General features: G+C 40.9%; 51 protein-coding genes, 1 rRNA gene and 1 pseudogene. 15 read left to right on the top strand and 38 right to left on the bottom strand.

Annotation, left to right across the window (positions count from 1 at the left end; translation table 11 throughout):
• The 14 genes and pseudogenes from LJF29_RS20615 to LJF29_RS20550 form a co-directional block, all read right to left on the bottom strand.
• Positions 1-268 (bottom strand): annotated as a pseudogene (locus LJF29_RS20615) (hypothetical protein); the annotation flags it as partial.
• Positions 156-680, bottom strand: coding sequence for a conjugal transfer protein (locus LJF29_RS20610; protein ID WP_229150259.1), 525 nt, complete (start codon positions 678-680; stop codon positions 156-158). The pseudogene LJF29_RS20615 and the gene LJF29_RS20610, both read right to left, overlap by 113 nt.
• A gap of 12 nt (positions 681-692) precedes the next feature.
• Complete coding sequence (conC, locus tag LJF29_RS20605; protein ID WP_087961787.1) at positions 693-941, bottom strand: transposon conjugation system subunit ConC; 249 nt, start codon at positions 939-941, stop codon at positions 693-695.
• 15 nt (positions 942-956) lie between these two features.
• Positions 957-2021 (bottom strand): conjugal transfer protein, encoded by a 1065-nt coding sequence (locus tag LJF29_RS20600; RefSeq protein ID WP_229150258.1) that lies wholly within the window; start codon positions 2019-2021, stop codon positions 957-959.
• A 27-nt stretch (positions 2022-2048) separates the two neighbouring features.
• A complete protein-coding gene (locus LJF29_RS20595; RefSeq protein WP_229150257.1) occupies positions 2049-2198 on the bottom strand; it encodes a hypothetical protein in 150 nt (49 codons plus the stop codon).
• 17 nt (positions 2199-2215) lie between these two features.
• The gene (locus LJF29_RS20590; RefSeq protein ID WP_044430163.1) at positions 2216-2494 is read right to left on the bottom strand and encodes a hypothetical protein; all 279 of its coding nucleotides are present in this window, start codon (positions 2492-2494) and stop codon (positions 2216-2218) included.
• A gap of 16 nt (positions 2495-2510) precedes the next feature.
• A complete protein-coding gene (locus tag LJF29_RS20585; RefSeq protein ID WP_167340498.1) occupies positions 2511-2777 on the bottom strand; it encodes a hypothetical protein in 267 nt (88 codons plus the stop codon).
• A gap of 265 nt (positions 2778-3042) precedes the next feature.
• Positions 3043-4101 carry a DNA relaxase NicK gene (gene nicK, locus LJF29_RS20580; RefSeq protein WP_229150256.1) on the bottom strand — a complete coding sequence of 353 codons (1059 nt, stop codon included), beginning with the start codon at positions 4099-4101 and terminating at the stop codon, positions 3043-3045.
• A complete protein-coding gene (locus LJF29_RS20575) occupies positions 4094-5536 on the bottom strand; it encodes an ATP-binding protein (RefSeq protein WP_229150261.1) in 1443 nt (480 codons plus the stop codon). The genes nicK and LJF29_RS20575 overlap by 8 nt, the downstream gene beginning before the upstream one ends.
• A 249-nt stretch (positions 5537-5785) precedes the next feature.
• Entirely contained in the window at positions 5786-6160 is a 375-nt protein-coding gene (locus LJF29_RS20570) for a YdcP family protein (protein WP_229150255.1), read from the bottom strand.
• A 46-nt stretch (positions 6161-6206) separates the two neighbouring features.
• Positions 6207-6323 carry a hypothetical protein gene (locus LJF29_RS20565; protein ID WP_229150254.1) on the bottom strand — a complete coding sequence of 39 codons (117 nt, stop codon included), beginning with the start codon at positions 6321-6323 and terminating at the stop codon, positions 6207-6209.
• A gap of 205 nt (positions 6324-6528) precedes the next feature.
• Positions 6529-6789, bottom strand: coding sequence for a hypothetical protein (locus LJF29_RS20560; protein ID WP_229150253.1), 261 nt, complete (start codon positions 6787-6789; stop codon positions 6529-6531).
• Between the two features lie 68 nt (positions 6790-6857).
• Positions 6858-7067, bottom strand: a complete 210-nt coding sequence (locus LJF29_RS20555; protein ID WP_267496129.1) for a hypothetical protein — start codon at positions 7065-7067, stop codon at positions 6858-6860.
• A 32-nt stretch (positions 7068-7099) separates the two neighbouring features.
• On the bottom strand, positions 7100-7279 hold the full coding sequence (locus LJF29_RS20550) for a hypothetical protein (RefSeq protein ID WP_017418449.1): 180 nt from the start codon (positions 7277-7279) through the stop codon (positions 7100-7102).
• 295 nt (positions 7280-7574) lie between these two features.
• Here LJF29_RS20550 and LJF29_RS20545 point away from each other — a divergent pair, with 295 nt between their 5' ends.
• Both LJF29_RS20545 and LJF29_RS20540 read left to right on the top strand, forming a co-directional pair.
• Positions 7575-7958, top strand: a complete 384-nt coding sequence (locus LJF29_RS20545; protein WP_229150251.1) for a helix-turn-helix domain-containing protein — start codon at positions 7575-7577, stop codon at positions 7956-7958.
• On the top strand, positions 7955-8485 hold the full coding sequence (locus LJF29_RS20540; RefSeq protein WP_229150250.1) for an ImmA/IrrE family metallo-endopeptidase: 531 nt from the start codon (positions 7955-7957) through the stop codon (positions 8483-8485). The genes LJF29_RS20545 and LJF29_RS20540 overlap by 4 nt, the downstream gene beginning before the upstream one ends.
• A gap of 111 nt (positions 8486-8596) precedes the next feature.
• Here LJF29_RS20540 and LJF29_RS20535 read toward each other — a convergent pair whose 3' ends face one another.
• A complete protein-coding gene (locus tag LJF29_RS20535; RefSeq protein WP_324255132.1) occupies positions 8597-9793 on the bottom strand; it encodes a Rap family tetratricopeptide repeat protein in 1197 nt (398 codons plus the stop codon).
• Between the two features lie 250 nt (positions 9794-10043).
• Positions 10044-11354, bottom strand: a complete 1311-nt coding sequence (locus tag LJF29_RS20530; RefSeq protein ID WP_229150249.1) for a hemolysin family protein — start codon at positions 11352-11354, stop codon at positions 10044-10046.
• 278 nt (positions 11355-11632) lie between these two features.
• Here LJF29_RS20530 and LJF29_RS20525 point away from each other — a divergent pair, with 278 nt between their 5' ends.
• Both LJF29_RS20525 and LJF29_RS20520 read left to right on the top strand, forming a co-directional pair.
• Positions 11633-11794 (top strand): DUF255 domain-containing protein, encoded by a 162-nt coding sequence (locus tag LJF29_RS20525; protein WP_229150248.1) that lies wholly within the window; start codon positions 11633-11635, stop codon positions 11792-11794.
• 38 nt (positions 11795-11832) lie between these two features.
• Positions 11833-13722, top strand: a complete 1890-nt coding sequence (locus LJF29_RS20520; protein ID WP_229150247.1) for a thioredoxin domain-containing protein — start codon at positions 11833-11835, stop codon at positions 13720-13722.
• Here the strand turns inward: LJF29_RS20520 and LJF29_RS20515 are convergent.
• Positions 13719-14618, bottom strand: coding sequence for a CPBP family intramembrane glutamic endopeptidase (locus tag LJF29_RS20515; protein ID WP_229150246.1), 900 nt, complete (start codon positions 14616-14618; stop codon positions 13719-13721). The two genes, LJF29_RS20520 and LJF29_RS20515, sit on opposite strands and share 4 nt — an antisense overlap.
• Before the next feature lie 228 nt (positions 14619-14846).
• Between LJF29_RS20515 and LJF29_RS20510 the strand changes: the two genes are divergently transcribed.
• Entirely contained in the window at positions 14847-16199 is a 1353-nt protein-coding gene (locus LJF29_RS20510; RefSeq protein WP_010332652.1) for an MFS transporter, read from the top strand.
• Positions 16200-16230: 31 nt separating this feature from the next.
• Here the strand turns inward: LJF29_RS20510 and LJF29_RS20505 are convergent, their stop codons facing one another.
• The 11 genes from LJF29_RS20505 to LJF29_RS20455 form a co-directional block, all read right to left on the bottom strand.
• Positions 16231-16785 (bottom strand): sugar O-acetyltransferase, encoded by a 555-nt coding sequence (locus LJF29_RS20505; protein WP_229150245.1) that lies wholly within the window; start codon positions 16783-16785, stop codon positions 16231-16233.
• A gap of 18 nt (positions 16786-16803) precedes the next feature.
• The gene (locus tag LJF29_RS20500; protein ID WP_229150244.1) at positions 16804-17184 is read right to left on the bottom strand and encodes a VOC family protein; all 381 of its coding nucleotides are present in this window, start codon (positions 17182-17184) and stop codon (positions 16804-16806) included.
• 51 nt (positions 17185-17235) lie between these two features.
• Complete coding sequence (locus LJF29_RS20495) at positions 17236-18177, bottom strand: LacI family DNA-binding transcriptional regulator (RefSeq protein ID WP_229150243.1); 942 nt, start codon at positions 18175-18177, stop codon at positions 17236-17238.
• Positions 18178-18235: 58 nt separating this feature from the next.
• The gene (gene xth / locus LJF29_RS20490) at positions 18236-18994 is read right to left on the bottom strand and encodes an exodeoxyribonuclease III (RefSeq protein WP_229150242.1); all 759 of its coding nucleotides are present in this window, start codon (positions 18992-18994) and stop codon (positions 18236-18238) included.
• A 60-nt stretch (positions 18995-19054) separates the two neighbouring features.
• Complete coding sequence (gene rpsR / locus LJF29_RS20485; RefSeq protein ID WP_010332656.1) at positions 19055-19294, bottom strand: 30S ribosomal protein S18; 240 nt, start codon at positions 19292-19294, stop codon at positions 19055-19057.
• Positions 19295-19336: 42 nt separating this feature from the next.
• Complete coding sequence (gene ssbA, locus LJF29_RS20480; RefSeq protein WP_003219228.1) at positions 19337-19855, bottom strand: single-stranded DNA-binding protein SsbA; 519 nt, start codon at positions 19853-19855, stop codon at positions 19337-19339.
• A 40-nt stretch (positions 19856-19895) separates the two neighbouring features.
• The gene (rpsF, locus tag LJF29_RS20475) at positions 19896-20183 is read right to left on the bottom strand and encodes a 30S ribosomal protein S6 (RefSeq protein ID WP_010332658.1); all 288 of its coding nucleotides are present in this window, start codon (positions 20181-20183) and stop codon (positions 19896-19898) included.
• Positions 20184-20293: 110 nt separating this feature from the next.
• Complete coding sequence (gene ychF, locus LJF29_RS20470) at positions 20294-21394, bottom strand: redox-regulated ATPase YchF (RefSeq protein ID WP_010332659.1); 1101 nt, start codon at positions 21392-21394, stop codon at positions 20294-20296.
• 126 nt (positions 21395-21520) lie between these two features.
• Positions 21521-23524 carry a molybdopterin-dependent oxidoreductase gene (locus LJF29_RS20465; RefSeq protein WP_229150241.1) on the bottom strand — a complete coding sequence of 668 codons (2004 nt, stop codon included), beginning with the start codon at positions 23522-23524 and terminating at the stop codon, positions 21521-21523.
• A 50-nt stretch (positions 23525-23574) separates the two neighbouring features.
• Positions 23575-23781, bottom strand: a complete 207-nt coding sequence (locus LJF29_RS20460) for a DUF951 domain-containing protein (RefSeq protein WP_010332661.1) — start codon at positions 23779-23781, stop codon at positions 23575-23577.
• Between the two features lie 93 nt (positions 23782-23874).
• Positions 23875-24891 (bottom strand): membrane protein, encoded by a 1017-nt coding sequence (locus LJF29_RS20455; RefSeq protein ID WP_032731139.1) that lies wholly within the window; start codon positions 24889-24891, stop codon positions 23875-23877.
• Between the two features lie 561 nt (positions 24892-25452).
• Between LJF29_RS20455 and yyaC the strand changes: the two genes are divergently transcribed.
• Positions 25453-26070 carry a spore protease YyaC gene (yyaC, locus tag LJF29_RS20450; protein WP_229150240.1) on the top strand — a complete coding sequence of 206 codons (618 nt, stop codon included), beginning with the start codon at positions 25453-25455 and terminating at the stop codon, positions 26068-26070.
• A 38-nt stretch (positions 26071-26108) separates the two neighbouring features.
• On the opposite strand, the gene spo0J is transcribed toward yyaC, so the two are convergent.
• On the bottom strand, positions 26109-26957 hold the full coding sequence (gene spo0J / locus LJF29_RS20445) for a stage 0 sporulation protein Spo0J (protein WP_010332664.1): 849 nt from the start codon (positions 26955-26957) through the stop codon (positions 26109-26111).
• Positions 26950-27711 carry a sporulation initiation inhibitor protein Soj gene (gene soj / locus LJF29_RS20440; protein WP_010332665.1) on the bottom strand — a complete coding sequence of 254 codons (762 nt, stop codon included), beginning with the start codon at positions 27709-27711 and terminating at the stop codon, positions 26950-26952. The genes spo0J and soj overlap by 8 nt, the downstream gene beginning before the upstream one ends.
• A 248-nt stretch (positions 27712-27959) precedes the next feature.
• On the opposite strand from soj, the gene LJF29_RS20435 reads away from it, so the two are divergent.
• The gene (locus LJF29_RS20435; RefSeq protein ID WP_229150239.1) at positions 27960-28400 is read left to right on the top strand and encodes a PH domain-containing protein; all 441 of its coding nucleotides are present in this window, start codon (positions 27960-27962) and stop codon (positions 28398-28400) included.
• A 43-nt stretch (positions 28401-28443) separates the two neighbouring features.
• Here the strand turns inward: LJF29_RS20435 and noc are convergent, their stop codons facing one another.
• The 8 genes from noc to rpmH all read right to left on the bottom strand — a co-directional run bounded on the left by noc (position 28444) and on the right by rpmH (position 35936).
• A complete protein-coding gene (gene noc, locus LJF29_RS20430; protein ID WP_003219249.1) occupies positions 28444-29295 on the bottom strand; it encodes a nucleoid occlusion protein in 852 nt (283 codons plus the stop codon).
• Positions 29296-29416: 121 nt separating this feature from the next.
• A complete protein-coding gene (gene rsmG, locus LJF29_RS20425; RefSeq protein WP_010332667.1) occupies positions 29417-30136 on the bottom strand; it encodes a 16S rRNA (guanine(527)-N(7))-methyltransferase RsmG in 720 nt (239 codons plus the stop codon).
• Between the two features lie 13 nt (positions 30137-30149).
• The gene (mnmG, locus tag LJF29_RS20420) at positions 30150-32036 is read right to left on the bottom strand and encodes a tRNA uridine-5-carboxymethylaminomethyl(34) synthesis enzyme MnmG (RefSeq protein WP_229150238.1); all 1887 of its coding nucleotides are present in this window, start codon (positions 32034-32036) and stop codon (positions 30150-30152) included.
• Between the two features lie 20 nt (positions 32037-32056).
• Positions 32057-33436, bottom strand: a complete 1380-nt coding sequence (gene mnmE, locus LJF29_RS20415; protein ID WP_026014643.1) for a tRNA uridine-5-carboxymethylaminomethyl(34) synthesis GTPase MnmE — start codon at positions 33434-33436, stop codon at positions 32057-32059.
• Between the two features lie 314 nt (positions 33437-33750).
• On the bottom strand, positions 33751-34377 hold the full coding sequence (gene jag, locus LJF29_RS20410) for an RNA-binding cell elongation regulator Jag/EloR (protein ID WP_010332670.1): 627 nt from the start codon (positions 34375-34377) through the stop codon (positions 33751-33753).
• Positions 34374-35159 (bottom strand): YidC family membrane integrase SpoIIIJ, encoded by a 786-nt coding sequence (gene spoIIIJ / locus LJF29_RS20405; protein ID WP_081638392.1) that lies wholly within the window; start codon positions 35157-35159, stop codon positions 34374-34376. The genes jag and spoIIIJ overlap by 4 nt, the downstream gene beginning before the upstream one ends.
• A gap of 141 nt (positions 35160-35300) precedes the next feature.
• On the bottom strand, positions 35301-35654 hold the full coding sequence (rnpA, locus tag LJF29_RS20400; RefSeq protein WP_010332672.1) for a ribonuclease P protein component: 354 nt from the start codon (positions 35652-35654) through the stop codon (positions 35301-35303).
• A gap of 147 nt (positions 35655-35801) precedes the next feature.
• Complete coding sequence (rpmH, locus tag LJF29_RS20395) at positions 35802-35936, bottom strand: 50S ribosomal protein L34 (protein ID WP_003178075.1); 135 nt, start codon at positions 35934-35936, stop codon at positions 35802-35804.
• Positions 35937-36564: 628 nt separating this feature from the next.
• On the opposite strand from rpmH, the gene dnaA reads away from it, so the two are divergent.
• The 8 genes from dnaA to LJF29_RS20355 form a co-directional block, all read left to right on the top strand.
• Entirely contained in the window at positions 36565-37905 is a 1341-nt protein-coding gene (dnaA, locus tag LJF29_RS20390) for a chromosomal replication initiator protein DnaA (protein WP_229150237.1), read from the top strand.
• Between the two features lie 193 nt (positions 37906-38098).
• Positions 38099-39235 (top strand): DNA polymerase III subunit beta, encoded by a 1137-nt coding sequence (gene dnaN, locus LJF29_RS20385; protein ID WP_010332674.1) that lies wholly within the window; start codon positions 38099-38101, stop codon positions 39233-39235.
• A gap of 131 nt (positions 39236-39366) precedes the next feature.
• On the top strand, positions 39367-39582 hold the full coding sequence (gene rlbA / locus LJF29_RS20380) for a ribosome maturation protein RlbA (protein ID WP_003219264.1): 216 nt from the start codon (positions 39367-39369) through the stop codon (positions 39580-39582).
• 15 nt (positions 39583-39597) lie between these two features.
• Positions 39598-40710: a DNA replication/repair protein RecF gene (recF, locus tag LJF29_RS20375; RefSeq protein ID WP_168746732.1), complete on the top strand. Its 1113-nt coding sequence runs from the start codon at positions 39598-39600 to the stop codon at positions 40708-40710.
• A 17-nt stretch (positions 40711-40727) separates the two neighbouring features.
• Positions 40728-40973, top strand: a complete 246-nt coding sequence (gene remB, locus LJF29_RS20370) for an extracellular matrix regulator RemB (protein WP_010332676.1) — start codon at positions 40728-40730, stop codon at positions 40971-40973.
• A gap of 55 nt (positions 40974-41028) precedes the next feature.
• The gene (gene gyrB / locus LJF29_RS20365) at positions 41029-42945 is read left to right on the top strand and encodes a DNA topoisomerase (ATP-hydrolyzing) subunit B (protein WP_010332677.1); all 1917 of its coding nucleotides are present in this window, start codon (positions 41029-41031) and stop codon (positions 42943-42945) included.
• A 211-nt stretch (positions 42946-43156) separates the two neighbouring features.
• Positions 43157-45628, top strand: a complete 2472-nt coding sequence (gene gyrA / locus LJF29_RS20360) for a DNA topoisomerase (ATP-hydrolyzing) subunit A (RefSeq protein ID WP_168746733.1) — start codon at positions 43157-43159, stop codon at positions 45626-45628.
• 288 nt (positions 45629-45916) lie between these two features.
• Positions 45917-46014, top strand: a 16S ribosomal RNA gene (locus tag LJF29_RS20355); the annotation flags it as partial.

The raw sequence follows: 46014 nt of genomic DNA, 5'->3' as shown, positions 1-46014 counted from the left end.
CATCCATTGCATCTGCCGCAATATCTGTTTCTAAATCCTTAAATCGTTTTTCTAATTCATACTCACTTGGATACATCATCAAGTGAAAATCCTCATAAGATGTAATTTCTTCAAAAAGATGCTGCCACTTCTTTTTATACGATTCAACTTTTTCTTTATTTTGCATAGGAATCGAATTGCTTTTTATTCGGTAGTACGCCCACACGTCGCCCGTTCTTGTTAACAGAAAATTCTTGTGTATTGCCTTCATAGGCGTTTTTAGTCTCATTCGAATAATCCACCACCTTCACAAGTTTTCGAAACTCAATTTGTTTTTCATTACTTAAATCAACCTTTCGGTCATTGCAAAACTTCTTTTGTGGAAGCTTGATGAAGAAGTAATACTTTGCAAAATCAAAGAAGTATAAATAGATGTTTTTGCCTTCCGGCTTTATTTTCGTAACAAGCATTGTTAAAAAAATCGGTATTCCAAAAATCACGATGACAAAACTGTTATCAAAAGCGTGAGGAAAAATCATCCTCACGCCGTACCAGAATCCAAAGCATAGGCCAACAAAAATGAAATAGTTAATAGCCGGTATTAACTCAACTGCAAAGGGTAACGAATAATTTTCGGTTAATTGCTGAATTTTTTTCGGCTCTCTCATTGCCTTCCGGTAGTTGAACACCAGACGCCCCATTCATATGCCCCCTTACAATTTTTCCATTAGCGCATTGATCCAGCCGGAGAATTCTGACCAGTGTTTAATAACCCAAGTCACCGCACTGCCAATACAGCAAACAAAGATAATGCCGCCCATTTTTAATTTCATAAGATTCTTTGCGGCTATGAACATGACGACGATCGTAATGAATTGGATAACAACATCAGATGCCCATCCTTTTACCCCTCCAAGCGTTGGAAGGTCTGCGCCAAGAATAAAGAAATTCATGAATTCCATATTGATATTTACCTCCTATTGATGAGTAAGTTTTTTAACGTAATATTGACCACTGTTTTCCATAATCTTTAAGCTGAATTTTTCATTTACCGGAATGTTGTTTTCTTTTTCCTTAAATTGAACAGCACAAAAAACCTCGAAACCTTTTTTCGTCTCGAAGATTCTCATTGACTGCACTTCCCCAAATAACAAGTTTCCTTCCAACGCTTCCGGCTTTTTCATCATATAAACCATTTCTTCTTTCTTTTCAGAAGCGTATTTCTCAAAGAAAGTATGAAGGAATGATTCGATAGATTCTTTTTTCTCGCCTGCATATTCGTCTCTAGTTTCTTCTTTACTCTCAGAAGCAATATTGCCTTTAAGATCATAAATCTGTGTAAAGTAAGGGACAGCAGACACCGAAAAAGAATCACCTTTATTTGTGACTGGAATATTCAGCAACATTTGTTTTTCGGATTTTTCGTTTGTTTTAACCTTTTCTTTCACCTTCTTTTTCTTCTTTCCGTCTTTAACTTCTTTTTCAACTTCCTTTTCTACAGGGTATATATTTTCATATGTGACCTTATATTGAAAAAGACTGTTTTTATCACCTTCTTTCACGTTATATAAGCTGTAATCTTTTAACTCACGATCACCTTTCAAGCCATCTACATTAAAGCGATCTTCATTTTCAAAATGGTTATCTTCATGTTTCACCATGTAGCTTTCAAGGCTCTGCATGCGTTTTTCAATAGATTCTTGATCGTTTTTCACATTCACATATTCATTGATGAACCCTGACAGAAAGTTTTCAGCAGCAGTCACCGAAATTTTTTGTTTATCGTCATTTGTTGGCTTATTGGCTTCATCTTTCATGTCATTAAGTTGGGATCGTGTGTTAATTGATAGAAGCACAGTGAGCAAGCAGATAAACAGCAAGCCACCGACACAAGACCACAATGTGACGGCTATCAGCTTCGACCTGTCACGAGGAACTTTCTGTTTATCTTTTTCCGGTCTTTCAATTCGTTTCAGTTTTTGAAAGGCAGACCGAAAAAAGGACTCTTCTTTTTTATCCAAGCCAATTTCTTTATGGAGCAATTCGATTCACTCTCCTTTCATAGATTTCTAAGCACTTTCCTCCTGGTTAACATTCATGTTTCTTGTCATTTTCAAAATGGCTCTCGCCATTTTTTCATAGTTCGGTTCGTTTAACTCCGTCACGATCACTTCCACTGGCTTACCTTTAATTTCAACAACCTCAACACTCTGTTTCATGAAAGACCTCGCTTTCTTCAAACCTGTTTTGTTTTTTCAAGGAATAATAAAAAGGATGCTACACGATGTAACACCCTTTTTATGCTTTGATTCTCCACATAAACTTTTAAGCTAGTCATTCGACCGTCCGGCAAATATCTTGTCTTGTAAAATGTGTAACGATATTCAGCAAACCCTTTTATTCGTTCGCCTTCGACAACCAACATACAATCTCTGCTTAAACTTCTCACAAAAACTAAAGAGGGGATACCCACATTAAAACCCAAGCTTTTGAATCGTTTGTCTACAGCAGACACCGCAGATTTTCACCCCTTATTGGTAGTAGCTAATTCCTTCAAACTCCACAATTCTTTCATCTGTCTCAGCATCTTCATCCTCCAGTATGTTGAATGTGGCTTGAAGTTTGGCATTCACGTTATCTATAACCGCAAGAGTTTGGACTATGACCCTTTGAGCAACATCACTGTAAAAGACATCTTCCATCATTTTTTCAATCAATTCCTCAGCAATATCCAAACAGCCAAGAGACTCCAAATCACTCTCTAGTCGGGCCTGATTCAACAGATTAATGTTAAACATCTTATCCCTCCGATTTAAGTTCTTGGGTTTCACCCAAACCCACCAACGGAAGCCCGTTGGATTGCTGTTAATCTATCCCCCTATTCCCCCGAATCATCGGGGGACTCCCTCGCCGGTAGGCAGGAACAAACGGTTGTTTGTTCAATGCCAAGAGGGTTTTGGTGGCGCTGAATATGTCAACTCCTTATCCTCACTCCGTTCCGGTACCGTTGACACATACGTTTAATCGCATCACCTGTGTTTATAAAGATTTAGCAGCTTGTTTTTAAACGACCATGTCAGTAACATCAGCAAGAAACACATCTAACATTTTTTTGTGTTTGTCTGCCAGTTCAGCTTCTGCAATCATATCTGATAGATCGGTTTTCCCTAAATGTTCATCAGCTTCAAGCACCATTTTCATAGTGGGAGCACAAGAGTTACGAAGCCAGTTTCTTGATTTCTGATAGAAGTCTTTTTGTGGTTTGACGTACAAAGAAAGTCTCCCGATATCACCTATAAATTCAGACCAAAAAAGGCTCGTTTTCCAATGCTCTCTAGTGATGTTTTCATCAGCATCAACGAACCTTACATAATTATTAATGATTTGCATAGCGATTAAGGTTAAATCCTTTGTTTTCAATAAAGCATCTATGGCAACTTGTGCACGTTCATTTTTAAGCCGCAGTTCATAACGATTCCAATCGCCTAGTTCTTCCAACGGAATGTTATATTTTTCTGCTTGTTCATAGTTTTTTTCGTAAAAGCAAAGGTACGCTTCTGACTTTTTAGAACCGAAATATATTGTCGTTCCGCCTGTAATGCCATCAGATAGATCAAAGGAGCCATTGAAATCCGATTTTCTAAACCTTGAAATACATTCGCCCTTTTGGGCTTTTTTTAAAAGTTCTGGTATAGAAAAGTATGTCTTTTTATCATCAATAGCCAAATCAAAGCGAGTAAATGAACCGCCTTGTGCCATGCAATCTTGAAAGAAGTCGTACCATGTTTTCTTCCTGCATTCTAAAAACGATTCAAACTGACGACAACCTTGACCGGACATTTCTATCAAAACACCTCTGTTATCATCCGGCGCAGAATAAAAGACTTTGATATAGTCCAGTTCGTACGTGCCAACGTAGCCATAGAAACCAGACGATTTTTCAGTCATAAAGTCTTTGCTAAGGTGAAGAACCCCTTCGATAATTCGGTCAACATCATGAGTTTTAAAAGAGACTCGAATGTAGTCAACCATTGATACTAAAGGGCTTTCAACGTTTTCATTTTCTTCTTTTACGATTACTACCCCCCTGTTAGCGTGGGGGGGTTGTTTTAGCTCATCCATTCGCTTCACTCACTCCTTCGCCGCTGGCCGTCTGGTCGCTTACGCTGCCGCTGGCGACTGCCGTCGCCTGCGCTCCCTCGACTCCAACCAGCGCATTTTTAATAGATGACATAAAATCATAACCTTTCGGCACGATAGGGCTGTAAAACTCCAACACTGAACCAGTGCCAACATTGGCATATCCTCGCCCTGTCTCTTTTTTATTCACATATGCCTTATCAACATCGCCAAACATCATTCCGTAACCCGTATCGGACATTAAACCTAGCGACACCCGGAAGCTAAACTGATCTCGAATACCGTCAGCCAAATATTTTGCATCTGGACGTTGTGCCCCTAGAACGAGAAAGTAACCCGCCTGTCTCCCCAACATGACCAACTGTTTCATGTAAGAAAGGGCTTCATTTCTTTCTTTCATATCTAATAAATCCATAAATGCCACATATTCATCAAAGAAGATAAAAACAGGCTTTAATCCTAAATAGGCATAGTTTTCACCTGTCTTATAATTAGGCATTTTCTTCATTTCATCCATGCGCTCCATCATGCCATCTACAGACTTTCTCAGGCACATAAGAATACCGTTCTTTTGGGAATAGACCTTTTTCGGAAGCACTTCTTCCAAGTCTGCTAAATCTGCATTTTTAGGGTCTAGTATTCTTACATCTGCCCCCAGTCCAACACATGCCTTAATGATCGTTAGCATGAAGTATGTTTTCCCTCCACCTGTACCACCCGCAATAAGCATGTGCGGCAACTTATCAAATTGCCATGATATATGCTTCATTAACGGAAGGACTCCATTCTCAGCTACTGCATCATCAATGGAAATACGATTCTTTTTGACATCGTAAAGAAGTTTAAAGCACACAAAACCTTCTTCCATTTGTTTATCAACCAAGTCACAAAATAAGCCGTTTTCCAAATCCTTTCCTAAGTCTAGGAAGCGATTCTGAAAACGGCTCATGTCCATAGCAATACGAATATAGATGTGGTTGTTTTTGACCTGGTAATACATTCTTGGAAAGTATGTGATCTTTTCCTTTGAGTCAGTTTCATTTGAAAAGATTTTTCTTACTTTCACATTTTCTTTTTCGTAAAACTTGTTAGAAAAAATCATTCTTGCAAGCATCTGCCTGTGGTTTAACCTTTTAAAAAGTCCATTAAAAGTTAAATAGGCAACATACACACTTCCAATACCAATTGACAACGAGCAAACCAAACTTTTAACGATCAAAGGTACATTCCATTCAAAGTGATCAATCACTTGAAATACATCAAAGTGAAGAAGATGATCTTTCCAAAAGAGAAACATAGATAACAAAAAAACAGGCACAAAGATAATTGCGCCTGCTAATTTTACATTGTTTCTCATGTACGGGCGGATTCGTTTGCCCCTGTACTTCCAAAACCTTTTATTAAAGAAATCACTAATATTGATCATTAGAATTCATACCCCGATGATTTTTCTCTACAAGAGTGACAATACATTTCCCACACATAACCTCTCGGGACTTCTTCTTGATAATACTCTACGGCATTGTCCTCCTCACAACAATGACATTCGCCAAGTTCAATTGTAGGGATAACGACATTCTCAAAGTACACAGATTTAACGGTCTTCACTTCGCCATTACCTCCGTTTTCTTCAACATAATCAAAATAACTGTACTCGACTTATAAATTATTTCTTATCAGAAGTTCCTGGTGTTACTGTTTTGTTTACAGGACTAGACCCAGTGCCTTTTAATACGAGATCTTCTGCTTCGACAGTCCAGTTAACATTAGCAAAATTCCCATTTGCTCTAGCAGAAGCCATGATTTTCGGATTTTTCAATTCAACATCCTTAAAGAAATCAAATTCCTTCAAATCCACATAAGCAGGAATTGTCACTTCGATCTGCCCGCCTTGCACACTTGATCCTAGATTATAAATCCTCGATTCCAAAGTATCCGTTCTTTTTCCATCCACATAGGCATAACGCTCACGGTTTAAACCTAAAAATTTCAGTTCACCAAAAGTCATATTGATATCCGGTACAATAAAGTTTAAGTTCATTTTTCATATCCCCATTTCATTTTTATTATTTATTTTCAAAAGATCATTAAATTTCGATTTTATATTTTGGATTCGCTCCGGTTCTGTATCCATCTTGGTGCTTATCAGTTGCTAACGGCTTTATGCCCTCGTGGCAACCTAGTAGGCTATTTATAGCCATCAAGCTGACTACAGCTATTCCGCACGCTTATTCTAGCCTGCTACAGCATTTAAAGTGATTGCTGTTCATCACTCAAATACTCACGCATGACTTTTCAGCAAGAATGCCGTATAATAAAAGTGTCTAGTTTTTATTTGCCGGCGTTCTTGATGATTATTCGTCAAGGCGCTTTTTTTGTCTGTATATAGTTTTCAAAGAACAAACACCCCTAGCGACATAAGTTATACAATTCATCGTTATATAAAGTAAACACTTGGTTATCCTTCTTACTCAATGGACGAGTTGACCAGATACACCACCAATTCCAACCTTTTAACTGCTTGGATACTTGTTCATTAGCCCTTAAATGATTATCTTCATCAACAATAAAAGTTTCATGAATCACATAATCTTTAAAATGGTTCAAATCCTTATCAGCCTTTAAAGCTTCAACATCAGTAATGATTGTTGCATTCACCCTTATTTTCATCGCATGCCCCCTTTCAAAGGATTCTTAACGGCTCCCTATAGTGGTATATAACGTCACACTATGGATGATTACCGCAGCTTTTCAATGTCTTTTCTTCCAATGCCGTAATGCTTACATATCCTGCGATATGAAACACCTTTTCGCAGTAATTCATTAACATTTTCATTTGTTAACGGAAGGTTTAAATAATGATTTATGATGACCGAATTAAGAGCAATCTTCATTCGTGCTATCCAATCACCTTCCATTTGTCTGGCCAACGGAACAGCTTCTTTCATAAACAAATGAGTTTGGTTTAAACCGATGACACTCACCCCGTTGTTTTATAAATATATTTCTCTTCAAATCTGGCACGGCTGACTTTTCCTTTAACAACTTTGTATCCCTCTTGTTTGAGTTCTTTATTTAATTCCCTAATGATTTGATATGCTTTTGCCTGCCCTACCCCCAAAATGTTTTGGATGTTTTCAGCAGTTAAAAATTCTTTCAAACAACTCCCTCCTTTTCTGCCTTTTTCGTCTTTTCGTTTATAAGTTAATTATAATTAAACTATACGTTTAAGTCAATACAAAATTAAACTTTTTGCATAAAATCAATAAGCTTTTTTAATTTCAATGCAAAACCTTATATTACATATAATAGATGTAAAACCATTATATTTATGCATTAAGTTTAAGTCAACACTAATAATAAACTTATCGAAAAGATAATAGATAAGTCCTAGCTTGGTTACAATTAGTGGTGATAAGATTAAAATAAACTTTCTGTAGATTGGACGAATTAATATGAGTTTAGGAAAACGATTAAAAGAAGCGAGAAAAAAACGTGGACTTTCTCAAATTGAAGTTGCTCAAAAACTTAACATTTCTAACCAAGTCATTTCTAATTATGAAAGAGATTTTCGTGATCCAGACACAAAAACATTAAAGCAATTAAGCGACCTGTATAATGTTTCAACTGATTATTTAGTAGGTAAAACCCCCATTGAAAGCAACAATAAAGCTTCAAAATTGACCCAAACATTTAATGAAGTAATTGAGGAGCTAAAAGATGAGGATACACTACTCTTTAAAAATGACGGTGAGTTCGACGAAGAAACAGCCCTTCTAATTAAGAAGGCATTAAAAAATGGAATAAAGCTTGTTGATGAATTAAAGAGGAAAGAGTGATACCAATTTATACGAGCAAAAACATAAAACATAAAGTACAGTTAATCTTGTTAAGTTACGGAACTAATGATGTTTATGAAATTTGCGAACAACTAAATATAATTATAACCAAGAACAACTTAGGACAAGCCGAAGGTTTACTTCAACATCTTAAAGAAGAAAATCGTTATATAATCCATACAAATGAAAAACTAACGCACCAAACAATCCAAAAATTCATTGTTGCCCACGAACTAGGACATTATTTCCTCCACAAAAATTTAAATGCTTTTAAAGTGGCTAATTGCTCCGTTGTCTTAAAAGACAAGTTAGAACACCAAGCAAATATATTCGCTTCTGAATTGTTACTTCCGGACAAATTATTAAAAGAACATTTATTCGAAATACAAAACTTAACAATTCATCAACTAGCATCTTTCTTCAATCTACCTACATATGTCATACAGCACAAACACTCACAATTGAAACTTTTGTCAAGAAACCGAATGGAAACAGGAATTAATCATGTATGCGAAATCTCTATATAAAGAAAAAAGCCCACTCACGAAAAACGAGTGGGTTTACTTTAGCTTCCAAGCCGATCTGATGCAATACTAATTACATTTTCAGATTTAGCTTGATGACCAAAAGTATCTGAATTAAAGGATAAGCCCAGTATTGTCATCCCCATTAAAATCGTCATTGATAAGGCAATCATTTTTTTCTTCATGAATAATCTCCCCTTTTCGAATTTCGTTTCTGGCTGCTATTACCTTACGATAATATTCGTTAGAGAGTGAAGAATTTCCTTTTTCATAATAAAACTCTGCAACCTCATGAGCATATTCTTCAATATCAGCAAATAATTTCTTTGATTGAAAGTAATCTAAGGCCTCATTAATCAAAGAAACATCTTCATCGGAAAAATATAATCCCTTTAACAATTTGAATTTGGCTTGGTATTCATAATCATTGTTACGCATAGCTATGGCACTTCCTTGTTCAAAATAGAGAAGCGCTTTATTCATTTCCCCTTTTTGGGCTAATACATGAGACAAATTAAATAAAGTTTTAGACATAAAAATATGCTTTTCCTCTTGAAAGACTTGCAATGCCTTCATGAGATTTTGAATCGACAAATCATATTGACCAACACTCCTATAAACGATACCTAAATTCATATGAAATGTTGCAATGAGATATTTTTTTCCGATTTTAAAAGCATCCTGTAATCCTTTTTTCAATTCCTTAATTGCACTATTGTAATTTAAAGTATCAATTAAATTTCCAGCTACAATAAACCTGCAATGAAGTATTCTTTCATCATGAATGTCAAATTTCTGGTATATCTTAATAGCTCTCTTTGCATAACTCAGTGAAAAATAAGTTTGTTTCATATAGTAATATACTTCTGATACTTTAAAATAAAATTCTCCACGTTCAATCTCATCTTCAATCTCTGATAATTTGGTTTCAGCTAAACTATAGGCGTTTATTGCAGAAACAAGTTCTTTTCTTCTGAATTCGTACATTCCCATGAAAAAGAAGAAATAATACTCAAGCATTTTTGACAAACTGCCTTCTTTTTCTTTCAAAATTTCGTAAGTATTCCTAACTTCCTCAACATCTTTTGATCTCAAATAAATTAGCATTAGTTCATGTCTAAAATCTAAAAGTTGATAATATAGGAGTACATCTTGCTTCATTTCGACTTCTTCTAAAAGAGATTCAATTTCCGACTTCTTCTTTTGGGCTTCTTCAATCATATTTTTCTTTATGGTGGTATACCATGAATTCAACTTAGATATTAAAATTTCATACGGAATCCTTTCTTTTTTTATAGATGTATGATCCAAGAAAATCTCACCCCGCAGATTTACAAAATTGTTCGAATATTTACATTAATTGTATTATGTCAGATCAAAAAGCCATTTACAATTCTTAATGTAAAAAGGTACATTTCGGCTACATGCAAGCAAATTAATTGCGTTTTTTTTGCGGTAATAGCAATACTTTTGTGGCTTGACAAGATATTGCAATGAAGAAAAAAATTAAAAGAGGATAACAAAAGTTATCCTCAGCTTTGAATATTTAAGTTCATGCTTTTCATGATATTTTTTTGTTTCGTTTTACCTCTAAATAATGAATATGCCGACCGTCTATTTTGTGTACTTTAAACACATATCCTTCGGCTTCTATTTCAGAACCAAGTTTGGCATCTATATTTTGAGTCATAAACCAGCCGCCTATTGTATCCACATCCGCACTTGTTAACGCGGTTTCCAATAGTTCATTTACATCCTCAATAAGCACTTTTGAATCTAAAATATAATGATTATCATTGATTTTTCTAATATCAGGAACTTCATGTTCATCAAATTCATCTCTGATTTCGCCTACTATTTCTTCAAGAATGTCTTCAACAGTGACCAAGCCTGAAGTACCACCATATTCATCAACTAGAATAGCGATATGAGTTCGCTCTCTCTGCATTTTCACCAATAAATCATGTATCGGAACGGATTCAATCACATGGATAACAGGATTGATATGATGTTCTAATTTGAAATGATCCTTTGTTTTCTGATCTGTATCAATATACGCTGACAAGAACTCCTTGGCATTTATAAAACCAATAATCGTATCTTTATCCCCATTTAGAACCGGATACCTTGTATAGCTCTCTGTCTTAATAGTCCTAACAACAGATTCGTATGATTCATCGATAGAAATCGCTAGTATTTCTCTTCTAGGAATCATGATTTCTTTGGCGATTCTTTCATCAAATTCAAAAATGTTATTGACATACTTTAACTCATTCTTATTGATTTCGCCGCTTTTATAGCTTTCAGACAGTAAGATACGCAGTTCTTCTTCAGAGTGAGCAAGATCATGTTCTGACGCAGGTTTTAACCCGAAGAGTCCGACGATAAATCGGGCTGAACCATTTAAAAACCAGATAAAAGGGTATAAGATACGGTAAAACCAGATAATTGGCTTTGCTGTTAAAAGAGTGATCGCTTCAGCTTTTTGAATCGCAAGAGTTTTGGGAGCAAGCTCACCGACTACTACATGCAAAAAGGTCGCCATGACAAAAGCAATGACTAAAATCAATACATGTGAGACGGGTTCACTTACATGAAAATAAGCAAATAAGGGATGCAAAATCACTTCAAAAGTCGACTCTCCAACCCAGCCAATCCCTAATGCTGTAACAGTGATTCCCAGCTGACAGGCTGACAAATATTCGTCTAAATGAGTAACGACTTTTTTTGCTGATACAGCACCTTTTTTGCCCTCTAATATGAGTTGATCGATTTTCGAAGTTCTAATTTTTACAATCGCAAATTCAGTTGCAACAAAAAATGCGGTTAACACAATTAAAATGGCAAATATAATAAGATTAATCGTTGTCAATAGTTTGCCTTACCAAGTAAGGCGAACACCTCCTGTATAAAGATCTTCTTTACATATTCCTTAGTATTGATAATTTAAACATACAATAACCAAACAAAAATATTTTATTTCCATTTCTGCTAAATATATAACACTTATAACATAATTATAAGTTCATTTGAACCTAAAATCAATTAAAATTATTAGAAGTAATCTGTATGAGAATTTTTTTTATCTGGTTGTGGTAAGTTAATATTGAGGATGTTTATCAAAGTCAAAATAAGAAAGAAGGTGATCCCATGCCCACTAACAATAAACCCAATAGATTAATCGCTGAGAAGTCTCCATATTTACTTCAACATGCTCATAACCCTGTGAATTGGTTCCCTTGGGGACAAGAAGCATTTGATAAAGCGAAACGCGAAAACAAGCCTGTTCTCGTATCTATTGGGTATAGCTAGCTCGGGTAGCTACACGCACATGTCATTGGTGCCATGTCATGGCTCATGAAAGCTTCGAGGACGAGGAAATTGCCCGCCTTCTTAACGAACGTTTTGTTGCGATTAAGGTGGATCGGGAAGAGCGCCCTGATGTCGATTCTGTTTATATGAGAATCTGCCAGCTGATGACCGGACAGGGCGGCTGGCCGCTGAATGTGTTTATCACGCCAGATCAGAAGCCGTTTTACGCGGGTACATATTTTCCGAAGACCAGTAAATATAATCGTCCGGGTTTTGTTGACGTGCTTGAGCATCTTTCAGAAACGTTTGCGAACGATCGTGAGCATGTCGAGGATATTGCAGAAAACGCCGCTAACCATTTACAGACAAAAACAGCAGCTAAAACAAGCGAGGGGTTGAGCGAATCAGCGATCCACCGGACATTCCAGCAGCTTGCCAATGGTTTCGATACAATCTACGGCGGCTTCGGACAGGCGCCGAAATTTCCTATGCCTCATATGCTCATGTATTTGCTTCGTTATTATCACACCACGGGGCAGGAAAACGCTTTGTACAACGTCACGAAAACACTGGACAGCATGGCAAATGGAGGCATCTATGACCATATCGGCTATGGGTTTGCCCGCTATTCGACCGATGATGAGTGGCTCGTCCCTCACTTTGAAAAAATGCTGTATGACAATGCGCTCCTGCTGACAGCTTATACTGAAGCTTATCAAGTTACGCAAAACAGCCGTTACAAAGAAATTTGTGAACAGATCATTACGTTCATTCAACGGGAAATGACCCATAAAGACGGAAGCTTTTTCTCCGCTTTAGACGCGGATACAGAAGGCGAAGAAGGAAAGTACTACGTGTGGTCAAAAGAAGAGATCTTGAAGACGCTCGGAGAGGATCTCGGCACGCTGTATTGCAGCGTGTATGACATCACAGAAAAAGGCAACTTTGAGGGCAAAAACATTCCCAACCTCATTCACACCAAGCGGGAACAAATCAAAGCGGATAGCGGCTTAACCGAAGAAGAGCTCAGCCGCAAGCTTGAAGATGCAAGATTGAAGCTGTTAAAGACGCGTGAAAAAAGAACGTATCCGCATGTCGATGATAAGGTGCTCACCTCATGGAACGCGCTGATGATTGCGGGTCTTGCTAAAGCAGCAAAGGTATTCCAGGAACCCCAATACCTCAGCTTGGCTGAAGACGCTATCACCTTTATTGAAAACAACGTAATCATCGACGGCCGGGTGATGGTTCGGTATCGCGACGGCGAAGTGAAAAACAAAGGATTTATCGACGATTATGCCTTTCTCTTATGGGCTTATCTCGATCTCTATGAAGCCTCGTTTGATCTATCATATATAGAAAAAGCGAAGAAGCTGTCAAACGATATGATCGATTTGTTTTGGGACGAGGAGCATGGTGGATTCTACTTTACCGGACATGACGCAGAAGCATTAATTGTCAGAGAAAAAGAAGTGTACGATGGCGCCGTGCCTTCAGGAAACAGCGTGGCAGCCGTTCAGCTCCTGCGCCTCGGGCAAGTCACAGGCGATTTGTCGCTGATTGAAAAAGGCGAAACGAGGTTTTCCGTGTTCAAGCCTGAAATCGAGGCATACCCGAGCGGCCACTCTTTCTTTATGCAAAGTGTGTTAAAACATATGACGCCTAAAAAGGAAATTGTGATTTTTGGGCGCCCGGACGATCCAGACAGAAAACAAATCACAAGCGCACTTCAAAAGGCCTTTATTCCAAACGATTCCATTCTGGTGGCAGAACATCCTGACCAGTGCAAAGACATTGCACCATTCGCGGCTGACTATCGCATCATAGACGATCAAACAACCGTGTATATTTGTGAAAATTTTGCCTGCCAGCAGCCGACAACAGACATAGAAGAAGCCTTACAAACCTTAAAAAGCAGCAGGGATTAAACACCTTGCTGCTTTCTTTTTGATCTCTTATGGTATTGTACAACGATAAATGCAAATAAAAGATTAATGACAACCGTAAAGAAAGTCTCCCACATCGGATTTCCCCGTGTGATGGCGAATAATGAAGGAATATCTCCATATACACTGTTTTTTTCAGTAATAAAAAGACATAAAAACATATTATTCGCGGCATGCACACCAAGTGAAATTTCAAGGCTGCCTGTTTTGACCGTATAATATGTTAAAAGAATCCCAATCGTTACATACTCAATGCCTGCCCAAAAAGCGCCATTATTCATTTCAGGATTGCCAAAGTGTACAGCCCCAAATAGACCGCCGACAATCAGCGTCAATACAAAAGGGTTCTTTATTACTTTTCCAAAAGCCTGCAATAAAAATCCCCTGAAAAACAGTTCTTCCGCAGAAGTCTGGAGCGGCACCAATAACAGAGATGCCACAAGCAGCCACAGAAAACGTGAGGCGTCAAAATCCTGAAAAGTGTATTTCGCCGGATGAACCGCATAATCAATCCCTTGAACCACAGCCATCAGCAAGAAATAAGCGATAAAGCCAAAGAAAATGCTGCGCCAGCTGATTTTTGCATGGGGTGTAATGACTGACCGAAACGGACGTTTCAGGATAAAGCGCACCGCCAGCCAAACCCCTGGGATTGCAAATACATAAACGATATGAGTTAAAAACAGATCAGCCAAAGAATCGGTTAACATACCTGTATCCACATCAAACGCGATATTTGGACTTAAAAGTGCCGTCAATAACATCATAAAGACATAAACAATGCTTCCAAAAAAGAATAAGCCAACCATCACCAACAAGGAGAAAAAATATCTCCACAATGTATTGTTTCCTTCTAGAGGACGGATAAATGAATTCATTCCTTCTATGACTCTTCCTTTCAATGAGAATATTACTATATATTTGCATAATTTGGTCTATTAATCTACTGTTTTGGAAATCTTTTAAGCAAAATTAAGGCGAAAAGTGTGAATTTAGTTCTTCCATCTAGTGATTTGAACACTGTTCCCAATGATTCCAGATACTTATAATAATGCCAAGAGGAGAATGTTCAGGCTTTCTCCCGCTATTAAAAAAGGGGGTTTTTTATGAATACGGGCGTCAAACCGAAACATGCACATCCTTTTTCAAACGCGGCAAACCGTTTAGACCGCCTCCCGATTTCACGTGTCCACTTCCAAGTATTAACTGCTCTCGGCATTGTTTACTTCTTTGATCTTGCGGATTTATTTACCCTCAGCAATGTAGCGCCGGCACTGATCGAGCATTGGGGCATCCAGCTTTCAACCATTGCCAATGTAACGGCTGCTTCGTTTCTAGGCATGTTCTTGGGAGCATCACTTGGGGGACGGCTTTCAGATCGAATCGGACGAAAAAAAGCCTTGAATCTATTTGTCTTCGTTTTTTCAATCGCATCGTTATGTAACGCCGCGGCTTGGGACATCCCATCCTTAATGGCGTTTCGTTTCCTCACTGGATTTGGCGTCGCAGCTGCCATGGTCATCACCAATAGCTATCTAGCAGAATTTTTCCCTTCAAGTGTTCGCGGAAAGTATATTTCTTTCTGTGCCATGATCGGATTGATCGGCGTTCCGATCACCAATATCGTATCAGCCTTTGTCATTCCGCTCGGCTCTTGGGGATGGAGACTTGTCTTTGTATGGGGCGCTGTTGGTCTTATTTATTTTTTCTTTATTCGGCGGCTGGAGGAATCACCCCGCTGGCATGAAAATCGCGGTGAATATGAAAAAGCCGATGCCATCCTGAAAAGGATTGAAGCAAGCGTTGAAAAAGAAAAAGGCCCGCTTCCTGCTCCGGCGCCGCAAACCGCAAGCGGACAGGTACAACATGCGGGTTACGCAGGATTATTAAAGGGGAGAAACCTGAAAATAACCATTGTGTTATCCGCGGTATGGATTTTTGAAACATTTGGATTCTATGGCTTTGCCTCTTGGGTTCCCAGCCTGCTAAAAAGCAACGGGGTCACGATGGAAAATACATTATGGTATAACGTATTGCACTCGGTCGGCGCTCCGCTCGGTGCGTTGCTGGGTTCAATGATTTCCGAAAAATTCCAGAGAAAATGGATATTGGCCGCCAGTGCGTTTCTGACTGCCATCGCAGGTCTTTTATATGGCATGACCTTCATTCCCATCATGATTATCGTGTTTGGTTTCATCGTTAATATTACGGAGCGGGTTTTCACATCAAACTTATATGCGTATACATCTGAGCCTTTCCCAACAGAGTATCGCTCGTCAGGCAGCGGTTTAGCCTATGGTCTCGGCCGCTTCTCGAACATCTTCGGATCATTGCTCGTCGGTTTTATCGCCGTTCAGCTCGGCTATGTCAGTGTCTTTTTCTTTATAGGCGGCTGCTGGCTCGCATGCTCCATTTTGTTAATCTGCTTCGGCCCCAATACGAATGCCAAGCAGATATAAAAAGTCAGTGCGGCGTTTAACCGCACTGATTTCAATTCAATTCATTCAGCTTTCTCGCAGGGTTTCCTCCTACAACCGTATTCGCAGGCACATCCTTTGTCACTACGGAACCCGAAGCAATCACCGCGTTATCGCCGATCGTCACTCCCGGGTTTATCACTGCCCGCCCGCCAATCCAAACATTATCTCCAATTGTAACAGGCTTACCGAATTCCTTCCCCGACTTCCTAACAAGCGGGTCGAGAGGGTGACCAGCCGTGTAGATATGCACCCCTGGAGCTATCAAACAATCACATCCTATACGAACTTCACAAACATCAAGAATGACACAGTCAAAATTAACAAATGTACGATCCCCCATATGAATGTGATAGCCGTAATCACAGCGGAATGTCGGCAAAATGGTGACTTGATCACCGATCGAACCAAGCAGATTTTTCAAAAGCTCCGTTCGCACTGACTCGTCTTCTGGTGATTCGTTATATTGTTTAATCAGATTTCTCGCATGTTTACGCTCTAGTGATAATTCACGGTCTTCCGAGTTGTATAATTCTCCGGCTGCCATTTTTTCTTTTTCTGTCAGCATTCAATTCACTCCAAGATGTTAAATTGTAATCTCTATTAGATTTCCTTCCTCATCTTCAATTACACTTTCATAGTAGCCGTCCCCTGTCGTCCTTGGGCCGCTTACTACAGCGAATCCGTCCTGCTTTAACCTTTCTGTCAGTTCATCAACATTCTCTTTGCTTCCAGTGGAAAAAGCGATATGCGCCCAGCCTGTCATCGTTTGTGACGGCTGATCAGTCACATCTCCTTTTTTCATGATTTCCAGCCTTGCTCCGGAATCAAACGTCATAAAATACGACTTAAAATCTTTCTTCTCATTATAATAAAGAGAATTGGCTTTGCCATTAAAATACGTTTCATAAAAAGCCTTCATTCGCTCTAAATCTCTGACCCAGATGGCCGTGTGCTCAATATGCATGTCTTCCTCCTCCTTTGTCTTTCAATGAAGTTATAAGGGATGAAATGCATTTCAGTTCAAGCTTTTTTTCATGAATTGATGCTGAATTTTTATATCTATGGGATGTTCCTGCAAAAATAACGAAAATGCTGCGGTGCCCAGCTGCTCAAGATTCAGGTCAAGCGATGGGAAACAGAGGGCACGGCTGATAGAGGAATGTCCTTCTCCAAGGATCTCAACATCCCAGTCTTTCTTTTTGGCAAATACATAAATTCCCGCTGCCACTTCATCACTGTTTGCATAAATAGCTGTTGGAGCCCGGCCGCTTGTATAGAAATACGCACCCGCCTGCTCTCCGTCGTCCATATGATTGCAGCCGGTCAGCATATGGCGGTCCTCCAGGCTGCCATAGACGGCCTGATAAGCTGCTGCTTTATCCGCCGTACTCGGACTCTTGTCGGCGCTTCTCACGCAAGTAAAAGCGATATTCTCATGTCCGCGATTCTTTAGATATCGAAAGCTTTCTATGTAGGCTGCTTTTCTGTCATTGTAAGCACAAGGAATATCAATGTCTCCAGTATCTTCACAAGCGATAAGCGGTCCATATTCTTGATAGGCTATTATACTGTCCCAGTGATTGGCTCGTGATGTAATAATGAGGCCATCTATTTTTTTCATTCTTAACAGCTCTAAATATTTGATTTCAATGTCGGGGTTATAGTTGGTAGGGAGGAGGGTTGTTGCATATTCATGTCTAAATGCCGTCTTTGTGATGCCGTTTACGATTTTATCAAAGCAAGGGTGATCGCTGTAAGGCAGGATTACACCGATCGTTTGAGTCTTGCCGCGAATGAGATCGATCGCAGTTCGATTCGGTGTGTAGTCTAATTCCTCCATGACTTGATGCACCAGCTTCCTTTTTTCTTCAGACACATACGGATGATGATTCAGTACGCGTGACACAGTCGAAACAGATACATTCGCCAGCCTTGCAATCTCTTTTATGTTTGCCATCTCTTTCTCCTTTTTCATCATAAAAAAGCAGTAAGGATCAATCCTTACTGCTATCACATCATATATTGATCGTAAGTTCAACAGGACAATGGTCGGAGCCCAAGACGTGTGCTGATATCTTGGCATCTTCAATCTGCCCCTTAAGCCGTTCAGAAACAACAAAGTAATCCAGACGCCAGCCAATATTTCTGTCCCGTGCCCCCGCACGATACGACCACCAGGAATATGCGCCTTCCAGATCAGGATATAAATAACGGAATGAGTCGATAAAGCCGACTTCTAAGAAGCGAGTGAATGCTCCTCTTTCTTGATCAGAAAAACCCGCGTTATTCCGGTTTGCTTTTGGATTCTTCAAATCAATTTCCTGATGAGCCACATTTAAATCACCGCACAGGATAACGGGTTTTGTCTTGTCCAATTCGAGAATAAACGCTAATAAAGCCTCTTCCCACTGCAAACGGTAATCGATGCGTTCCAGTCCTCTTTTTGCATTAGGCGTGTAAACGGTCATCACATACATGGTTTCAAATTCCAGCGTAATCACTCTGCCCTCTTGATCATGCTCTTCTATTCCGATTCCATACATGACGTTCAGCGGCTTTTGTTTTGAAAAAACAGCCGTGCCGGAATATCCTTTTTTCTCTGCATAGTTCCAATATACGTGGTAGCCTTCTGGCTCAAGATCCACTTGGCCGTCCTGAATCTTTGTCTCCTGCAGACATACAATATCGGCATCCTCGTCTTTCAAGTAAGAGAGGAAATCCATTTTTCTCATGGCAGCCCGCAGGCCATTCACATTCCAAGAAATGAGCTTCATTTTTTATCCCCCTATAAAAAAGAGCAAGAACCCGAAGGTCCTTGCTCTTTACGTATCAGCTTACTCACCAGTTACGTATGGAAGTAAAGCCATTTGACGAGCGCGTTTGATCGCTGCAGTCAATTTACGTTGGTATTTAGCGTTTGTTCCAGTTACACGACGTGGTAAAATTTTACCGCGCTCAGAAACAAACTTTCTAAGAAGATCTACATCTTTGTAGTCGATGTGCGTGATGCCGTTAGAAGTGAAATAACACACTTTACGGCGCTTCGCACGACCGCCTCTGCGTCCTCCTGCCATTGTCATTTCCCTCCTTTCTTTGTCAATTTAGTGATATTCTCATTAGAATGGAAGATCATCATCCGAGATGTCAATCGGCTTGCCGTCGTTGGCAAATGGGTCATCATTAAAGCTGTTCCCCTGATTGCGTCTCTGGTTGTTTTGATTTCCTCCGAATGGATTATCATTTTGGCCTCCGCCAAAGTACTGGCCTCCGCCGCTGTTTCCTTCGTTGTATCCACCTGAACCAGAACCGCCGCCGTTTTTCGGCTCAAGAAATTGAACACTTTCAGCTTGGACCTCGGTCACGAAGACACGCTGCCCTTGCTGGTTTTCATAGTTTCTTGTTTGTAAACGGCCATCTACGCCTGCAAGGCTTCCTTTTTTCAGGAAGTTAGCAACGTTTTCGGCTTGTCTTCTCCAAGTGACACAATTAATGAAATCGGCCTCACGTTCTCCTGACTGGTTCGTAAATGTACGATTCACAGCAAGAGTAAACGTGGCAACAGCCGCACCGTTTGGCGTATAACGAAGCTCTGGGTCTTTTGTCAGTCTTCCGACTAATACAACTCGGTTAAGCATAAGAAAGACCACCTTTTACCATTATATATTTCAAAATTGCTTATTCTTCTTCTTTAACAACAATGTGGCGAATGATATCGTCACTGATCTTAGCTAGACGGTCAAATTCTTGAACTGCCGCAGCATCAGCTTGAACGTTTACGATTTGGTAGAAACCGTCGCGGAAATCGTTGATTTCGTAAGCAAGACGACGTTTACCCCAATCCTTTGTTCCAGTGATCTCCGCACCGTTAGAAGTCAGAACGTTGCTGAAACGCTCGATAACTGCTTTTTTAGACTCATCGTCAATGTTTGGGCGGATAATGTACATAACTTCGTACTTTCTCATCTGTTTGCACCTCCTTTTGGACTAAGCGGCCCGTAATGGGCAAGGAGCAATAATTCTATTACTCACAATTTTATATTATACCAAAGCTCTTGTCCCTTTACAACTGCATCCTATACATTAAATCGGAAATGAATTACATCTCCGTCTTTTACCACGTAATCTTTTCCTTCAAGACGGACTTTTCCGGCTTCCTTCGCTCCTGCCATGCCGCCGCCCGCAAGAAGATCCTCATAGGCAACCGTTTCAGCGCGAATGAAGCCGCGCTCAAAGTCACTATGAATAATTCCAGCGCATTCAGGGGCCTTCATGCCTTTTTTGAATGTCCAAGCTCTGACTTCCTGTTCACCGGCTGTGAAATATGTTGCCAGCCCAAGCAGGGAGTAAGATGCTTTAATTAGCTGATCAAGACCTGACTCTTCAATACCCAGCTCTTCAAGGAACATTTGCTTTTCATCGCCTTCAAGCTCAGCGATTTCGGATTCAATCTTCGCACAAACGACGATGACTTCTGCGTTTTCGCCGGCAGCGTATTCACGAATCTTCGCTACATATTCATTGCCAGACGGATCAGCCACTTCATCTTCACTTACGTTCGCAACATACAAAATAGGCTTTGACGTCAGCAAATGAAGCTGCTTTACAAGCTTTTGCTGCTCTTCAGTAAACTCAACAGAACGAGCAGGCTTTTCATTCTCAAACGCTTCTTTCAGTTTAGACAAAATGTCAAACTCAAACACAGCCTCTTTATCTTTTTGCTTTGCAAGCTTGCTGACACGTGTAATCCGCTTCTCGACTGTTTCCATATCAGCGAGAATCAGCTCAAGATTGATCGTTTCGATATCATCAATCGGATCAACTTTACCGGAAACGTGTGTAATATTATCATCAGAAAAAGCACGGACAACGTGGCAGATCGCGTCAACTTGGCGAATATGAGAAAGGAATTTGTTACCGAGACCTTCTCCTTTTGACGCACCTTTTACGATTCCTGCAATATCAGTGAATTCAAAAGCAGTCGGCACAGTCTTCTTTGGTTGGACAAGCTCAGTCAGCTTTTGCAGACGATCGTCCGGTACTTCTACAATTCCCACGTTCGGATCAATTGTACAGAACGGGTAGTTGGCTGATTCGGCACCGGCCTGTGTAATTGCGTTAAATAATGTTGATTTCCCGACGTTCGGCAAACCGACAATTCCAGCTGTTAAAGCCATTCTTTCATCTCCTCTATATAAAACCGTCATTGCATTAACGTATTTTGAACCTAGAGCAATTATAAGGAGGTTCACTGGAAAAGACAAGCTGACAAAAAAGCATCTTCAGCCTGCTGAACCTTCTCATTATGCTTTTTTCAAGCCCACTAAACAGTCAAAAAGCGTACTTCCCATTCCATTATCAGAATTTGTATCATTTGTCAGCGTATTGACGGAGCCGCCAAAAGCCGCCCACATGCCTTCATCTATATTTATCGTCTTCGGATGAGCCTGTTTCATCACTTTCACTTTTCCATTCAAACGGCCCCGATCATTGAAAATGACAACCTCGTCTCCATCCTGAAGATTCTGCTCAGCCGCTATGTCTGAAGAAATATCAACCTGTATGTGCTGAAGCTTCTCGATGAACGGAATATGCTGTGAATGATTAGAGCGCTGCGGATGAATAGACAAAAGCGTGTATGGGTATTTTTCGGCAAGTTCTTCGTTATGGTAAACAGACTCCTCAGGCACTTCCAATTGAAGTGCACCGCTAAATCCTTTTTCTTCAGCTAAAGACGAGGTAAACTCAAATTTTCCGCTTGGCGTCAGAAATTTAAAGTCATCCCAAGGCACCTGTTTAACCGGAAGCGGGAGATGGCCTTTTTCTTTTAGGCGCTCAAGCGTTACACCGTCTGCCTCCAATGAAGAAAGCCCCATCTTCAGAAGTTCTTCAGTACTGTGTTCAAAAAGCTCTCCAAACCCAAGGCGTTTTGCAAGCTCTGCCCATATCCATCTGTCCGGCTTCGCTTCGCCCTGCGGTTCCACCAGCTTCTTCCCATACTGAACATAATGATGGTACATACTAGAATAGTAAATATCCTCTTCTTCAAAAACAGTGGCAGTCGGCAAAACATAGTCGCACAGCTGTGCCGTATCGGTCATGATGGAATCAATCGCTACGGTCACCGGAACCTTTTCAAATGCTTTTCTTACTTTATTTGTATTTGGCACCTGAGTCAGCGGGTTCCCGCATGTCACGATAATCATCTCGATCGCAGGATCAGCAGCGGTTAAAACCTCTTCAGCCTGTGTCATCATTGAAAAAGAACGTGATGTCGTTTTTAATTCCGGCATTGTCAGCTTTGTTTTTGCAAAGCTTTCACCAATCTGGACATTGCCAAAATTTGCGCCGCCGCCTTTAATACCAACGTTTCCGCTTGCCGCAACAAGCGCATCAATCCAGCGAATCGTCCCGCCGCCATTTTTGTACCGCTGCATACCAAGCCCCATAAAAGTAGACACAGGGCCATCGGCATACAGACCAGCAAGAAACTCCAGCTCCTCCATCGTTGTCTCTGTTTTCTCAGTAAATTCTTCTAAAGAAACGGTACTCAAAAGCTCTTTTACATCATCAAACCCGACAGAATGCTGAGAAATAAAATCCTCATCCGTTCTTCCCGTCTCGATCAGAACCTTCAAAACAGCCGCGGCAAGCCAGCCATCCATTCCCGGCTTTACAGAAATATAACGGTCAGCCAGTTTTGCAGTCGGATTAAAAATCGGATCAATCACCGTCAGTGTTGCGCCCTTTTTCTTTACCTGCTGCAAATGGTGATAAAGGTGCATATTTGTCCTTGATACATTTCTGCCCCACACAACGACGTGTTTGCTGTTGTAAATATCAAGCGGCCCGTGCCCATACGACCGGCCGAAATCCCAGCTTTGCGCCTCTATACCAGAGCCCCAGCAAATGCTTCCGACAATCTCTGTCACACCGCCATACGCATTAAAAAAACGCTGATCTAGCGCTTTTAACAAACCGTTATTGGCGTAATCATGGCTGTGCAAAACTGCTGTTGTTTCTGACGTCTCCTTAATGTCCCGAAGTTTATCGGCAATTTCATCAAGAGCCTGCTTCCAGGAAATCCGCACAAACTCGCCATTTTGTTTCTTCATCGGATAGCGAAGCCGATCAGGCGAGTTTGTTTTCGTCTCTAGCATTCTGCCGCGGCCGCAGATTTTTCCTTCTGTAATCGGATGGTTTGGATCTCCGTCCACTTTTGTTACCTTTCCGTCATCAACAGTCACCACAAAACCGCAGCTGTCCCAGCAATTCAGAGGGCATGCTGACTGATGCACTTTGCTCATCGCCGTCTTCTCCTTACCTTCTATATGAAAAAGCATGAGTGTCAGCCTTTTTATGAAGTAGGCTCCTCATGCTTGACCAGTACTTTTTTTACTTTTCTTTCAAATTCTTTTCTCGGAATCATCACACTGTGAGAGCAACCCTCACACTTAATCCGAATATCCATTCCCATACGTATGATTTTCCATCTGTTTGCTCCGCATGGGTGCGGTTTCTTCATTTCTACAATATCTTTCAGGCCAAAGTCTTTATCCGCCAAGACCCTTCACCTCTCTTCATAAACTGCTGAATCTATTGTACAAAAAAACTGATCACTAGAGCAATCATCATACCCAAAAAGAAGAACATCCTCTTATTTCCATTTACTTAAAATAGGATATAACAGCAAACAAACTAATAGATAAAGATTCAGCATTCCATAAATGGGATACAGAAAAGCGATTAAATCGGAAAAACCGAAAGAAGTAAAAGGCACCATCAACACTAACAGAATCAATACAATCATCCATCTCGGCATGTGAAGAAATGCCATGAGCCGACTGGACAATCCGAATAAACCAGCCACTGTCGTCGTATATATCGCAAGGCACAGCACCGCAGTCATACATAAAAAAAGAAAATAAGGGGCGCCTTCCAGAACGGCAAACAGCGGAATTTCAAATTGAGAAAGGGAGCCCGCCAGCTCCACTAATGTTTCATTATAAACAAAAGAGATCACGCCAAAAATAAGACCGCTGGCCACACTGGCGATTTTAGCTTCCCCCAGCCCTTTCATTTCTTTCCCGACAGACGATAGTATTGCGACCACCGAAAGAATATTTAAGGAAGTAAACGTAATGCTGGCAGGCCAGTTATACTGCCGGCTCAAATCTATCGTCCACGTATGGTGATGAGTGCTCTGAAATGAAAATAACGCGTACAGCAGACCCGCTACTAAAATAGGAATTAAAATGGCATTCACAGATAAAATCCCATTCACATCCCAAAAAAACAAACAAACCGTCACGATGCACAGCAGCGCAATCCCCCACCAAAAAGGGAGCTTGTACATCTGCAGCGTCACTCCGCCTCCTGCGATCATCACCATGGTTGTAGAAAATAAATAAAAGACAATGAGAATATCATAAATTTTCGCCAGCCACGGTCCCATTAAATGTTCAAGAACCGGCAGAAAGTGAGTGGATTGAACCTTAAAACTGATTTTCATCACAATATAAGACGAGAAAATGAACATTACTGTAAACAGCACAATAGCCAGTCCGCTTTCTGCGCCAAAAAACTGCCATATCTCCTGACCGCTTGCATATCCGGCGCCGATCAGACTGCCCAATATAAGGAGCATCCACCTCATTCCGGCTCTCCACAACATTATCACCTCATAGGTAAAGAGTTCAGCTTGTTTCCGTTATTGTTACTATATAAAACGCTAATAACAAAAATGCCTATTTTCATAGAAAAACAAAAAATAATGACTGGAGTGAAATTATCATACAAAATACACATCAAAAAAGACCGCCTAAACAGGCAGTCAAAACACAGAATTCCATTCTCCACTTTCTCCACCAAGCTATCCTGATACTTCCTAAAATAAATGTTCGACAGGCTCAATGCCAAAAATTCAAAAATTCCGGTATTAGAAGTCAATTTCAATCCTTCGATCTTTGTAAACTTCATTAGGCGTTCCGTATTCAAATGATTGCTTCATTACCAGAACCATAACCAAGTTAGACAGCAGACCAAATCTTGCGTCATCTGAAGCGCTGCGACACAATACTTGTAAACAACCTCTATCATCTCCTCTCTGTATTCAAAAATCCGTAAACAGACACAAAGCATAAAAAACCTAACTGCTGGATATAATGTAAACAACCTTACATACCAAAAAAACACATCCCTAGCAATTCCGATACCTAACAAGGAAGTGAAACCTATGAATCGAAAAGGCGGGCTTTTTTCTTCTCAGGAACGAGTAAAGCAATATGTTTCACATACAGATACAGCTGCAGCAAAACAAATACAAACGATTCTTTCTTCATCCTTACATAAAGCTGCCGGCAGACCAATTGTTGTGGTTTGTATCGGAACAGACCGTTCAACTGGTGACTCATTAGGCCCGCTCGTAGGAATGAAACTCAAACAGATGCAGCTCACCAGATTCCACGTCTACGGCACCCTGTCTGATCCCGTGCATGCTGTAAACATGAAGGATAAATTAATGGAAATTCACAAATTACATAAAAACCCATTTATTATAGCGGTGGATGCATGCTTAGGGCGTGTGAAAAGCGTAGGTTCATTCCAAATCGGAGAGGGTCCTTTAAAGCCTGGGGCCGGTGTACAGAAGGATCTTCCTGAGGTAGGAGATCTCCATGTGAACGGAATTGTAAATGTGAGCGGTTTCATGGAGTACTTTGTTTTACAAAATACAAGGCTTCACTTGGTCATGAGTATGGCAAATGTTCTTGCTGAGGGACTGAGTTTAACAGATCGAACAGAGTGGAGGCAGGAACGGCTTAGTCCGCTGCAAAGACTCACAGGACGATTATAAAACAAAAAACCATCTTCAATAGAGATGGTTTTCTTTCATTACGACTCTCGTTCTGATAAAAGCTCTAAGATCCGTTCAAGATCCTCGTTGGAGAAAAACTCAATTTCGATTTTACCTTTTTTCTTTTGTCTCTTAATATTTACTGTTGTACCAAAATAATTTTGGAGATACGATTCCCGTTCTTTGATAACCGCATCCTTCACAGGTTCTTTTTTCTTTGTTTCACGTGGAACATTCTCATTTAATTGCTGAATCAGCTGCTCAAGCTGACGAACGTTAAGCTGTTCTGCAATCACTTTTTGCACAAGCGGTTCAAGCTTGTTTTTATTCTTCAAACCAAGAAGTGTGCGGCCATGCCCCATAGAGAGCGTGCCTTCCGCAATCAGCTGCTGAATGTTCTCAGGCAGTGTCAGCAATCTTAAATGGTTGGCAATATGCGGCCTGCTTTTTCCTAGACGTTTTGCAAGCTGCTCTTGCGTAACATCTAAGTGCTTAAGCAAAGAGTCATAAGCCTGAGCCTCTTCCAGCGGTGATAAATCCTCACGCTGAAGGTTTTCCAGTAAAGCAATTTCTCTCATTAACGCCTCTGATAATTCACGGACAATCGCTGGAACAGTTTCTAATCCTGCAAGCTTTGCCGCCCGAAAGCGCCGTTCACCCGCAACGATATCATAGCCTTTTAAAGATTTTCTGACGATAAGCGGCTGGAGAATGCCATGCTGCAGCACAGATTCCTTTAACTCAGCTAGCGCTTCGTTGTCAAAGTGTTTTCTTGGCTGATAAGGATTAGGGCGTAAATCGGTAACTTTGATTTCCTCAACTGTCTCTTCAGACAAATCAACCTGATTAAACAACGCATTAATCCCTTTTCCAAGGCCTTTAGCCATTCGCAGCCACTTCCTTTGCTAAATCTAAATATACTTCCGCTCCTCTTGATCGCGGATCGTATAAAATGATGGGTTTACCGTGACTCGGTGCCTCGCTCAAACGGACATTACGCGGAATAACAGTCTGATATACTTTATCTCTAAAGTATTTTTTCACCTCTTCAATCACTTGAATGCCAAGATTTGTCCGGGCATCAAGCATCGTCAGCAATACGCCTTCAATCATTAAATCAGTATTCAAATGCTTTTGCACTAGACGTACTGTATTTAATAATTGGCTCAGTCCCTCTAAGGCATAGTATTCGCACTGTACAGGTATGACAACTGAATCTGAAGCAGTCAACGCGTTAATTGTCAGCAATCCCAATGACGGAGGACAATCAATAATAATATAATCATAATTCTGCTTCACTGCTTCAAGGGCTCTCTTAAGTCTCACTTCTCTTGAAATTGTCGGAACCAGCTCGATCTCAGCTCCTGCAAGCTGTATCGTCGCAGGAATCACATCCAAATTCTCTACTGAAGTTGCTTTAATAATATCTATTACATCTGCATCATCTACTAAAATATCGTACACACACTGATCTACATCGGCTTTTTCAATCCCCAATCCGCTCGTTGCATTCCCTTGCGGATCAATATCTACCAGCAGAACCCTTTTCCCTATGTAAGCTAAGCATGCTCCAAGGTTGACAGACGTCGTTGTTTTTCCGACTCCGCCTTTTTGGTTCGTAATTGCTATGATTTTTCCCACGATGTCACCTACTTTCACATGAACATGTACTGTCATGTTTCTATTTTATCAAAAAAAGATTAAAGCGTTTCACTTTTTTCATCATTTTGTCTTTTATCAGGAGGGAATATTTGAAAATTCAATCAGCGCTTTATTGCTTTCTCTTATAAATTCTAATCCTTATATGTTTTTTTGACTTAAAAAAGGGATTTTAAATAGAAAAAAAGAAGAAGTTACAAGACAGAAAGTACAAACAGGACGGTGATCATATGGTTTACAAAACAAAAAGAGATGCACCCGTTACTCTTATGATTGTGTTTCTCATATTACTGATACAAGCAGATGCCATAGTTCCTTTTGTGCTGGGAAATATGAGGATATCCGGCTCGATCATTTTTGTTCTTCTGACTCTCTTAAATGTGCTCATCATTTGGAGTTTCATTGATCTGAAATATGTATTGAAGGAGCACCGTTTGATCATTAAAGCCGGATTGATCAAACATCAAATTCCTTATGAAAAAATCGACAAAGTGATTCAACAAAAGAAGCTGTGGTCAGGTTTTCGGCTTATTGGCTCACGACATGCGATTACAATTTATTATCGGGGAGGCTGGGGACATGCAGTCATTTCTCCAAAAGACACGGAAGAATTTATCCAGCAGCTCAAAGAAAAGAATTCTAATATAATAATCGCAACTAAAAGTAATTAATTTCCTTTTAGCGAAAAAGCTCTCCTGGACAGCAGGAGAGCTTTTATTTTGGTATGCGAATCGTCAGTTGAATATATTCTTCAAATTCTTCTTCTTCCGTATTCAATTTTACACCGCTGTCTTCAACCATTGACAGTGACTGGCGAATCGTGTTCATTGCAATTCTAGTATCCCTGCTGAACGCTTTGCGTCTAGGCTTTGGTTTTCTCTGGCCTTGCTCCAGCATTTTAACCACGCGGTCTTCTGTCTGCTTTACATTTAAGCTTTTCTCAATTATCTCTGTGAGCAGTGTGACTTGGAGCTCAGGCTGTTTCAGGGGAATCAGCGCTCTGGCATGACGCTCAGTGATTTTCTTCTCCATGATTGCGTCTTGAACCGGCTGAGGCAGCTTTAATAGCCGCAGTTTATTCGCAATCGTTGACTGTCCTTTTCCTAAACGCTGCGCCAGTGCTTCCTGTGTTAAATCATGAAGCTCAAGGAGCCTTGCGTAGGCATGCGCTTCCTCAATCGAAGACAATTCCTCCCGCTGCAAATTTTCAATTAACGCCACAGAAGCGGTTTCCGTGTCGGAAAAATCCTTAATAATGGCCGGAATCTTTTCCCACTCGAGCGATTGCACCGCTCTCCAGCGTCTTTCACCTGCAATGAGTTCGTATTGGCCTTCTTCTTCTGTATGCCTGACAACAATCGGCTGAATAATGCCGTGTGTATGAATGGTCATTGCTAACTCTTTGATTTTTTCATCTGAGAAAATGGTGCGTGGCTGAAAACGGTTGGGAACGATAGCATTTACCGGTATTTCAAGAATCTCTTCTTTGTTTGTCTCATGTTCAGCAATCTCCGGTTCCTGTTCCTTCTCACCAAGCCCGAAGAAACGAGAGAATGAATGCTTCATGTACCTACACCACCTTTAAAAACTGCCATTTTTATAATTCTATTTTCTCATGGTTTTTCCTGCTGTACCGTCATTAATTTTGAAGAAAATATGATGGTATTGTCATATCAGGCTGTCTAAATTACCCTTCAATTGGCGATTTATTAGGAGTTCCCGGTTTTCTTGGATACTTCTTAGGTGTATTTTTAATCTTGCGTATCACCATAATATTACGATCGCTTTCTTCAATAGGCAGCTTAAAGGAATAGGTATTCTCCAGTTCTCCTCCAAGCGTTGTGATTGCTTTCTTCCCCGCATTTAATTCTTCTTCAGCAGATGCGGCTTTTAAAGCAACAAATAAACCGTTTTTCTTCACCAGAGGCAGACAAAGCTCGCTTAAAACAGATAGTCTCGCAACCGCTCGCGCTGTCACGATATCATAGCTTTCCCGTATGTCCTTCCGTTGCCCGAATGTTTCAGCTCTATCATGGCAAAATGTCGTATTCTCCAATTGTAAAGCTTCAGACAGCTTTTCTAAAAATGTTATTCGTTTGTTTAATGAATCTACGATTGTGACATGAAGGTGCGGAAAACATATTTTAATCGGCAGACTCGGAAAACCCGCTCCCGCTCCGACATCACAAATCGTATTCACCTGATTGAAGTCGACATAAAATGCAGCTGTAATGGAATCATAAAAGTGCTTCAGATACACTTCTTTTTTCTCTGTAATCGAAGTCAGATTAATTTTTTCATTCCACTCAACCAGCATATCGTAATACAGCTCAAATTGCTCCAGCTGACGAGGAGAAAGGGAGATCCCTTTTTCCGCCAGTCCAGAAGTGAATTCTTCAATATTCATGCCGTCATCCTTTCTACTCGGCTATCTTCGCAATGCGGCCCTGCTCTAAATATACCAATAGAATTGAAATGTCTGCCGGGTTCACACCGGAAATACGGGAAGCTTGGGCAACAGACAAAGGCCGTACGTTTTTCAGCTTTTGACGTGCCTCAGTTGCAATCCCCTTAATTGCATCATAATCAATTCGATCAGGGATTTTTTTGTTTTCCATCTTCTTCAGTTTTTCCACCTGCTGAAGGGATTTTTCAATATACCCTTCATATTTCACTTGAATTTCTACTTGTTCTGCCACTTCTTGCGGAACCGTCACTTCTGGCGGCGCAAGTTTAGTCACAGTTTCATAGTTCATTTCAGGACGTTTCATCAAGTCTGTGCCGCGTACTCCATCTTTCAATTCGCTTCCGCCAAGAGAACGGATATATTCTTGATTTTCTGGAGACGGCTTGATAATCACAGAATGCAGACGTTTTTTCTCCGCTTCGATGGCCGCTTTTTTCGTTTCAAAAGCCGCAAATCGCTCATCAGAAATTAATCCGATACGGTGGCCGATTTCTGTCAGACGCAGATCTGCATTGTCATGGCGAAGAAGCAATCTGTATTCAGCACGAGATGTCAAAAGACGGTATGGCTCATTTGTTCCTTTTGTCACAAGGTCATCAATGAGAACACCAATGTAGGCGTCAGAACGGCTTAGAATCACTTCTTCTTTTCCAAGCGCTTTTCGCCCTGCATTGATTCCCGCCATAATGCCTTGTCCCGCGGCTTCTTCATAACCGGATGTTCCATTAATTTGGCCGGCAGTGTAGAGATTTGTAATTTTTTTCGTTTCAAGCGTCGGCCATAGCTGAGTCGGTACAATCGCGTCGTACTCAATCGCATAGCCGGCTCTCATCATTTGAACGTTTTCCAGACCCGGAATCGTTGCAAGCATTCTTTGCTGCACGTCCTCTGGAAGACTAGTAGACAAACCTTGAACATAAACTTCCTGCGTATTTCTGCCTTCTGGCTCAAGGAAAATTTGATGACGCGGTTTATCATTAAAACGAACAACTTTATCTTCAATTGACGGGCAGTATCTCGGACCTGTACCTTTGATCATACCGGAATACATCGGTGAACGGTGCAGGTTGCTGTCGATAATTTCATGTGTCTCAGGGCTCGTATATGTCAGCCAGCAAGGAAGCTGATCTGTGATATATTCAACCGTTTCATATGAGAAAGCGCGAGGCACTTCGTCACCAGGCTGAATTTCCGTTTTGCTGTAATCAATCGTGTCGCTTTTGACGCGAGGCGGCGTACCTGTTTTAAAACGAACAAGGTCGAAGCCCAGTTCTTCCAAATGCTCAGAAAGCTTAATAGAAGGCTGCTGGTTGTTCGGACCGCTTGAGTAAGAAAGATCACCGAGAATGATACGCCCTCTCAAATATGTTCCAGTCGTCATGACAACAGCTTTCGCGCGGTAATGCGCACCGGTTTGTGTAATGACACCGCGGCACTCGCCGTCTTCAACGATCAGCCGCTCCACAATTCCTTGCAGCAGCGTTAAGTTTGGTTCTTTTTCAAGCGTATTTTTCATTTCGTGCTGATATTGGAATTTGTCTGCTTGGGCACGCAATGCACGGACCGCAGGACCTTTTCCAGTATTCAGCATTCTCATTTGAATATGTGTTTTATCAATGTTTCTGCCCATTTCTCCGCCAAGCGCGTCAATTTCGCGGACGACAATCCCTTTTGCAGGGCCGCCGACAGACGGATTACATGGCATAAACGCAACCATATCTAAGTTGATGGTCAAGACAAGCGTTTTGGCGCCTTGGCGTGCTGATGCGAGGGCAGCCTCAACACCGGCATGCCCGGCGCCAATCACAATCACATCGTATTGGCCTGCTTCATACCCCATGATTCTAATTCCTCCTTTTATTATTTTCCTAAACAGAACTGTGAAAAGAGCTGATCAATTAAGCTTTCGTGGACAGCGTCTCCAATGATTTCGCCCAGAAGCTCCCAGCATCTTGTTAGATCAATCTGCACCATGTCGATCGGGACATCCTGTTCGATGCCGCTAAGCGCGTCTTCAATGGCGCGTTTTGCTTCCTGTAAAATTGATATATGGCGTGTGTTGCTGACATACGTTAAATCTCCGCTTTCAATAGCACCTGTAAAGAACAGCGATTGAATCGCTTCCTCCAAATCATTAACGCCTTCTTCTTTTAGAAGGGAGGTCGTTACAACAGGACGTCCATTGGCCAGCTCACGTACACGTTCTATGTCAATTTTCGCCTCGAGGTCAGTCTTATTCATAATAACGATGACGTCCATTCCCTTAACGGCTTCAAAAAGCTTCACGTCTTCTTCAGAAAGCTCTTCACTATAATTGAGCACAAGTAAAATCAGGTCTGCTTCCTTCAAAACCTGACGAGAGCGTTCAACACCTATTCGTTCAACAATATCCTCTGTTTCACGAATACCTGCAGTATCAACAAGACGAAGCGGAACACCTCTCACATTCACGTATTCCTCAATCACATCCCGTGTCGTACCCGGAATATCGGTAACAATGGCTTTTGCCTCGTGAACCAGGCTGTTCAGAAGAGAAGACTTCCCGACATTCGGACGGCCGATAATGACAGTGGAAAGACCTTCCCGTAAAATTTTGCCTTGCTCAGACGTTCTAAGCAACGCCTCAATTTCTTTTTTAACGGAGCTTGCCTTTTCAACTAAAAGCTGATGTGTCATTTCTTCTACATCATCATACTCCGGATAATCTATATTTACCTCAACATGGGCCAGCGTTTCTAAAATATCATCGCGCAAACGGCGCACCAAAGCAGAGAGACGCCCTTCCATTTGATTCAAAGCGACGTTCATTGCCCGATCCGTTTTCGCTCTGATTAAGTCCATTACCGCTTCCGCCTGTGAAAGGTCGATTCGGCCATTTAAAAATGCACGTTTCGTAAATTCACCAGGCTCCGCCAGTCTCGCTCCCTCTCTTAAGGCGAGCTGGAGCACTTGGTTTACTGTCACAATTCCCCCGTGGCAGTTTATTTCTATGACATCTTCACGTGTAAAAGTTCTCGGTGCTTTTAACACCGATACCATTACTTCCTCCACGACCCGATCGGTACGTTTGTCTACGATATGGCCGTAATGAATCGTGTGTGATTCGACCGAACTGATCGTTTTCCCTTTCGGCCCTTTATAAATCCTGTCGGCAATCTGGATTGCTTCCGGTCCGCTCAGCCGTACAATAGCAATCGCACCCTCACCCATCGGTGTAGAAATGGCCGCAATTGTATCCATGTTGTTCACCTCTCTTTTCTATACTCTCATTCATCTATATAAAAAATATTTTATTATGCCAAAACTAAAAGATAACATAGTTTGGTTCGAAGTGGAAGATGTGTTATCCACAGACTTAGAAATTCATCCCTTATTACTTTAACTTATCCACATGTGAATAACAATTAATTTTATTTCCTGAACTTCCTTTTTATCAACAGGATACACCTAAAAAGGAAAAACTTAAACGGAAAAAGCTTGATATTACAAGGGAAAATAGATTTTTCTATACAAAAAAACCGAAGCTCCGATTTTTACCGGACTTCGGTTTTATGTTATCTTTTCTGGGAAATAACGAGGTGGCGATTATCGCCTTCACCCATTGAATACGTATTGATCTGCTGATTTGCATATTTGGAAAGAGCATCATGAATGATTTTTCTTTCACTGGACGGCATCGGTTCTAAATGAACATCTTTTTTCGTTTTCAAAACCTGGTCTGCCAGTCTCACAGCCAGCTGACTCAGCGTATCTTTCCTTTTCGAACGGTAGTTTTCTGCATCTACCGTCACATTTTTATACTGATCTGAATAACGATTAAGGACAAGCTGGGTCAAAGTTTGAAGGGCATTTAAGGTTTGTCCTCTTTTCCCAATCAACAATGCCGCTTTTTCACCCGTTATATGGAAACATACTGCCTTTTTGCTTTCTTTTACAGTCACATCAGACTTTCCGGCAATGGATTCGGCAATTCTTTTAAGATAAATCCTTGTTTCCTGAATCGGATCAAATTTTTCAGCCAGCTTTACGATTGCCGGCTTTTTGCCGAATATACCGAGGAAGCCTTTGTTTCCTTCCTCAATAACGGTAATGTCAACTTCATCTCTCGTTAATTGCAACTCACGTAATCCGGACTGTACTGCTTCATCGACATCTCGCCCTGCAGCAGTCACATTCCTCACTTTTTCTTTCCTCCGGCTTTTTGCGGCTGAGGATCTTTTTTAATATCAGGCCCTTTAATGAGGAAAGTTTGCGCAATCATAAACAAGTTACCGACTACCCAATAAAGAGAAAGCGCCGCTGGGAAGTTGATCGCAAACACAATGATCATAATCGGCATAATCCAAAGCATCATTGCCATTTGCGGATTTTGCTGCGCGTTGCCCGCCATCATTAATTTTTGCTGTACGAAAGTGGCAACCCCGGCAACAATCGGAAGAATATAGAAAGGATCTTTTTCCCCTAAGTCAAACCATAAGAAACTGTGCTCTGAAATCGCCTGTGTTCTCATGATCGCATGATAGAATCCGATTAATATCGGCATTTGAATTAAAATCGGGAAACATCCTGCCAATGGGTTGACGCCATGCTTTTGAAATAAAGCCATTGTTTCCTGCTGAAGTTTCTGCTGCGTTTTTTGATCCTTTGAGCTGTATTTTTCTTTAAGCTTTTGCATTTCCGGCTGTAAAGCCTGCATCGCTTTCGAGCTTCTCAGCTGCTTGATCATCAGCGGCAAAATTAATAAACGGATTAAAATTGTAACAATAATAATTGAAAGTCCATAGTTGTCTCCCGTCAATTTCGCAACATACGTAATGAGCTCAGACAATGGAAATACTACGTACTTGTCCCAAAAATGCGGACTATCTGCAGTGATCGGCTCTTTGACACTCGAGCATCCAGCCAAAAGCATGAATACGCCGACCATACTTAATAGCAACCATATTCTCCTTTTCAACAACATTTCCTCCTATAATCATTCTTTACACTCTCTTATTACAAAACATACTTGTATGTATTTTAGCATCTTTCAGTTTTAAATGGTGTCTTTTTCTGTTCAACCAGAAAGGAAGCGCTTTTAAAAGTTGTAAGAAAGCAGTGGCACCTACTTTTTTGACGAAGTTTTCTTATATAATGAGGCCTTCCTGAATAAATGCTGCAGACTTTTTTTCGTTTCCTCAAATGTCAGCTGACTTGCTGGTTTTCTGGCAATAATAATATAATCCTTTTCCTTCAGCCTGTCTCTCTCTTCTAGAAAAGCTTGCCGGATTAAACGTTTTATCCGGTTTCGCATTACTGCATTGCCAATTTTTTTGCTGACGGAAAGACCAACGCGCAGCTCATCGTTTTCAGGCTGATCAAGCGTATATAAGACAAACTGGCGATTCGCTACTGATGTGCCATGCTTAAACACTTTTTGAAAATCTTCATTTTTCTTTAAACGATTTCGCTTCTTCAAATTGACTTCACTCCGATACTGGCTGGCAGAAACTTTTAATTTTATTTGAAAATGAGATGTGCAGAGAGAGGGATATCCCCCGCTCATACACATCACATATATCTTTTCCCTTAAAGTGAAAAAAGACCACTGACATTATTCAGTGGCCTAAGCTGATAATACTTTTCTGCCTTTGCGGCGACGGCGCGCTAAAACTAGACGACCGTTTTTTGAACTCATACGGCTTCTGAAGCCATGAACTTTACTGCGTTTACGGTTATTCGGTTGGAATGTTCTTTTCATTTATGACACCTCCCTCGAGGAATAGCTGTTAAAGACAGTCTTACTTATTATATTTGCGTTACCTATTCATTGTCAACTTCACTAGTGCTTTTGTTTCTTGCAACCATAATAGGATACCATACCTTATCGACTTTCGAAACCTTATTTTTTCAGATTCCTGAATTTAACGAAAAAAAGTCAGATACAAATGACATTCTGAGCTGAAAATTCGTGATGTGGATATCTTTTTTCCCTTTTTTAATATCCACAAAGGTTATCGACAACATTTTCACACTGCCAACTCCTGTGGACAAATTTTTTTCAACAGGTTGTCTGCTTTGTGGATAAGATTGTGACAACCATTGCAAGCTCTCGTTTAATTTGGTATTATATTTGTGTTTTAACTCTTGATTACGAATCTTGCTTTCACTCTTTATCCACAAACTGTGGATAAGATGTGGATTGATTTCACACAGCATGTGTAGAAAGTTGTCCACAACTTGTGAAATTTGTCGAAAAGCTATTTATCTACTATATTATATGTTTTCAACATTTAATGTGTACGAATGGTTACCGCCATTTGCTCTTTTTTTGTGTTCTATAACAGAAAAAGGCGTTATTTTTTAGAAAAGGAGGGACGTGCCGGAAGATGGAAAATATATTAGACCTGTGGAACCAAGCCCTTGCTCAAATCGAAAAAAAATTGAGCAAACCGAGTTTCGAGACTTGGATGAAATCAACGAAAGCCCACTCACTGCAAGGGGATACATTGACAATTACCGCTCCTAATGAATTTGCCAGAGACTGGCTGGAGTCCAGGTACTTGCATCTCATTGCAGATACTATATATGAATTAACCGGGGAAGAATTGAGCATTAAATTTGTCATTCCTCAAAATCAAGATGTCGAAGACTTTATGCCAAAACCGCAAGTCAAAAAAGCGGTAAAAGAAGATACATCTGATTTTCCTCAAAATATGCTCAACCCAAAGTATACATTTGATACTTTTGTCATCGGATCTGGAAACCGATTCGCTCACGCAGCTTCCCTAGCAGTAGCGGAAGCACCTGCAAAAGCATACAACCCTTTATTTATCTACGGAGGCGTTGGATTAGGGAAAACACACTTAATGCATGCGATCGGCCATTATGTAATAGATCATAATCCTTCTGCCAAAGTGGTTTATCTGTCTTCTGAGAAATTTACTAACGAGTTCATCAACTCTATTCGGGATAATAAAGCAGTTGATTTCCGCAATCGCTACCGAAATGTTGATGTGCTTTTGATAGATGATATTCAATTTTTAGCCGGGAAAGAACAAACGCAAGAAGAATTTTTCCATACTTTCAACACGCTGCACGAAGAAAGCAAACAAATCGTCATTTCAAGTGATAGACCGCCTAAAGAAATTCCGACACTTGAAGACAGATTGCGTTCACGCTTTGAATGGGGTCTGATTACAGATATTACGCCTCCTGATTTAGAAACAAGAATTGCGATTTTAAGAAAAAAAGCCAAAGCGGAAGGCTTGGATATTCCGAACGAGGTTATGCTTTATATCGCAAATCAAATCGACAGCAACATTCGGGAGCTGGAAGGGGCATTAATCAGGGTCGTTGCGTATTCATCTTTAATTAATAAAGACATTAATGCCGATCTGGCCGCTGAGGCATTAAAAGATATTATTCCTTCCTCAAAACCGAAAATGATTACAATAAAAGAAATTCAGAGAGTAGTAGGCCAGCAATTCAATATTAAGCTTGAGGATTTCAAAGCAAAGAAACGGACAAAATCGGTAGCATTCCCGCGTCAAATCGCTATGTACTTATCGAGAGAAATGACTGACTCCTCTCTCCCTAAAATTGGGGAGGAATTCGGTGGCCGTGACCATACAACCGTTATTCATGCGCATGAAAAAATCTCAAAACTGATGGCAGATGATGAACAGCTTCAACAGCATGTAAAAGAAATTAAGGAACAGCTTAAATAATAGGGCCGGGGATAAATCGGGAGAAGTGTGAATAACTTTTCTAAAGTCATACACAGTCTGTCCACATGTGGATAGGCTGTGTTTCCTGTCTTTTTCGCAACTTATCCACAAATCCACAAGCCCTACTATTACTTCTACTACTTTTTTTAAAAAAAATATATATATTAATACATTATCCGTTAGGAGGATAAAAATGAAATTTACGATTCAAAAAGATCGTCTTGTTGAAAGTGTCCAAGATGTGTTAAAAGCAGTTTCATCCAGAACTACAATTCCGATTTTGACCGGTATTAAGATCGTTGCCTCAGATGAAGGGGTATCTTTTACAGGAAGCGATTCTGATATTTCCATCGAGTCTTTTATTCCGAAAGAAGAAGGAGATAAAGAAATCGTTACGATTGAACAGCCAGGCAGCATTGTATTACAAGCCCGCTTCTTTAGCGAAATTGTAAAAAAACTCCCGATGGCAGCTGTAGAAATCGAAGTGCAAAATCAATATCTGACGATTATCCGCTCTGGAAAAGCCGAATTTAACCTAAATGGACTTGATGCTGATGAATATCCGCATTTGCCGCAGATCGAAGAGCATCATGCGATTCAGATTCCTACGGATTTGTTAAAAAACCTAATTAGACAAACAGTGTTTGCGGTGTCCACCTCAGAAACACGTCCTATATTGACAGGTGTAAACTGGAAAGTGGAGAAAAGTGAATTATTATGCACTGCGACGGATAGCCACCGTTTGGCTTTAAGAAAAGCCAAACTTGATATTTCAGAAGACAGATCCTATAACGTCGTGATTCCGGGTAAGAGCTTAACTGAACTCAGCAAAATTTTAGATGACAACCAAGAACTAGTAGATATCGTCATTACAGAAACCCAGGTTCTGTTTAAAGCAAAAAACGTCTTGTTCTTCTCGCGCCTGCTGGATGGAAATTACCCAGATACAACGAGCCTTATTCCGCAAGAAAGCAAGACAGAAATCATTGTGAACACAAAAGAATTCCTTCAGGCGATTGATCGTGCATCTCTATTAGCCAGAGAAGGACGCAATAACGTGGTGAAGCTTTCTGCAAAACCTGCTGAATCAATTGAGATTTCTTCTAATTCACCTGAGATCGGAAAAGTTGTGGAAGCAGTTCTTGCAGATCAAATTGAGGGTGAGGAATTAAATATCTCTTTTAGTCCAAAATATATGCTGGATGCATTAAAGGTGCTTGAAGGAGCAGAGATACGTGTCAGCTTTACAGGAGCTATGAGACCTTTCTTAATTCGCACGCCGAATGATGAAACAATCGTACAGCTTATCCTCCCTGTCAGAACCTATTAATCCGATATACGGCTGCCGACCTGTTCGGCAGCTTTTCTATTCGGTATCTGCTCCGTCAAGTTTTCCCTTTCCCTAATTCGTTTTTTTTTAGTACAATTAGATATTAGTGATATTTGAAAGAGGTCGATATAATGGCAAATCCGATTTCTATTGATACAGAGATGATTACACTCGGTCAATTTCTGAAATTAGCCGATGTGATTCAGTCAGGCGGTATGGCAAAGTGGTTTTTGAGCGAGCATGAAGTGCTTGTAAACAATGAGCCGGACAATCGCCGCGGCAGAAAGCTGTATGTTGGAGATGTGGTAGAGATTGAAGGATTTGGTTCATTTCAAGTCGTCAATTAAAGCGGGTGACACTGATTGCATATCCAGAACTTAGAACTGACATCTTACCGCAACTACGAACATGCTGAACTTCAATTTGAAAATAAAGTAAATGTGATCATTGGAGAAAATGCCCAGGGGAAAACAAACCTCATGGAAGCGATCTATGTCTTGTCCATGGCAAAATCGCATCGGACTTCAAATGACAAAGAACTTATCCGATGGGACAAAGACTATGCTAAAATAGAGGGAAGAGTGATGAAGAAAAACGGAGCGATTCCGATGCAGCTCGTCATCTCCAAAAAGGGTAAAAAGGGCAAGGTCAATCATATCGAACAGCAAAAACTCAGCCAGTATGTCGGTGCCCTCAACACCATCATGTTTGCGCCGGAAGATTTAAACCTTGTAAAGGGAAGCCCTCAAGTGAGACGGAGGTTTCTTGACATGGAAATCGGCCAAGTTTCTCCCGTCTACCTGTATGACCTTTCTCTTTACCAGAAGATTCTTTCCCAGCGAAATCACTTTCTGAAGCAGCTGCAAACAAGAAAACAAACTGACAGAACAATGCTTGATGTTCTGACTGATCAGCTTATTGAAGTTGCCGCAAAAGTCGTCGTAAAACGTCTGCAATTCACGGCACAGCTCGAAAAATGGGCGCAGCCTATCCATTCGGGCATCTCAAGAGGGCTTGAGGAACTGACGCTGAAGTACCATACGGCGCTTGAGGTATCAGATCCTGAAGACTTGTCGAAAATAGGAGATAGCTATCAAGAAGCGTTTTCTAAATTAAGAGAAAAAGAAATTGAGCGTGGCGTCACGCTGTCTGGACCTCATCGGGATGATGTTCTTTTCTATGTGAACGGACGCGATGTGCAGACGTACGGTTCTCAAGGACAGCAGCGGACGACGGCATTATCCCTTAAGCTGGCTGAGATTGACCTGATCCATGAAGAAATCGGAGAATATCCCATTTTACTATTGGATGATGTGCTGAGTGAGCTGGATGATTATCGCCAATCGCACTTGCTTCATACCATCCAGGGCCGTGTACAAACGTTTGTCACAACGACAAGCGTTGATGGCATTGATCACGAAACCTTACGGCAAGCAGGAATGTTCCGTGTGCAAAACGGTGCGTTAGTGAAGTGAAGAAATGAGGTGGGCAATTGTATATTCATTTAGGTGATGATTTTGTGGTTTCAACATGCGATATTATTGGCATTTTTGATTTTAAAGCCAACATGTCGCCAATTGTTGAAGAATTTCTGAAAAAACAGAAACACAAGCTGGTGCCTTCCGTAAACGGCACACCCAAATCTATCGTAGTCACGGTTCAGAATATATATTACTCTCCCTTATCTTCAAGCACATTAAAAAAACGTGCGCAATTTATGGTTGAAATAGATTCTTAGTGATTTTTTATAACGAATATATTGTTTAAGAAAAGTGTAGGTGAATAACGTGGCTATGGAACAGCAGCAAAATAGTTATGATGAAAATCAGATACAGGTACTAGAAGGATTGGAAGCTGTTCGTAAAAGACCGGGGATGTACATCGGTTCAACTAACAGTAAAGGTCTTCACCATCTGGTATGGGAAATTGTCGACAATAGTATTGACGAAGCCCTGGCCGGTTATTGTACAGATATCAATATCCTAATTGAAAAAGACAACAGCATCACAGTAATTGATAATGGCCGCGGGATTCCAGTCGGTATTCATGAGAAAATGGGCCGTCCTGCGGTTGAAGTCATTATGACTGTGCTTCACGCCGGAGGAAAATTTGACGGAAGCGGATATAAAGTGTCCGGAGGTTTGCACGGTGTAGGTGCCTCGGTCGTTAACGCGTTATCAACAGAGCTTGATGTGACTGTTCACCGTGACGGAAAAATCCATCGTCAAGTCTATAACCGCGGTATCCCGGTTTCTGATCTCGAGGTTATTGGCGAAACGGATCATACCGGAACGACTACACATTTTGTTCCAGATCCTGAAATTTTCACGGAAACAACTGAGTATGAATATGATCTGCTTGCTAACCGTGTTCGTGAACTAGCCTTTTTGACAAAAGGCGTAAACATCACGATTGAAGATAAACGTGAAGGACAAGAACGCAAAAATGAGTATCATTACGAAGGCGGAATAAAAAGCTATGTAGAGTATTTAAACCGCTCCAAAGAAGTTGTCCATGAAGAGCCGATTTATATTGAAGGCGAAAAGGACGGCATTACGGTTGAAGTCGCTCTGCAATACAATGACGGCTACACAAGTAATATTTACTCATTTACAAACAATATCAACACGTACGAAGGCGGTACTCATGAAGCCGGTTTTAAAACAGGGCTGACTCGTGTCATCAATGATTACGCCAGAAAAAAAGGACTCATAAAAGAAAATGATCCAAACTTGAGCGGAGATGATGTGAGAGAAGGGCTTACCGCGATTATCTCGATCAAACACCCGGATCCGCAGTTCGAAGGCCAAACGAAAACAAAATTAGGCAACTCAGAGGCACGGACTATCACAGATACGTTATTTTCTGCGGCGTTGGAAACATTTATGCTGGAAAATCCAGATGCGGCCAGAAAAATCGTTGACAAAGGTTTAATGGCAGCAAGAGCAAGAATGGCTGCGAAAAAAGCACGTGAATTAACGCGCCGCAAAAGCGCTTTGGAGATTTCAAACCTTCCCGGTAAATTAGCGGACTGCTCTTCGAAAGACCCGAGCATCTCCGAGTTATATATCGTAGAGGGTGACTCTGCCGGAGGATCTGCAAAACAGGGGCGTGACAGACATTTCCAGGCCATTTTGCCGCTTAGAGGTAAAATCCTGAACGTTGAAAAAGCAAGGCTTGATAAAATTCTTTCTAACAACGAAGTTCGTTCTATGATTACTGCACTCGGCACAGGTATCGGGGAAGATTTCAACTTGGAAAAAGCCCGTTATCACAAAGTTGTCATTATGACAGATGCCGACGTTGACGGCGCGCACATCAGAACATTGCTGTTGACGTTCTTTTACAGATATATGCGTCAGATTATCGAAAACGGCTATGTGTACATCGCGCAGCCGCCGCTCTACAAAGTCCAGCAGGGTAAACGTGTTGAATATGCCTACAATGACAAGCAGCTTGAGGAACTGTTGCAAACTCTTCCTCAAACGCCTAAGCCTGGATTGCAGCGTTACAAAGGTCTTGGTGAAATGAATGCCACCCAGCTTTGGGAGACAACTATGGATCCGAGCTCAAGAACGCTTCTGCAGGTGACTCTAGAGGATGCAATGGATGCGGATGAAACGTTCGAAATGCTGATGGGAGACAAAGTAGAACCGCGCAGAAATTTCATAGAAGCAAATGCGAGATACGTGAAAAATCTCGACATCTAATAATAAAAAGCCTTATTTCCAATTAGAAATAAGGCTTTTTTCTGAACTGGACAGGACCCAGGAATTCTTGTAAAACCTATATATTCTAGTAATTTAATGTGTATAAGTATAAGTTTATTGATATAATGGAGAATAGCGAAATCGTATTGAAGATCATAATGGACAATCTACTCCCACATAATTTCATGTGATACTTCAGGGAGGTTTTTTAATGAGTGAACAAAACACACCAAAAGTTCGTGAAATAAATATCAGTCAGGAAATGCGCACGTCCTTTTTGGATTACGCGATGAGCGTTATCGTATCCCGGGCACTGCCGGATGTGCGTGACGGTTTAAAACCGGTTCACAGACGGATTTTATACGCGATGAATGATTTAGGCATGACGAGTGACAAGCCGTATAAAAAATCGGCTCGTATCGTCGGAGAAGTTATCGGGAAATACCATCCTCACGGTGATTCAGCGGTATATGAATCTATGGTCAGAATGGCGCAGGATTTCAACTACCGTTATATGCTTGTCGACGGTCATGGAAACTTTGGTTCTGTAGACGGAGACTCAGCCGCTGCGATGCGTTACACCGAAGCCAGAATGTCTAAGATCGCCATGGAAATTCTGCGAGATATTACAAAAGACACGATTGATTATCAAGATAACTATGATGGGTCAGAGAGAGAACCTGTTGTCATGCCGTCAAGATTCCCAAACCTGCTTGTAAATGGAGCAGCCGGTATTGCAGTCGGAATGGCTACAAATATTCCGCCGCACCAGCTTGGAGAAATTATTGACGGAGTGCTTGCCGTAAGCGAGAACAAGGACATAACAATCCAAGAGCTGATGGAATTCATTCCTGGACCGGATTTCCCGACTGCCGGACAAATTTTAGGCAGAAGCGGAATCCGCAAGGCATATGAATCCGGAAGAGGTTCTATTACGATTCGGGCAAAAGCAGAAATTGAAGAAACTTCTTCAGGGAAAGAAAGAATTTTAGTAACAGAACTCCCTTATCAGGTGAATAAAGCGCGTCTAATTGAGAAGATTGCTGATCTTGTCAGGGATAAGAAAATTGAAGGGATAACTGATTTGCGTGATGAATCTGACCGTAACGGTATGCGGATTGTCATTGAAATCAGACGAGATGCCAATGCGCATGTTATCCTGAACAACCTGTACAAACAGACAGCCCTGCAAACCTCCTTCGGGATTAATATGCTCGCGCTTGTTGACGGTGAGCCGAAGGTATTAAATTTAAAGCAATGTCTGGTGCATTACCTAGATCATCAAAAAGTCGTTATCAGACGCCGTACAGCTTATGAATTGCGTAAAGCGGAGGCAAGAGCGCATATCTTGGAAGGATTAAGGATTGCTCTTGATCATCTTGATGCAGTTATATCCCTTATCCGTAGCTCTCAAACGGCTGAAATTGCGAGAACAGGGTTAATTGAACAATTCTCGCTGACCGAAAAGCAAGCCCAAGCTATTCTAGACATGAGGCTCCAGCGTTTAACAGGATTGGAAAGAGAAAAGATTGAAGAAGAATACCAATCCCTTATTAAATTAATTGCAGAGCTTAAAGAAATCTTGGCCAATGAAGAAAAAGTGCTTGAGATCATCCGTGAAGAGCTTACAGAAATTAAAGAGCGTTTCAACGATGAAAGACGCACTGAGATCGTTACTGCCGGTCTTGAAACAATTGAAGATGAAGATCTCATCGAAAGAGAGAACATCGTTGTCACCCTGACACATAACGGATATATCAAACGTCTGCCTGCTTCGACCTACCGCAGTCAAAAGCGCGGAGGAAAAGGCGTTCAGGGAATGGGAACAAACGAAGATGATTTCGTTGAACATTTGATCTCTACTTCAACACATGACACGATTCTCTTCTTCTCCAACAAAGGGAAAGTGTATCGTGCAAAAGGGTATGAAATCCCTGAATACGGTAGAACCGCTAAGGGAATCCCGATTATCAATCTGTTGGAGGTAGAAAAAGGTGAATGGATTAACGCAATTATCCCAGTCACCGCATTCGAAGAAGATCTCTATCTCTTCTTCACAACAAAACATGGGATTTCAAAACGCACTTCACTGTCTCAGTTTGCTAATATCCGTAACAACGGCTTAATTGCGCTGAGCTTGCGGGAAGATGATGAATTAATGGGTGTCCGGCTTACTGACGGCACAAAACAAATCATCATCGGAACGAAAAACGGACTGCTGATTCGTTTCTCTGAAACAGATGTTAGGGAAATGGGAAGAACAGCGGCAGGCGTAAAAGGCATCACCCTTACTGACGACGATATTGTCGTCGGCATGGAAATATTAGAGGAAGAATCTGATGTCCTTATCGTGACTGAGAAAGGTTACGGTAAACGAACTCCGGCTGAAGAATACAGAACCCAAAGCCGAGGCGGAAAAGGACTGAAAACATGTAAAATCACGGAGAACAACGGCCATTTAGTAGCGGTGAAAGCTACCAAAGGTGAAGAGGATCTGATGATTATTACTGCCAGCGGTGTACTGATCAGAATGGATATCAATGATATCTCAACTACCGGACGCGTAACTCAAGGCGTACGTCTCATCAGAATGGCGGAACAAGAGCATGTTGCCACAGTCGCATTAGTTGAGAAAAACGATGATAATGAAGAAAATGAGCAAGAAGAGACGCAAGAAAGTTAAAGAAAAAGCGCGGCTATACCAGCTGCGCTTTTTTATATCAAAAACTCTTTACAGTGAGAAGAATTATGGTATAATCATTTCTGTTGTCTTTTAAAAAAGACATGACATTACTAGATGAAAACATTTTTTTAAAAAAGTGTTGACCTAGTTAACTAAAAATGTTACTATTAAGTAGTCGCTTCGAGAGAGGCGCGCAAAGTTCTTTGAAAACTAAACAAGACAAAACGTACCTGTTAATTCAAGTTTTAAATAAATCGCACAGCAATGTGCGTAGTCAGTCAAACTACTTTATCGGAGAGTTTGATCCTGGCTCAGGACGAACGCTGGCGGCGTGCCTAATACATGCAAGTCGAGCGGACAGATGGGAGCTTGCTCCCTGATGTTAG

Source organism: Bacillus sp. LBG-1-113 (assembly GCF_020708615.1).
GTDB lineage: Bacteria > Bacillota > Bacilli > Bacillales > Bacillaceae > Bacillus > Bacillus mojavensis.
This window is presented reverse-complemented; position numbering and strand designations above follow the sequence as displayed.

What these genes read in the sequence shown, in the direction of transcription:
- LJF29_RS20610 (WP_229150259.1), bottom strand. Translation starts at nt 680, where the DNA reads ATGGGGCGTCTGGTGTTCAACTACCGGAAGGCAATGAGAGAGCCGAAA.
- conC (WP_087961787.1), bottom strand. Translation starts at nt 941, where the DNA reads ATGGAATTCATGAATTTCTTTATTCTTGGCGCAGACCTTCCAACGCTT.
- LJF29_RS20595 (WP_229150257.1), bottom strand. Translation starts at nt 2,198, where the DNA reads ATGAAACAGAGTGTTGAGGTTGTTGAAATTAAAGGTAAGCCAGTGGAA.
- LJF29_RS20585 (WP_167340498.1), bottom strand. Translation starts at nt 2,777, where the DNA reads ATGTTTAACATTAATCTGTTGAATCAGGCCCGACTAGAGAGTGATTTG.
- nicK (WP_229150256.1), bottom strand. Translation starts at nt 4,101, where the DNA reads ATGGATGAGCTAAAACAACCCCCCCACGCTAACAGGGGGGTAGTAATC.
- LJF29_RS20570 (WP_229150255.1), bottom strand. Translation starts at nt 6,160, where the DNA reads ATGAACTTAAACTTTATTGTACCGGATATCAATATGACTTTTGGTGAA.
- LJF29_RS20560 (WP_229150253.1), bottom strand. Translation starts at nt 6,789, where the DNA reads ATGAAAATAAGGGTGAATGCAACAATCATTACTGATGTTGAAGCTTTA.
- LJF29_RS20555 (WP_267496129.1), bottom strand. Translation starts at nt 7,067, where the DNA reads ATGAAAGAAGCTGTTCCGTTGGCCAGACAAATGGAAGGTGATTGGATA.
- LJF29_RS20545 (WP_229150251.1), top strand. Translation starts at nt 7,575, where the DNA reads ATGAGTTTAGGAAAACGATTAAAAGAAGCGAGAAAAAAACGTGGACTT.
- LJF29_RS20525 (WP_229150248.1), top strand. Translation starts at nt 11,633, where the DNA reads ATGCCCACTAACAATAAACCCAATAGATTAATCGCTGAGAAGTCTCCA.
- LJF29_RS20520 (WP_229150247.1), top strand. Translation starts at nt 11,833, where the DNA reads ATGGCTCATGAAAGCTTCGAGGACGAGGAAATTGCCCGCCTTCTTAAC.
- LJF29_RS20515 (WP_229150246.1), bottom strand. Translation starts at nt 14,618, where the DNA reads ATGAATTCATTTATCCGTCCTCTAGAAGGAAACAATACATTGTGGAGA.
- LJF29_RS20510 (WP_010332652.1), top strand. Translation starts at nt 14,847, where the DNA reads ATGAATACGGGCGTCAAACCGAAACATGCACATCCTTTTTCAAACGCG.
- LJF29_RS20505 (WP_229150245.1), bottom strand. Translation starts at nt 16,785, where the DNA reads ATGCTGACAGAAAAAGAAAAAATGGCAGCCGGAGAATTATACAACTCG.
- LJF29_RS20500 (WP_229150244.1), bottom strand. Translation starts at nt 17,184, where the DNA reads ATGCATATTGAGCACACGGCCATCTGGGTCAGAGATTTAGAGCGAATG.
- LJF29_RS20495 (WP_229150243.1), bottom strand. Translation starts at nt 18,177, where the DNA reads ATGGCAAACATAAAAGAGATTGCAAGGCTGGCGAATGTATCTGTTTCG.
- xth (WP_229150242.1), bottom strand. Translation starts at nt 18,994, where the DNA reads ATGAAGCTCATTTCTTGGAATGTGAATGGCCTGCGGGCTGCCATGAGA.
- rpsR (WP_010332656.1), bottom strand. Translation starts at nt 19,294, where the DNA reads ATGGCAGGAGGACGCAGAGGCGGTCGTGCGAAGCGCCGTAAAGTGTGT.
- ssbA (WP_003219228.1), bottom strand. Translation starts at nt 19,855, where the DNA reads ATGCTTAACCGAGTTGTATTAGTCGGAAGACTGACAAAAGACCCAGAG.
- rpsF (WP_010332658.1), bottom strand. Translation starts at nt 20,183, where the DNA reads ATGAGAAAGTACGAAGTTATGTACATTATCCGCCCAAACATTGACGAT.
- ychF (WP_010332659.1), bottom strand. Translation starts at nt 21,394, where the DNA reads ATGGCTTTAACAGCTGGAATTGTCGGTTTGCCGAACGTCGGGAAATCA.
- LJF29_RS20465 (WP_229150241.1), bottom strand. Translation starts at nt 23,524, where the DNA reads ATGAGCAAAGTGCATCAGTCAGCATGCCCTCTGAATTGCTGGGACAGC.
- LJF29_RS20455 (WP_032731139.1), bottom strand. Translation starts at nt 24,891, where the DNA reads ATGTTGTGGAGAGCCGGAATGAGGTGGATGCTCCTTATATTGGGCAGT.
- yyaC (WP_229150240.1), top strand. Translation starts at nt 25,453, where the DNA reads ATGAATCGAAAAGGCGGGCTTTTTTCTTCTCAGGAACGAGTAAAGCAA.
- spo0J (WP_010332664.1), bottom strand. Translation starts at nt 26,957, where the DNA reads ATGGCTAAAGGCCTTGGAAAAGGGATTAATGCGTTGTTTAATCAGGTT.
- LJF29_RS20435 (WP_229150239.1), top strand. Translation starts at nt 27,960, where the DNA reads ATGGTTTACAAAACAAAAAGAGATGCACCCGTTACTCTTATGATTGTG.
- noc (WP_003219249.1), bottom strand. Translation starts at nt 29,295, where the DNA reads ATGAAGCATTCATTCTCTCGTTTCTTCGGGCTTGGTGAGAAGGAACAG.
- rsmG (WP_010332667.1), bottom strand. Translation starts at nt 30,136, where the DNA reads ATGAATATTGAAGAATTCACTTCTGGACTGGCGGAAAAAGGGATCTCC.
- mnmG (WP_229150238.1), bottom strand. Translation starts at nt 32,036, where the DNA reads ATGGGGTATGAAGCAGGCCAATACGATGTGATTGTGATTGGCGCCGGG.
- mnmE (WP_026014643.1), bottom strand. Translation starts at nt 33,436, where the DNA reads ATGGATACAATTGCGGCCATTTCTACACCGATGGGTGAGGGTGCGATT.
- spoIIIJ (WP_081638392.1), bottom strand. Translation starts at nt 35,159, where the DNA reads ATGTTGTTGAAAAGGAGAATATGGTTGCTATTAAGTATGGTCGGCGTA.
- rpmH (WP_003178075.1), bottom strand. Translation starts at nt 35,936, where the DNA reads ATGAAAAGAACATTCCAACCGAATAACCGTAAACGCAGTAAAGTTCAT.
- dnaA (WP_229150237.1), top strand. Translation starts at nt 36,565, where the DNA reads ATGGAAAATATATTAGACCTGTGGAACCAAGCCCTTGCTCAAATCGAA.
- dnaN (WP_010332674.1), top strand. Translation starts at nt 38,099, where the DNA reads ATGAAATTTACGATTCAAAAAGATCGTCTTGTTGAAAGTGTCCAAGAT.
- rlbA (WP_003219264.1), top strand. Translation starts at nt 39,367, where the DNA reads ATGGCAAATCCGATTTCTATTGATACAGAGATGATTACACTCGGTCAA.
- gyrB (WP_010332677.1), top strand. Translation starts at nt 41,029, where the DNA reads ATGGAACAGCAGCAAAATAGTTATGATGAAAATCAGATACAGGTACTA.
- gyrA (WP_168746733.1), top strand. Translation starts at nt 43,157, where the DNA reads ATGAGTGAACAAAACACACCAAAAGTTCGTGAAATAAATATCAGTCAG.